General features: G+C 69.9%; 54 protein-coding genes (2 of these 54 only partly in view). 23 read left to right on the forward strand and 31 right to left on the reverse strand.

The features are described from left to right. Nucleotides 1–481 carry the 5' portion of a tRNA (adenosine(37)-N6)-threonylcarbamoyltransferase complex ATPase subunit type 1 TsaE gene (tsaE, locus tag G5B46_RS18205; RefSeq protein WP_165261127.1) on the reverse strand. The gene continues 14 nt to the left of window position 1, outside the view, so the window shows 481 of its 495 coding nt (coding positions 1–481); the start codon lies at nt 479–481; its stop codon lies off the left edge, out of view. 116 nt (nt 482–597) lie between these two features. Here tsaE and G5B46_RS18210 point away from each other — a divergent pair, with 116 nt between their 5' ends. Further along, nucleotides 598–1233 (forward strand): hypothetical protein, encoded by a 636-nt coding sequence (locus G5B46_RS18210; RefSeq protein WP_165261129.1) that lies wholly within the window; start codon nt 598–600, stop codon nt 1231–1233. Here the strand turns inward: G5B46_RS18210 and G5B46_RS18215 are convergent. Both G5B46_RS18215 and G5B46_RS18220 read right to left on the reverse strand, forming a co-directional pair. After that, the gene (locus tag G5B46_RS18215) at nt 1230–2144 is read right to left on the reverse strand and encodes a tyrosine recombinase XerC (RefSeq protein WP_165261131.1); all 915 of its coding nucleotides are present in this window, start codon (nt 2142–2144) and stop codon (nt 1230–1232) included. The two genes, G5B46_RS18210 and G5B46_RS18215, sit on opposite strands and share 4 nt — an antisense overlap. 140 nt (nt 2145–2284) lie before the next feature. Next, nucleotides 2285–2965: a DUF484 family protein gene (locus G5B46_RS18220; protein WP_165261133.1), complete on the reverse strand. Its 681-nt coding sequence runs from the start codon at nt 2963–2965 to the stop codon at nt 2285–2287. A 136-nt stretch (nt 2966–3101) separates the two neighbouring features. On the opposite strand from G5B46_RS18220, the gene G5B46_RS18225 reads away from it, so the two are divergent. Both G5B46_RS18225 and G5B46_RS18230 read left to right on the forward strand, forming a co-directional pair. After that, entirely contained in the window at nt 3102–5264 is a 2163-nt protein-coding gene (locus G5B46_RS18225) for a primosomal protein N' (protein ID WP_165261135.1), read from the forward strand. A gap of 88 nt (nt 5265–5352) precedes the next feature. Next, nucleotides 5353–7143: a VWA domain-containing protein gene (locus G5B46_RS18230; RefSeq protein WP_346764948.1), complete on the forward strand. Its 1791-nt coding sequence runs from the start codon at nt 5353–5355 to the stop codon at nt 7141–7143. 175 nt (nt 7144–7318) lie between these two features. Here G5B46_RS18230 and G5B46_RS18235 read toward each other — a convergent pair whose 3' ends face one another. The 4 genes from G5B46_RS18235 to dapB all read right to left on the reverse strand — a co-directional run bounded on the left by G5B46_RS18235 (nt 7319) and on the right by dapB (nt 12157). Then, nucleotides 7319–7675 carry a DUF1318 domain-containing protein gene (locus tag G5B46_RS18235; RefSeq protein ID WP_165261139.1) on the reverse strand — a complete coding sequence of 119 codons (357 nt, stop codon included), beginning with the start codon at nt 7673–7675 and terminating at the stop codon, nt 7319–7321. 15 nt (nt 7676–7690) lie between these two features. Next, nucleotides 7691–7870 (reverse strand): YnbE family lipoprotein, encoded by a 180-nt coding sequence (locus tag G5B46_RS18240; RefSeq protein ID WP_058349385.1) that lies wholly within the window; start codon nt 7868–7870, stop codon nt 7691–7693. Nucleotides 7871–7905: 35 nt separating this feature from the next. After that, nucleotides 7906–11172, reverse strand: coding sequence for a YdbH domain-containing protein (locus G5B46_RS18245; protein WP_165261141.1), 3267 nt, complete (start codon nt 11170–11172; stop codon nt 7906–7908). A gap of 202 nt (nt 11173–11374) precedes the next feature. Beyond that, complete coding sequence (gene dapB, locus G5B46_RS18250; RefSeq protein ID WP_165261143.1) at nt 11375–12157, reverse strand: 4-hydroxy-tetrahydrodipicolinate reductase; 783 nt, start codon at nt 12155–12157, stop codon at nt 11375–11377. Between the two features lie 259 nt (nt 12158–12416). On the opposite strand from dapB, the gene G5B46_RS18255 reads away from it, so the two are divergent. The 10 genes from G5B46_RS18255 to G5B46_RS18295 all read left to right on the forward strand — a co-directional run bounded on the left by G5B46_RS18255 (nt 12417) and on the right by G5B46_RS18295 (nt 23065). Continuing rightward, the gene (locus G5B46_RS18255; RefSeq protein ID WP_165261145.1) at nt 12417–14699 is read left to right on the forward strand and encodes an NADP-dependent malic enzyme; all 2283 of its coding nucleotides are present in this window, start codon (nt 12417–12419) and stop codon (nt 14697–14699) included. A 282-nt stretch (nt 14700–14981) separates the two neighbouring features. After that, nucleotides 14982–16403, forward strand: a complete 1422-nt coding sequence (locus G5B46_RS18260; protein ID WP_165261147.1) for an HWE histidine kinase domain-containing protein — start codon at nt 14982–14984, stop codon at nt 16401–16403. A 51-nt stretch (nt 16404–16454) separates the two neighbouring features. After that, entirely contained in the window at nt 16455–17219 is a 765-nt protein-coding gene (locus G5B46_RS18265) for a 3-oxoacyl-ACP reductase (RefSeq protein WP_165261149.1), read from the forward strand. Nucleotides 17220–17499: 280 nt separating this feature from the next. After that, the gene (locus G5B46_RS18270) at nt 17500–17769 is read left to right on the forward strand and encodes an usg protein (RefSeq protein WP_101714085.1); all 270 of its coding nucleotides are present in this window, start codon (nt 17500–17502) and stop codon (nt 17767–17769) included. A gap of 59 nt (nt 17770–17828) precedes the next feature. Then, nucleotides 17829–18473 carry a phosphoribosylanthranilate isomerase gene (locus tag G5B46_RS18275; protein ID WP_165261151.1) on the forward strand — a complete coding sequence of 215 codons (645 nt, stop codon included), beginning with the start codon at nt 17829–17831 and terminating at the stop codon, nt 18471–18473. Between the two features lie 17 nt (nt 18474–18490). Beyond that, entirely contained in the window at nt 18491–19723 is a 1233-nt protein-coding gene (trpB, locus tag G5B46_RS18280) for a tryptophan synthase subunit beta (RefSeq protein ID WP_165261153.1), read from the forward strand. 3 nt (nt 19724–19726) lie between these two features. Next, nucleotides 19727–19855: a hypothetical protein gene (locus G5B46_RS24750; RefSeq protein WP_276611604.1), complete on the forward strand. Its 129-nt coding sequence runs from the start codon at nt 19727–19729 to the stop codon at nt 19853–19855. Next, nucleotides 19852–20679, forward strand: coding sequence for a tryptophan synthase subunit alpha (gene trpA, locus G5B46_RS18285; RefSeq protein ID WP_165261155.1), 828 nt, complete (start codon nt 19852–19854; stop codon nt 20677–20679). The genes G5B46_RS24750 and trpA overlap by 4 nt, the downstream gene beginning before the upstream one ends. A gap of 12 nt (nt 20680–20691) precedes the next feature. Beyond that, the gene (locus G5B46_RS18290) at nt 20692–21615 is read left to right on the forward strand and encodes an acetyl-CoA carboxylase carboxyltransferase subunit beta (protein ID WP_165261157.1); all 924 of its coding nucleotides are present in this window, start codon (nt 20692–20694) and stop codon (nt 21613–21615) included. Nucleotides 21616–21748: 133 nt separating this feature from the next. Further along, nucleotides 21749–23065, forward strand: coding sequence for a folylpolyglutamate synthase/dihydrofolate synthase family protein (locus tag G5B46_RS18295; protein WP_165261159.1), 1317 nt, complete (start codon nt 21749–21751; stop codon nt 23063–23065). Nucleotides 23066–23236: 171 nt separating this feature from the next. Here G5B46_RS18295 and G5B46_RS18300 read toward each other — a convergent pair whose 3' ends face one another. Further along, the gene (locus G5B46_RS18300) at nt 23237–24259 is read right to left on the reverse strand and encodes a WD40 repeat domain-containing protein (protein WP_165261161.1); all 1023 of its coding nucleotides are present in this window, start codon (nt 24257–24259) and stop codon (nt 23237–23239) included. Nucleotides 24260–24482: 223 nt separating this feature from the next. Between G5B46_RS18300 and G5B46_RS18305 the strand changes: the two genes are divergently transcribed. From G5B46_RS18305 to G5B46_RS18315, 3 genes are all read left to right on the forward strand, one after another. After that, nucleotides 24483–24932 carry a biopolymer transporter ExbD gene (locus G5B46_RS18305; RefSeq protein ID WP_165261163.1) on the forward strand — a complete coding sequence of 150 codons (450 nt, stop codon included), beginning with the start codon at nt 24483–24485 and terminating at the stop codon, nt 24930–24932. 90 nt (nt 24933–25022) lie between these two features. Then, nucleotides 25023–25655, forward strand: a complete 633-nt coding sequence (locus G5B46_RS18310) for a LysE family translocator (protein WP_165261165.1) — start codon at nt 25023–25025, stop codon at nt 25653–25655. Nucleotides 25656–25758: 103 nt separating this feature from the next. After that, entirely contained in the window at nt 25759–26586 is an 828-nt protein-coding gene (locus tag G5B46_RS18315) for an SDR family oxidoreductase (RefSeq protein WP_165261167.1), read from the forward strand. A gap of 4 nt (nt 26587–26590) precedes the next feature. Here G5B46_RS18315 and G5B46_RS18320 read toward each other — a convergent pair whose 3' ends face one another. The 14 genes from G5B46_RS18320 to coxB form a co-directional block, all read right to left on the reverse strand. Next, entirely contained in the window at nt 26591–27703 is a 1113-nt protein-coding gene (locus G5B46_RS18320) for a hypothetical protein (RefSeq protein WP_165261169.1), read from the reverse strand. A gap of 108 nt (nt 27704–27811) precedes the next feature. After that, nucleotides 27812–28132 carry a hypothetical protein gene (locus tag G5B46_RS18325; RefSeq protein ID WP_165261171.1) on the reverse strand — a complete coding sequence of 107 codons (321 nt, stop codon included), beginning with the start codon at nt 28130–28132 and terminating at the stop codon, nt 27812–27814. A 16-nt stretch (nt 28133–28148) separates the two neighbouring features. Continuing rightward, a complete protein-coding gene (locus tag G5B46_RS18330; protein ID WP_165261173.1) occupies nt 28149–29816 on the reverse strand; it encodes a bifunctional diguanylate cyclase/phosphodiesterase in 1668 nt (555 codons plus the stop codon). Nucleotides 29817–29862: 46 nt separating this feature from the next. After that, the gene (locus G5B46_RS18335; RefSeq protein ID WP_165261175.1) at nt 29863–30441 is read right to left on the reverse strand and encodes a GNAT family protein; all 579 of its coding nucleotides are present in this window, start codon (nt 30439–30441) and stop codon (nt 29863–29865) included. A gap of 37 nt (nt 30442–30478) precedes the next feature. Beyond that, nucleotides 30479–31753 carry a pitrilysin family protein gene (locus tag G5B46_RS18340; protein ID WP_165261177.1) on the reverse strand — a complete coding sequence of 425 codons (1275 nt, stop codon included), beginning with the start codon at nt 31751–31753 and terminating at the stop codon, nt 30479–30481. Between the two features lie 184 nt (nt 31754–31937). Next, on the reverse strand, nt 31938–33335 hold the full coding sequence (gene thrC, locus G5B46_RS18345) for a threonine synthase (RefSeq protein WP_165261179.1): 1398 nt from the start codon (nt 33333–33335) through the stop codon (nt 31938–31940). Further along, a complete protein-coding gene (locus tag G5B46_RS18350; RefSeq protein WP_165261181.1) occupies nt 33335–34021 on the reverse strand; it encodes an SURF1 family cytochrome oxidase biogenesis protein in 687 nt (228 codons plus the stop codon). The genes thrC and G5B46_RS18350 overlap by 1 nt, the downstream gene beginning before the upstream one ends. Further along, entirely contained in the window at nt 34014–34376 is a 363-nt protein-coding gene (locus G5B46_RS18355; protein WP_165261183.1) for a DUF983 domain-containing protein, read from the reverse strand. The genes G5B46_RS18350 and G5B46_RS18355 overlap by 8 nt, the downstream gene beginning before the upstream one ends. 78 nt (nt 34377–34454) lie before the next feature. Next, complete coding sequence (locus G5B46_RS18360; RefSeq protein ID WP_165261185.1) at nt 34455–35330, reverse strand: cytochrome c oxidase subunit 3; 876 nt, start codon at nt 35328–35330, stop codon at nt 34455–34457. A 76-nt stretch (nt 35331–35406) separates the two neighbouring features. After that, nucleotides 35407–36060 carry a cytochrome c oxidase assembly protein gene (locus G5B46_RS18365; RefSeq protein WP_165261187.1) on the reverse strand — a complete coding sequence of 218 codons (654 nt, stop codon included), beginning with the start codon at nt 36058–36060 and terminating at the stop codon, nt 35407–35409. Continuing rightward, nucleotides 36041–36208, reverse strand: coding sequence for a hypothetical protein (locus G5B46_RS18370; RefSeq protein ID WP_165261189.1), 168 nt, complete (start codon nt 36206–36208; stop codon nt 36041–36043). Before G5B46_RS18370 ends, G5B46_RS18365 begins: the two co-directional genes overlap by 20 nt. Beyond that, nucleotides 36205–37251, reverse strand: a complete 1047-nt coding sequence (cyoE, locus tag G5B46_RS18375) for a heme o synthase (protein WP_165261191.1) — start codon at nt 37249–37251, stop codon at nt 36205–36207. Before cyoE ends, G5B46_RS18370 begins: the two co-directional genes overlap by 4 nt. 101 nt (nt 37252–37352) lie before the next feature. After that, a complete protein-coding gene (ctaD, locus tag G5B46_RS18380; RefSeq protein ID WP_165261193.1) occupies nt 37353–39014 on the reverse strand; it encodes a cytochrome c oxidase subunit I in 1662 nt (553 codons plus the stop codon). 23 nt (nt 39015–39037) lie between these two features. Further along, entirely contained in the window at nt 39038–39988 is a 951-nt protein-coding gene (gene coxB, locus G5B46_RS18385; RefSeq protein ID WP_165261195.1) for a cytochrome c oxidase subunit II, read from the reverse strand. A 371-nt stretch (nt 39989–40359) separates the two neighbouring features. On the opposite strand from coxB, the gene G5B46_RS18390 reads away from it, so the two are divergent. The 5 genes from G5B46_RS18390 to G5B46_RS18410 all read left to right on the forward strand — a co-directional run bounded on the left by G5B46_RS18390 (nt 40360) and on the right by G5B46_RS18410 (nt 45880). Further along, nucleotides 40360–40686 carry a PadR family transcriptional regulator gene (locus G5B46_RS18390; RefSeq protein WP_116490190.1) on the forward strand — a complete coding sequence of 109 codons (327 nt, stop codon included), beginning with the start codon at nt 40360–40362 and terminating at the stop codon, nt 40684–40686. Continuing rightward, nucleotides 40683–41249, forward strand: coding sequence for a DUF1700 domain-containing protein (locus tag G5B46_RS18395; RefSeq protein WP_165261197.1), 567 nt, complete (start codon nt 40683–40685; stop codon nt 41247–41249). The genes G5B46_RS18390 and G5B46_RS18395 overlap by 4 nt, the downstream gene beginning before the upstream one ends. Before the next feature lie 9 nt (nt 41250–41258). After that, nucleotides 41259–42053, forward strand: coding sequence for a DUF2807 domain-containing protein (locus G5B46_RS18400; protein WP_165261199.1), 795 nt, complete (start codon nt 41259–41261; stop codon nt 42051–42053). 56 nt (nt 42054–42109) lie between these two features. After that, entirely contained in the window at nt 42110–43540 is a 1431-nt protein-coding gene (gene tldD / locus G5B46_RS18405; protein ID WP_165261201.1) for a metalloprotease TldD, read from the forward strand. Between the two features lie 303 nt (nt 43541–43843). Further along, nucleotides 43844–45880: a TonB-dependent receptor gene (locus G5B46_RS18410; RefSeq protein ID WP_165261203.1), complete on the forward strand. Its 2037-nt coding sequence runs from the start codon at nt 43844–43846 to the stop codon at nt 45878–45880. 144 nt (nt 45881–46024) lie between these two features. On the opposite strand, the gene G5B46_RS18415 is transcribed toward G5B46_RS18410, so the two are convergent. From G5B46_RS18415 to G5B46_RS18430, 4 genes are all read right to left on the reverse strand, one after another. Then, nucleotides 46025–47329, reverse strand: a complete 1305-nt coding sequence (locus G5B46_RS18415; protein WP_165261205.1) for a hypothetical protein — start codon at nt 47327–47329, stop codon at nt 46025–46027. Nucleotides 47330–47465: 136 nt separating this feature from the next. Next, nucleotides 47466–48197: a DUF4908 domain-containing protein gene (locus G5B46_RS18420; protein ID WP_240903565.1), complete on the reverse strand. Its 732-nt coding sequence runs from the start codon at nt 48195–48197 to the stop codon at nt 47466–47468. Nucleotides 48198–48501: 304 nt separating this feature from the next. Continuing rightward, nucleotides 48502–49224 carry a beta-ketoacyl-ACP reductase gene (locus G5B46_RS18425; protein ID WP_165261209.1) on the reverse strand — a complete coding sequence of 241 codons (723 nt, stop codon included), beginning with the start codon at nt 49222–49224 and terminating at the stop codon, nt 48502–48504. Nucleotides 49225–49320: 96 nt separating this feature from the next. Next, a complete protein-coding gene (locus tag G5B46_RS18430) occupies nt 49321–50496 on the reverse strand; it encodes an acetyl-CoA C-acetyltransferase (RefSeq protein ID WP_165261211.1) in 1176 nt (391 codons plus the stop codon). Between the two features lie 220 nt (nt 50497–50716). Between G5B46_RS18430 and phaR the strand changes: the two genes are divergently transcribed. After that, nucleotides 50717–51397 carry a polyhydroxyalkanoate synthesis repressor PhaR gene (gene phaR, locus G5B46_RS18435; RefSeq protein WP_165261213.1) on the forward strand — a complete coding sequence of 227 codons (681 nt, stop codon included), beginning with the start codon at nt 50717–50719 and terminating at the stop codon, nt 51395–51397. A 59-nt stretch (nt 51398–51456) separates the two neighbouring features. Continuing rightward, nucleotides 51457–51792 (forward strand): hypothetical protein, encoded by a 336-nt coding sequence (locus G5B46_RS18440; RefSeq protein WP_101716084.1) that lies wholly within the window; start codon nt 51457–51459, stop codon nt 51790–51792. On the opposite strand, the gene G5B46_RS18445 is transcribed toward G5B46_RS18440, so the two are convergent. From G5B46_RS18445 to G5B46_RS18465, 5 genes are all read right to left on the reverse strand, one after another. After that, on the reverse strand, nt 51773–52102 hold the full coding sequence (locus G5B46_RS18445) for a DNA-binding protein (protein WP_165261215.1): 330 nt from the start codon (nt 52100–52102) through the stop codon (nt 51773–51775). The genes G5B46_RS18440 and G5B46_RS18445 overlap by 20 nt on opposite strands. A 467-nt stretch (nt 52103–52569) precedes the next feature. Further along, nucleotides 52570–53838, reverse strand: coding sequence for an acetyl-CoA C-acyltransferase (locus G5B46_RS18450; protein WP_165261217.1), 1269 nt, complete (start codon nt 53836–53838; stop codon nt 52570–52572). A 78-nt stretch (nt 53839–53916) separates the two neighbouring features. Further along, the gene (locus G5B46_RS18455; protein ID WP_165261219.1) at nt 53917–54573 is read right to left on the reverse strand and encodes a sulfite oxidase-like oxidoreductase; all 657 of its coding nucleotides are present in this window, start codon (nt 54571–54573) and stop codon (nt 53917–53919) included. A gap of 92 nt (nt 54574–54665) precedes the next feature. Next, the gene (locus G5B46_RS18460) at nt 54666–55091 is read right to left on the reverse strand and encodes a hypothetical protein (RefSeq protein ID WP_165261221.1); all 426 of its coding nucleotides are present in this window, start codon (nt 55089–55091) and stop codon (nt 54666–54668) included. 204 nt (nt 55092–55295) lie between these two features. Continuing rightward, nucleotides 55296–55574, reverse strand: the 3' portion of a protein-coding gene (locus G5B46_RS18465) for a glycosyltransferase family 2 protein (RefSeq protein ID WP_165261223.1). It continues 462 nt past the right edge of the window; the window shows 279 of its 741 coding nt (coding positions 463–741); its start codon lies beyond the right edge, outside the window; it ends in the stop codon at nt 55296–55298.

Here is a 55574-nt window from a genome sequence, read left to right on the forward strand (position 1 = left end):
TGCGTTCCTTGAAGGCGCCGTACGGGGTGATGCGGACCAGGCGCGCCTCGCCGTCGGGCGCGTCCAGAACGGGCGAAATCTCTACATCGAGTCGGTGCGGCGGCAGACGGCCCTCCAGGCGCTGGGGCCACTCGATCAGGGCCGCGCCGTCCTCCAGCGCCTCGATGAGGCCGATCTCGTAGGCCTCGTCCGGATCCTCCAGGCGATAGAGGTCGAAGTGGGCCAGCGGGAACTCGGCCGCCTCGTAGAACTGCACCAGGGTGAAGGTCGGGCTGGGCACCTCCTCGTCGGGCGAGGTCAGGGCGCGCACCAGCGCCCGGGCCAGGGTCGACTTGCCCGCGCCCAGCGGGCCGTAGAGGCACAGGGCCGCGCCCGGAAACAGGATCGCGGCCAGCCGCGCGCCGAGCGCCTTGGTGGCCGCCTCGTCGGGCAGGTCGATTTCGAGGGAGGCGGCGCCCCCGGGCGCCTGTGGCGTAGACATCGCGCCAATCTAGAGTCCCCCACGCGGGCCTCAAGCGGCTTTCAGGAATTTTGCCGTCGCCGGGGCGCGCGGGGCGTCCTATCACCAGCAGAACAATCCCGAGAGGATCGGTCGAGATGAAGAACTGGAAGCTGTGGGCCGGCCTCGCCGCCGTGGTCGTGGTGATCGGCGCCGGCTGGTGGGCGTGGTGGAACTTCGAACTGCGCTGGCGGCCCAAGACCATCACCCGGAACCAGGCCGAGATCGCCAAGATCCTCGAAGGCTCTGGCTGGGTGTCGCCGGGCCTCAAAGGGCCCAAGCTCTACATGATCAGCTTCCGCACCTGCCCCGACTGCGTCCGCTTCAAGAAGGAAGAGTACCCGCGCCTGCACAAGGCCGGGATCGACACCCGCCTGATCGAGATCGCCCGCGCCGACCGCAACGGCGTGCCGAAATCGACGCCGGTCGAGCGCGCCACCGTGGCCGAGCTGTGGATCAACCGCTCGTGGGAACTGTCGGAAAAGTGGGACGCCACCCCGGTCGACGCCTGGACGGCCCCGGGCCTCAAGCCCGCCGACGGCGACATCGCCCGCACCGCCGTCATCGAGGCCGGCCGCAAGTCGGTCGAGGACCTGGTTCCGCTGCTCAAGCAGAACGGCGTGAACTTCGCCTATCCGCTCTTGGTGTGGTGGACGCCCGACGGCCAGATGAAGGCCTGCGCCTGCGAGAAGCGCGAGACCTATCGCTTCGTGCGCAAGGACCTGGGGCTCTAGGCCCGCGGGTGGGCCTTGCCGTAGGCCGCCAGCAGGCCTTCGGCGTCCACCTGGGTGTAGCGCTGGGTCGTCGACAGCGAGGCGTGGCCCAGCAGGTCCTGGATCGAGCGCAGGTCGGCGCCCGCTCCCAGCAGGTGGGTGGCGAAGCTGTGGCGCAAGGCGTGGGGCGTGGCCCGGTCGGACAGGCCAAGCCGCCCCCGCAGCAGTTGCATGGCCGCCTGCACGTGGCGCGGCGACAGCGGCCCGCCGCGCTTGGCGCGGAACAGCGGCTCGTTCGGGGCCAGCACGAAGGGCAACGCGGCCAGATAGGCGTCGACCGCCGCCCGCACGGCGTCGAGCACCGGCACGATCCGGGTCTTGCCGCCCTTGCCGGTGATCCGCAGCGTCTCGCCCAGCGGCGCGTCGGCGCGGGTCAGCGACAGGCCCTCCGAAATCCGCAGGCCGCAGCCCCAGAGCAGGGTCAGCACCGCCTCGTCGCGGGCGGCCTCCCACGCTTCACGGTCGGGATCGACGGCGATCTCGGCCAGCAGGCCCCGGGCCTGGTCCTCGGTGACCGGACGCGGCGCGCCGACCTTGATGCGGGGCCCCCGCACCAGGCCGATGGCGGCGTTGGGGGTGGCAAGGCGCGCGTCGAGAAAGCGGTGGAAGGCCCGGATCGACGACAGGCTCTGGCTGACCGACCGCGGCGACAGCGGATGATCGCCCGAACGCCGGAAGGCCAGATAGGCCCTAAGGTCCGCGGCCGAGACCGCGCCGAGGCCGTTCAGCGACAGGCTTCCGCCGTTGTGGCCCTCGATGAAGTTCAGATAGGCCAGCACGTTGTCGCCATAGGCCCGCACCGTACGCTTCGAGGCGCGGCGCTCGTCGGCCAGGTGCGTCAGCCAGGCGGCCAGGGCTTGCCGGGCATGCATCTAGATCCTCCCCCTCTGGGGGAGGTGTCGGCGAAGCCGACGGAGGGGGGAGTGGGGAATGCACGTCCAGCTGTCGGATAGCTGAGAACGCCCCCCCTCCGGCCCTCTGGGCCACCTCCCCCAGAGGGGGAGGAGCTCGACTACGGAACCGGCCAACGTTCGGCCGTGCGCTCGACGACGCGGGCGAGGAACGCCACCAGGTCGGAGCCCATGTCGGGGGTGAAGGCTTCGGGGTCGGTGGAGCCGAAGGCCAGGACGCCCTGGCGCGAGGGCTCCCACAGGGCCATGCGGACCAGGGCCATGCTGCGGATGGTGTCGAGCTTGTCGCCGAACAGGCCCAGCGCCGGAGCGAAGAAGCCCATGCGGGCCACGCCGTGGTCGCCCATCAGCATGTCGACTTGGCCGTCGACCAGAACATGCCAGCCGGCCGGCACCCGGGCGGGGCCTTCCAGGGCCACCGTGCCGGCGGCGAGGCTGAAGCGCAGGGCGGCCATCTCGTCGACCCGGCGGGCGAGGTCGGAATGGTTGCGGGCGTCGAGCAGGTCGATGACGGCGGCATGCACCTGGGCCTGGGCCGACATGTTGGCCTCCGCGGTGGCCTCGATGGTCTTGCGCACCTGAGCCTCGCGTTCGCGGGCGGCGGCGGCGCGGGCGATGGCCACGTGGCCGAACTCGACGACGTTGCCGGTGTCGAGCTTCAGGCCCAGGTCGGACAGCAGGTCGGTGTCCTCGCGCAGCACCTCGGGCTGTTCACGAAGAAAGTCGCGGACCAGATCGGGATCGATCTGGGGCTGGACCATCGCCTGGCTGGATTCGCTCATGACCCCTCGCAAAAACGATCGCCTGCACGCGTCAGGCGAGGCCGATGAAGCCCTGTTTCGGTTAACGCCGGCTTGATGACGACGCCTGCGGCCCCATCTCGACGCGGCGACGTTTCCGTTGCAGAAGGCGGGTCCCATGCCGCGCATCGCCTCCGTCCTGCTGCCCATGCCGCTGCCCGAGGCCTTCGACTATGCCGAGCCCGAGGGCCTGGAGCTGGTCGTCGGCGACCACGTGTCGGTGCCGCTGGGTCCGCGCACCGTGCGCGGCGTGGTCACCGCCCTGCGCGACGGCGTCGGCGGCAACCGCCGCCTCAAGTCCGTGCTCGCCCGCGTGGACGATCCGCGCCTGCCGGCCAACGTCATCACCTTCGTCGAGTGGGCCGCGCGCTACAGCGTCGACGTGCCCGGCTGGCCGCTGGCCATGGCCCTGCGCGGCCTGCGTCACCCGCCGGCCAAGCCCGAGAAGGCCGTGGCCCTGACCGGCGTGCAGCCCGCCCGCATGACGCCGGCCCGGCTGAAGGTGCTGGCGGCCGCGCAAGCCGGCCCGCTGAGCGCCGCCGAACTGGCCCGCCAGGCCGGGGTCTCGGCCGGAGTGGTCAAGGGGCTGGTCGACGAGGGCGCGCTGGAGCCGGTCCTGGTCGCCGCCGACGACAGCGTCGCCCAGCCCGACCTTTCCCTGCCGCCCCAGACCCTGAACCCGAGTCAAAAGGCCGCAGCCGACGAGATGGCCGACATGCTGGCGGCCGGCGGCTTCCAGGCCGCGCTGCTGGACGGCGTCACCGGCTCGGGCAAGACCGAGGTCTATCTCGAGGTCGCCGCCGCGGCCCTGGAGGCCGACCCGGCCGCCCAGGTGCTGGTGCTGCTGCCCGAGATCGCGCTGACCCAGGCCGTCATGGGCCGCTTCGAGCAGCGCTTCGGAGCCGCCCCGATCGAGTGGCACTCGGGCGTGTCGCCGCCGCGCCGCCGCCGCGCCTGGGAGGCCGTGTCCGACGGCCGCGCCCGCATCGTGGTCGGCGCCCGCTCGGCGCTGTTCCTGCCGTTTACGAACCTCAAGCTGATCGTCGTCGACGAAGAGCACGACGGATCGTTCAAGCAGGAAGAGGGCTTCATCTACCAGGCCCGCGACCTGGCGGTGGCGAGAGCCAAGATCGAGGGCGCCCTGGTGGTGCTGGCCAGCGCCACGCCGTCGCTGGAAAGCCTGTGGAACGCCCACCAGGGCCGCTATCGCTGGCTGCGGCTGGGCGCGCGCCACGGCGCGGCGCAGCTGCCCGACGTCCACCTGATCGACATGCGGGCCACCCCGCCCGAGCCCGGCCGCTGGCTGTCACCGACGCTCGTGAAGGCCGTCTCCCTGACCCTGCAGAAGGGCGAGCAATCGCTGCTCTTCCTCAATCGCCGGGGCTATGCGCCGCTGGTGCTGTGCCGGGCCTGCGGCGAGAAGCTGAAGTCGCCCGACAGCGACAGCTGGCTGGTCGAGCACCGCTACACCGGGCGCCTGGTCTGCCACCTGACCGGCTTTTCGATGAAGAAGCCCGAGGCCTGCCCGCACTGCGGGGCCAAGGACAGCCTGGTCTCGATCGGCCCGGGCGTGGAGCGGGTGGAGGAAGAGGCCCGCTACCTGTTCCCCGACGCCCGCATCGCGGTGTTCTCGTCGGACACGGTGTTCGATCCGGCCGGCGCGCGGGCGCTGGTGGACTCGATGGCGGCGGGCGAGATCGACATCCTTGTCGCCACCCAGGCCGCCGCCAAGGGCCACAACTTCCCCAACCTCACCCTGGTGGGCGTCATCGACGCAGACCTTTCGTTGCGCGGCGGGGATCTGCGGGCCGGCGAGCGGACCTTCCAGCTGCTGGCCCAGGCGACGGGCCGCGCCGGCCGTCACGAGAAGCCAGGCCGCGCCTACCTGCAGACCTATTCGCCCGAGCACGCCGTGCTGCAGGCCCTCAAGGCCCAGGACCGCGACGCCTTCGTCGAGGCCGAGATGGCCATGCGCGAGGAGGCGGGCCTGCCGCCGTTCGGACGCCTGGCCGCGGTGATCGCCTCGGGCCCCGACGCCGAGGCGCTGGAGGCCTATGTCCAGGCCCTGGCCGCCGCCACGCCCAATGCCGAGGGGGTGGAGGTCTACGGTCCGGCCGACGCGCCGCTGGGCCTGGTGCGCGGGCGCCGCCGCAAGCGCTTCCTGGTGCGGGCCGGCCGCAATGTCGACCTGCCGGGCTTCATGGCCGCCTGGCGCGCGCGGGCCAAGGTTCCCAACTCGGTGCGCGTGACGATCGACATCGATCCGTACTCTTTCCTGTAGCCCCCTCCCCCCGCGCCACGGGCGAGGAATGCCCCTGGCGCTTTTCTTTTACATGTGTAATCTCGACCTCGAACGAGGAGGAGACACCGTGTCCAAGACCGCGCGCCTCGCGGGCGTCAGCCTGCTGTCATTCCTGACCGCCCTTCCCGCCGGCGCGATCACGCCGGCGCCCCAGGCCCAGGACGGTTCGCCCACCGCCGCAGCCTGCGCCGCCCTCGGCTATCCCAGCGTCGGCGAGGTCCAGACCTCAGGCCTGCAGCGGCGTTCGGGCGTCCAGGCCCGCCCGGCCATCGCCCCGCCGCCCTCGGTCACCCCGCCGCCGCCCCTGCCGATCCCGCCGGTCAAGGAACGCGCGCAGCGCAGCGCCGCCGACACGGCCGTCCTGGCCTACGCCCCGCCGCCCCCGGCCATGGTCCGCTCGCCGTCGTCGCTGCCCATGCCCGCCCCCGCGCCGCGCGACACCGAGCGCTATCCCAGCGCCGTGGCCAACCCGATCAAGCGCACCGCCGACGAGCCGGTCTCGACCTTCTCGATCGACGTCGACACCGCCGCCTACGCCAATGTCCGCCGCTTCCTCGACGACGGCCTGCCCGTGCCGCGCGAAGCCGTGCGGGTCGAGGAGATGATCAACTACTTCGACTATGGCTATGCCCGCCCGGCCTCCGCCGAGACGCCGTTCCGGGCCAGCGTCGCGGTCGTGCCCTCGCCGTGGTCGGCGCAGCGCAAGCTCGTGCACATCGGCCTGCAGGGCTACGAGCGCCCCCGCGCCAACCAGCCGCCGCTGAATCTGGTCTTCCTGGTCGACACCTCCGGCTCGATGTGGAGCCAGGATCGCCTGCCGCTGGCCAAGAAGGCGCTGAACGTGCTGGTCGACCAGCTGCGCCCGCAGGACCGGGTGGCCATCGTCGCCTATGCCGGCTCGGCCGGCGCGGTGCTGGCGCCCACCGACGGCCGCTCCAAGCTGAAGATGCGCTGCGCGCTGGAAGCCCTGCGCTCGGGCGGGTCGACCGCCGGCGGCCAGGGGCTGGAACTGGCCTACGCCCTGGCCCGCCAGAACTTCGACAAGGCCGCCGTCAACCGCGTGATCCTGATGACCGACGGCGACTTCAACGTCGGGGTCGCCGATCCCTCGCGCCTCAAGGACGTGGTCGCCGACCAGCGCAAGAGCGGCGTCTACCTGTCGGTCTACGGCTTCGGGCGCGGCAACTACAACGACCTGATGATGCAGACCCTGGCCCAGAACGGCAACGGCACGGCGGCCTATGTCGACAGCCTGCGCGAGGCCCGCAAGCTGCTGCGCGACGACTTCGCCAGCAACCTCTTCCCGATCGCCGACGACGTGAAGATCCAGGTCGAGTTCAATCCGCGCGAGGTCTCCGAGTACCGCCTCATCGGCTACGAGACCCGCCTCTTGAACCGCGAGGACTTCAACAACGACCAGGTCGACGCCGGCGAGGTGGGGTCGGGCGCCTCGGTCACCGCGCTCTACGAGATCACCCCGGCGGGCGCGGCGCCCTCGTCCGATCCGCTGCGCTACGGCGACGAAAAACCTGCCCCGGCGACCGGCAAGGCGGGCGAGCTGGCCTATCTGAAGGTGCGCTACAAGCCGCCGGGCGGCAGCGCCTCCAAGCTGATCGAGCGCCCGATCGGCCCGGCCGACGCCTATGCCCGCCTCGGCGCCGCCCCGGAGGCCACCCGCCTGGCCGTCGCGGTCGCCGCCTACGGCCAGAAGCTGCGCGGCGATCCCTGGCTCGACCCGTCGTTCGACTGGCCCGCCGTCACCGCCCTGGCCCAGGGCGCCCGCGGCGAAGACCCCTACGGCCTGCGGGCGGAGTTCGTGCAGCTGACCCGCGCGGCGGCGGGAGCGAAGGGGGATTAGATCCCTCTCCCCTTGCGGGAGAGGGTGGCCCCGCGGAGCGGGGTCGGGTGAGGGGTCGCACTTACAGAAACGCCGCGACGGCTGGTCAGCTGTCGCGGCGTCTTGCGTCTGAGAAACCCCTCATCCGTCATCCTTCGGATGACACCTTCTCCCGCAAGGGGAGAAGGACGAGGGATTACTTCTTCACCCAGCCGCCGCCGAGCGGCTTCCAGTACTGGCCGGCCGACAGGCGGGCGTAGAGCTGCTTGGCGGTGGCCTGGCCGGCGGCGTCGGCGGTGACGCCCGTCTTGGCGGCGGTGTCCTTGTAGACGGCCGCGCGGCCGGTGTTGATCTCGGCCACGGCGGCGCGCAGGTCGGCGTCGCCGCCCGACACGATGCCCAGGAAGCCGTCGGCCTGCTCGCCGACCGTGCCGGCGGACTTGGCGGCGTCAACGGCGGCCTTGGCGGCGGCCGACTGGGCCATCACAGGGGCGGCGGCGACCGCGCCCAGGGCGGCGGCGATGGCCAAAACCGTCATCGTCTTGCGGATCATGGCGGTTCTCCTTGCTTAGAACAGGTTCGGGTTCTGCTGGATCAGCGTCTGGACTTCCTTGTCCAGCCGCACCCGCACGTCGGCGTCCAGCTTGGCGTAGATGTTGATCGGGTCGACCTTGACGCGGACGGTCGGGGTGCAGGCCGCAAGGCCTCCCGCCGCCAGCAGGGTCGCGATCAGGACGCGCTTGTGCATGGCTTTGTCTCCAATTCGGGCTTCAGGGTCGTCGTTCACGGCTGAACCGGTGCTGAACGGCGTGTTTCTTCTGTCTCTTCGGCGAAGCGACGGCCCCAGGCGGCGAGAAGCTCGTCGAAATTGAGCGAGGTGTCGAGCGTCAGGTCCACCGGCGTCTTGGCCGGCAGCGGGATCCGCCGCTGGAAGGCCTTGCCGCGGATCAGCTCCAGAATGCCCACCCGGGCCTTCTCGGCGACCTTCGGATCGTGCTCGCCCTTGATGTGGAACAGCATGCCCAGGCGCCCGTTCGGCGTCGAGCTGACGCCGGCCTCCAGGGTGTCGAACGACAGGTTCTCCATGGCCTGGTAGGCGAAGTCCTGGATGGCGTTGACCGGCGCATCGGCGGCCGGCTGGTTGTTGGGGTTGCCCGGGCTGTCGCTTTCGCCCTGGTTGGCCTCGACGCCGGTCAGGGCCTCGCGGGCGATCGAGATGCGGCCGGGCTTGATGGCCGACAGCTTGCCGTCCAGCAGCTTGAAGCCCTTGTCGCTGAACTGGAACGGCAGGCGGCCCGAGACCACCGCGTCCAGCTTGACCTTTTCGGCCAGGGTCGAGCCGGCGGTCAACTCGCCCAGGTCCAGGCCGTCGATGACGATGACGCCGCTGATCGGGCCGCCGTTCAGCGGAACATCGACGGGCTCGATCGAGATCTTGCCCTTGGCCGCCGTCAGGCTGGCCTCGCTGACCTTCAGCGAGGTGGCGCCCAGGGTGAACACCGCGCCCACGGCCTCCAGCGGCACGATGGAGTCGATGCGGGTGATCTTCAGGCTCTGGTCGGGGACGCTGGTCAGCGGCGCCAGGCTGTCGAACTTCACGTCGCCGGCCAGGGTGGCCACGAACCCCAGCGGGCTGGCGCGGAAGTCGAGGCCCTGGGTTGAGACCTCGCCGCTGCTGGTCACGCCCTTGTCGGTCCAGTCGAAGCGGCCCTTGAAGCTGGCCTTGCCCTCGGCCTCGCTGGCGAAGGCGGCCATCGGGCTGACCGCCACCGGCTGCAGGCCCGCCTCCTTGGTGAAGACGATGTTGGAGGCGTCGATCAGCGCCGAGCCGCGCCCGCTCTCCACCGCGTGGCGGATGTCGATGCGGCCCAAGGCGAAACCGCTGGCGGTGCCGACGTCGACGCCGCCGCTCCACACGCCCGAGGCCAGGTTGAGCCTTCCCGTCGCCTTCACCGGCTCGAAGCGCTTGGCCGAGGCCGCGTCGATCAGGCGGCCTTCGGTCAGCCGCACCTCGGCGCGGTCGAAGCCCTGCCCGCCGCCGACGAAGGTCCCGGCCACGCCTTCTGCTTTCGCTTCGGCCGCCGTGATCGTTCCGCGTCCATTGGCGAAGCGGGCCTGGGCCTCCCAGCGGCCATTGGCCACCCGCACCAGCGGCGCGGCCACCGGGCAGACGTCCAGCGCGATGTCCTGGATCGGGCGCTCGCCGGCCTCGCCCGCCTCGATGGCGGCCACCTTGACCGGCGTGCAACCGGAGAGCCGGAAGTCGAACACGCCGTTGGCGGCCCGGGCCTGGCCCTTGATCGCCGCGCTGATCCCCTGCGCCGGCGGCACGTCCAGCGTTCCGGCCAGGGCCACGGGCGAGGAAAAGCCGCCGGCGTCGGCTCGCCAGTCGCTGGCGCTGAGGGTCAGTTCGGGCAGGCCGCCGCCGCCCAGCGCCAGGGTCGCCGCCCCGCGCGAGACGCCATTGACGCTCTCCATCAGCCGCCCGCCGCCGGGGGTCAGGGTCGCCTTGGCGCCGCTGGCCGAGGCCAGGGTCACCGGCTTGCCGGCGAAGGCGGCCAAGCGGCCCTCGCCGATCTCCAGCCGCAGGTCGTCGGCGTCGAGCGAGAACTCGGCCAACGCCTTGCGGGCCGCGGCGGCGTATTCGGGACTGGGCAGGCCGGCGGTCAGGCGCTCGGCGTCGGGGGCGGCCACCGCCCCGTCGGCCCCGGCCCGACCGGCCAGGGTCAGGTTCAGGGTCTGCCCCGCCTGGAACCGGCCCTTGGCGTCCAGCACCAGGGCCGACAGCCCCAGGCCGTCGCGCGCCGCCCGGCCGACGCCCGCGGCCACCTGGATCGGGCCCGACACGCTCATCGGCCGGCCCTTGGGCGCGCTGAACACGAAGGTCTTGGACTTGATGTCGATCGCCGTGCGGGTCAGGGCCGCGCCGCCCGCCACCGCCCGTTCGGCCGTGCCGCGCAGGCGCGCCGGCCCCAGCACCCGCGCGCCGGCCTTGTCGAAGTCCACCCGCAGGGCGTCGCTGTCGAGCTCGGCGGTGAAGCTGCGGGCCTCGACGCCCGGCGCCACCAGCCGCCCGGCCCGCGCCTGGCCCGACAGCCGCGCGGCCGCCCCGCCCTGGGTGAAGTTGCCGGCCACCAGGCCCGCCAGGGTCAGGCGGGTCTCGACGTCCTCGAGGCTGGTCTCGCCGGCCCGCAGGCCCTGGGCCTTGATCGACAGCTTGACGTCGGCCGGCCCCGTGGCCGCCAGCCGCTTGAGGTCGGGATAGGCCACGTCGGCCTCGACCCGGGCGTCGGCGCCCTCAAGGTCCATCTGCGCCGCGTCCAGGGCGTCGACCTGGGCGCGGGCGTCCACCGACAGCCGGTCGCCGCGCTTGCGGGCCCTCAGCACCGCGCCGCGCAGCTCGACCTGCAGGTCGTCGCTGGCGTAGCGCATGGCCGCGATCGCCGCGTCCAGCCGCAGCAGCTGGCCGTCGTCGAGGCTGGCGTCGCCGGTCAGGCGGGCCACGCCTCCCGGGGTCCGCAAGGTGACACGGGCGTCCTCGACCAGCACCGCCGGCCCGCCCTCCTTGGCCTCGCCGGGCGACTTCAGCGCCTCGTCGATCAGCGGCTGCAGCTTGCCGAAGGTCAGCTTTTGCCCGTCATAGCTGGCCTGCAGGCGGGGGCTGGTGATGCGCACGGCCCGGGTGTCGATGGCAAACGGACCGCCCGACCACGGGGCCTGCAGGTCGTAGGCCACCTCGATGCGCTTGGCCGAGAAATAGGGGTCGTTCTTGGGGCCCAGCCGGATCGAGCCGGAGAAGCCCGAGGCGTCCAGGCTCTCGACCGAGATCAGGCCCTCGATGCCGCGCTCGGCCAGCCACGCTTCGGCCAGCGCCTGGCTGATCTCGCGCCGGCCGGCATAGGCCGACATGCCCAGCGCGATGAACGCCATCATGGCGAAGGACGCCGCCTCCAGCCCGGCGTCGGCCAGCGCGGCCTTGCTCAGGCGCGGGCCCCGCTTGGGCTTGGCGGGTTTCTTGACGGAATCGGGGTCGGCGTGCGGCTCGGCCATTGGCCGCACCATGCCGCAACCCGTGGCGTTTGTGAGGCCCCGGTACGAGAAAAGTCAGGAAAGCGACGGTTTGGAAATGTTGCGGGGCGGCGCGTCCTTCGAGGCTCGCCTGCGGCTCGCACCTCAGGATGAGGACGTCAGTGCAATGAATCCCTCATCCTGAGACGCCCGCGCGAGCGGGCCTCGAAGGACGCAAGGCGCCTCAAACCGCCTTGAACCCCAGCACCTGCTGCATGTCGTAGATCCCCGGCGCCTGGCCTTGCGCCCACACCGCCGCCGCCACCGCGCCGCGCGCGAACAGGCCCCGGTCGATGGCCGAGTGGGCGATGGTCAGGCTTTCGCTCTCGCCGGCGAAGATCACGCTGTGCTCGCCGATGATGCCGCCGCCGCGCACCACCGAAAAGCCGATCGAGCCTTCCTTGCGCGGACCGGTGACGCCGTCGCGGGCGCGGTCCTCGACCTCGGAAAGCACCACGCCCCGCCCGTCGGCCGCGGCCTGGCCCAGCATCAGGGCCGTGCCCGAGGGCGCGTCGATCTTGCGCTTGTGGTGGGCCTCGAAGACCTCGATGTCCCAGTCGCTGGCCGGCAGGGCCGCGGCGGCCTGGCGCACCAGGCCCATCAGCATGTTGACGCCCAGCGAGAAGTTGCCCGAGCGCACGATCGTGACCTTTTCGGCGGCCTTGGCCAGCCGCGCGTCCTGCTCGGGCGTGAACCCGGTCGAGCCGATGACCAGGGCGATCCCGCCGCCGGCCGCGGCGATGGTCTCGGCCAGGGCCACCGAGGCCTCGGGGATGGTGAAGTCGATGATCGCCTGCGCGTCGGCCAGCGCGCTCTCCAGCGCGACCAGCCCCTCGCCCTGCGCCCCCGGACGGTCGAAGCGGGCCACGGCTACCGCGTCGGCGCGGCCTTCCAGCGTGGCGGCCACGGCCTTGCCCATGCGGCCCAGGGCTCCGGCGACGGCGATCCGAACGGGGGACGAGGACATGGGATTTTCTCCGGCAAGCAAGCTCGCGCCTCGTCGCCCACCCCCTCTCCGGGGTCAACGGATTTATCCGGCGGGCTTCCGTAGCGGGAGCGATGACGAACCCGCAAACCTTTGCCCAACAAGCGTTTGTACCGGTACCATTTGATATTGTCAGGTTGTAGCCGCCCATGCCCGTCGCTAGGCTGGTCCGTGCATAAGGACGCGTCGCATCGTTCGGCGGGTCCATTTCAACTGGCTACGCAGGACAGGAAACGCCGCCATGAGCGACGCGGAACGCAAGACCTTCACCGACGCGGAGGCCCTGGCCTTCCACCGCTATCCCCAGCCGGGAAAGCTGGCGGTCACCCCCACCAAGCCGATGGCGACCCAGCGCGACCTCAGCCTCGCCTATTCGCCCGGCGTGGCCGTGCCGGTGCACGCCATCGCCGCCGATCCCGACGCCGCCTACGACTACACCTCCAAGGGCAACCTGGTGGCGGTGATCTCCAACGGCACGGCGATCCTGGGCCTGGGCGACCTGGGGGCGCTGGCCTCCAAGCCGGTGATGGAAGGCAAGAGCGTGCTCTTCAAGCGCTTCGCCGACGTCGACAGCATCGACATCGAGGTCACGACGAAAGACGCCGACGAGATCATCACCGTCGTCAAGAACATCGGCGTCACCTTCGGCGGCATCAACCTGGAAGACATCAAGAGCCCCGAGTGCTTCCGCATCGAGACCGAGCTGCAGGAGCTGCTCGACATCCCGGTGTTCCACGACGACCAGCACGGCACCGCCATCATCTGCGCCGCCGGCCTGATCAACGCCTGCCACATCACCGGCAAGAACCTGTCCGACATCAAGGTGGTGCTGAACGGCCCCGGCGCGGCCGGCATCGCCTCGATGGACCTGATCAAGGCCATGGGCGTGCGCCCCGAGAACGTCATCGCCTGCGACAGCAAGGGCGTGCTCTATCGCGGCCGCACCGAGGGCATGAACCAGTGGAAGAGCGCCCACGCGGTCGACACCGACAAGCGCACCCTCGAGGAAGCCGTCGCCGGCGCCGACGTGCTGCTCGGCCTCTCGGCCAAGGGCGCCTTCACGCCCGAGATGATCGCCAGCATGGCGCCCAATCCGGTGATCTTCGCCATGGCCAACCCGGACCCTGAGATCACCCCGGAGGAAGTCCACCGCGTGCGCAAGGACGCGATCATGGGCACCGGCCGCAGTGACTATCCCAACCAGGTCAACAACGTCCTGGGCTTCCCCTACATCTTCCGCGGCGCCCTCGACGTGCGCGCGCGCCGCGTGAACCACGAGATGAAGATCGCCTGCGCCCAGGCGCTGGCGATGCTGGCCCGCGAGGACGTGCCCGACGAAGTGGCCGCCGCCTATCACGGCCGCCAGCTGAAGTTCGGCCCCGACTACATCATTCCCTCGGCCTTCGACCCGCGCCTGATCTGGTACGTGCCGCCGTTCGTCGCCCAGGCGGCGATGGACACCGGGGTGGCCCGTCGGCCGATCGCCGACATGGACGCCTACCGCCAGAGCCTGGCCCAGCGCCTCGACCCCACCGCCGGCTTCCTGCAGAAGATCGCCGGCTCGGTGCTGGCCAAGCCCAAGCGCATCGTCTTCGCCGAGGGCGAGGAGCCGTCCGTCATCCGCGCCGCCTACGCCTTCCAGACCGGCGGCTACGGCAAGGCCATCCTCTGCGGCCGCGAGAACCTGGTGCACGAGAACATGAAGCTCGTGGGCCTGGATCCGGAGACCGCCGGCCTGGAGATCCACAACGCGCGGCTTTCCGACCGCAACCCCGACTATGTCGACGCCCTCTACGCCCGGCTCCAGCGCCAGGGCTTCCTCAAGCGCGACGTCCAGCGCCTGATCAACCAGGACCGCAACAGCTTCGCCGCCTCGATGGTGACGATGGGCGAGGCCGACGGCATGGTCACCGGCGTCACCCGCAGCTTCGACCAGGCGCTGGACGAGGTGCTGCGCGTCGTCGACCCCGCCCCCGGCGGCCGGATCATGGGCATGTCGGTCGTGCTCGCGAAGGGCCGCACCATCTTCGTGGCCGACACCAACGTCACCGAGCTGCCCGACGCCGACGAACTGGTCGAGATCGCCTGCGAGGCCGCCTCGGCCGTCACCCGCCTGGGCTTCAAGCCGCGCGTGGCCTTCATGAGCTACTCCACCTTCGGCAACCCGATGGGCGAGCGCTCCGACAAGGTGCGCCAGGCCGTCGCCACGCTGGACGAGATGGGCGTCGAGTTCGAGTACGAGGGGGAAATGCCGCCCGAACTGGCCCTCGACCCCGAAAAGCGCCTCGCCTACCCGTTCATGCGCCTGACCGACAGCGCCAACATCCTGATCATGCCGGCCATCCACGCCGCCTCGATCTCGACCAAGCTCGTCCAGTCGCTGGGCGGCGCCACGGTGATCGGCCCGGTGCTGCTGGGCCTCTCCAAGTCGGTGCAGATCTGCCCGCTCGGCGCCTCGGTGTCGAAGATCCTCAACATGGCGATGATGGCCGCCTACGACCAGCCGGTGGAGGCGGGGGAGTAGGGGAAGCGGGGCCATGACCGCCGCTCGCCTTGCGGCGGTCAACCTTCACCTCAACCGGGCAGCGGCCGCCTAGAAGATCCTCCCCTTCTGGGGGAGGTGGCCCAAAGGGCCGGAGGGGGCCAGCGCCGGCGCTGGGGGCCCCCCCTCAGTCGCTCCGCGACAGCTCCCCCTTCAGGGGGAGCATCTGGCCGCAGACGCGAGAATTGCCCCTTTCACCTCATGCGCGAACGGGGCCATGATATCGCTCCCGTCGCTCGCTCCCCTCGGAGACCGCCCGGACCGATGATCGATACGGTCTCGCCCAGCCTGACCACGGCGCTGAAGCATGCGCCGATGGGGATCGCCATCTTCGACCGGTCGATGCGCTATCTGGCCCACTCGGCCCAGTACCTGACCGACCAGGGCCTGCCGGCCGACATGCCGCTGCTGGGGCGGGTGCACTACGAGGTGTTCCACGAGATCCCGCAGTACTGGCGCGACCTGCACGCCCGGGTGCTGAACGAGGGCGTCGAGCTGCGCGAGGACGCCGGCGACCGCTATGTCGACCGCACCGGCCGGATCGAGTGGATCCGCTGGTCGATGGCCCCCTGGCGCACCGAGGACGGGGCGATCGGCGGCCTGGTGCTCTATACCGAGGTGGCCACCGCCGCCGTCGAGGCGCGCCTGCGGCTGGAGGCGGCCGAGGCCCGCTACAAGGCGCTGTTCGAGCAGGCGGCCATGGGCGTGGCGCGGATCTCGCCGACCGGCGCGTTCCTCGAGGTCAACGACCGCTTCTGCGCCATCACCCGCCACGACCGCGCCCACCTGCTGGCCGGCAACGCCGCCGAACTGATCGAGCCGGAAGACCTGCCCGGCGCGCAGGGCCAGACGCGCTCGCTGCTGGCCGGCCGCACCGACACCTACGCCGCCGAGCGCCGCCTGCGGGCCGGCGACGGCGCGCGGCTGTGGATCCGGCTGAACGTCTCGCGCGTGCAGCCCAGCGGCCAGGCGCCCTACCTGGTGGCGATCATCGCCGACATCACCGCCCGCAAGGCGGTCGAGGCCGAGCAGGAGCGCCACCAGGGCCAGCTGCGCCTGCTGATCAACGAGCTGAACCACCGCGTGAAGAACACCCTGGCCACCGTCCAGTCGATGGCCGCCCAGACCCTGCGCAACGAGCCCGACCCGGTCACCGCCTTCGAGAAGTTCGAGTCGCGCCTTCTGGGCCTGTCGCTGGCCCACGACGTGCTGACCCGCGAAAGCTGGCACGGGGCGGACCTGTGCGAGGTGGCCCAGCGGGCGCTGGCGCCGTTCACCGCCGCGGCCGGCCGGGTGCGGGTCGAGGGCCCGCCGTGCTTCCTGCCGCCCGGCGGGGCCCTGACCATGTCGCTGATCTTCCACGAGCTGGCCACCAACGCGCTGAAGTATGGCGCGCTGTCGAACCTCGACGGGTCGGTGGCGGTGGAATGGGCCTTCGATCCGGCCACCCGCGCCCTGTCGCTGACCTGGACCGAGACCGGCGGGCCGGGCGTCGAGGCCAGCCCCACCCGGCGCGGCTTCGGCTCGCGGCTGATCGAGCGCAGCCTGCGCGGCGAACTGCGCGGCCAGGCGCGCATGGACTGGCGGCCCGAGGGCCTGGTCTGCCGGCTGGAGGCCGTGGCGCCCGCGCCCACCCCGCCCTCGCCCGAGCTCGGCGTCGTCGCCAGCCTGGACGAACGGCGCTAAGAGCGCGGCCGGGCCGGCACGCGCCAACCAGGAATTTTGGAGTCTCTATCTATGCAGCTGTCCGACCAGATCGTCCTCGTCACCGGCGCCGGCCGGGGCCTGGGAGCCGAGATCGCCCGCGCCTTTTCCCGCCACGGCGCCCGCGTCATCGTCAACTATCGCGCCAGCAAGGACGCCGCCCAGGCCCTGGCCGCCGAGTTGGGCGGGCCCGAGCGCGCCATCGCCGTCCAGGCCGACGTCGCCGACCGCGCCGCCGTCGAGGCCATGCTGGCCGCCGCCAAGGCCGCCTTCGGCTCGCCCGTGACCACCGTGGTCAACAACGCCCTCGACTACAGCTTCAACGGCGAAGCCCGCGCGCATCTGGCCAACATCGCCTGGGAGGACTTCGAAAAGCAGAACACGACGGTGCTGAAGGGCGCGCTGAACGTCATCCAGGCCGCCGCCCCCGACATGGCCGAAGCCGGCTTCGGCCGCGTGATCAACGTCGGCACCAACCTCTTCCAGAACCCCGTCGTGCCCTATCACGACTACACCGCCGTCAAGGCCGCCCTGCTGTCGCTGACCCGCACGGCCTGCGGCGACCTGGGCCCCGCCGGCATCACCGTCAACATGGTCTCCGGCGGCCTGCTGCGCGTCACCGGCGCCAGCGCCGCCACGCCCGAGCCGGTCTTCGACCTGATCGCCGGCATGACCCCGCTGCGCTCGGTCACCACGCCGGCCGAGTTCGCCGACGCGGTGCTGTTCTTCGCCAGCCCCTGGAGCCGCGCGGTCACCGGCCAGAACCTGGTGGTCGACGGCGGCCTGGTGCGGGACTGATCTCTGGGTCCCTCTCGCCTAACTTTCAGCCCGTCATCCCCGCCCCTGTGGCGGGGATCCCTCTTTCAGCCGCAAGAGCAGTGGGGGCGGATCGCCAGCGATCCGCTGGCGCCTCATGTGCGAGCGGAACCAGGGGTTCCCGCCACAAGGGCGGGAATGACGGGAGAAGAGGCAAGGGGAGAAGGATTTCTGGGTGCGACGCCCTGCCCTCTTGAGCGACTCAGGCCTTGGGCGGACGGTTTTTCGGTGACGCTTAACCGTTGTCGAAAGGTCGCTCTCGATGACTTCCCGCGCGTTCGAACTGCAGATGCTGGGCTACGGCCTGACCACGGCCAACATCTGCTACCACCTGCCCGACCACCCGCACCTGCTGCAGCTCTATGTCTGGCAGGAGTACGACCTGGCCCCCAGGTTCCCCACCCTGAAGGGCTTCCTAGACTTCTGGAGCCGCGAGCTCGACGGGGTGCTGCACTCGGTGCAGGTGGCCCACGACAGGCTGATCGGTCCAGCCGAGTGGAAGGCGGTCAACGGGGTCTTCACCCTGCAGTGAGCCTCGCGGGTTGGGCGGCGGGGGTTGCGCAGCGGGCTTACGCACCGTAACTCCCCCCGATGACCACCAAGGCCAAGATCTGCGGGCTCTCGACGCCGGAGACGGTGAAGACCGCCTTCGACGGCGGCGCGGCCTATCTGGGCTTCGTCTTCTTCGCCAAGAGCCCCCGCAACGTCGAGCCCGAAGCCGCCGCACGGCTGGTCGAGCCTGTTCGCGGTCGCGGCGTGCAGACGGTGGCCGTCACCGTCGATCCCGACGACGCCCTTGTCGACCGGCTGATGGCGACCATGCGTCCCGACCTCATCCAGGTGCACGGCAAGGAGACGCCCAGCCGCGTGCGCGAGATCGCGCAGCGCAGCGGCGTCGGCGTCATCAAGGCCTTCTCGGTCTCCAGTTCCGCCGACGTCGACCAGGCCAGGGCCTACGAGACCGTCGCAGAGCAGTTTCTTTTCGACGCCCGGCCGGTGGAAGGATCCGCCCTGCCCGGCGGCACCGGCGCAAGGTTCGACTGGAGCCTGCTGGAAGGCCGGCGATTTTCTCGCCCGCATTTCCTGGCGGGCGGTCTCGATCCGTGGAACGTGGGCGCCGCCGTGGCCGCCTCCGGCGCCCCGCTGGTGGACGTTTCCTCTGGCGTGGAACGCGGTCCGGGCCTAAAGGACCCGGCTCTGATCACGGCGTTTCTAGACGCCGTCCGACGCGCCTGACCTAATTGGAAACGCCCGTGAACGCTCCTGCCCAAGCTTCTGATCGGCCCAATGACTGGTCCGCCTATCCCGACGCCAAGGGGCGCTTCGGCGAGTTCGGCGGCCTGTACGTGGCCGAAACCCTGATGCCGCTCGTGCTGGAGCTGGACAAGGCCTACCAGGAAGCCAAGAACGATCCGGCCTTCCAGGCCGAACTGCGCGGCTACCTGACCCACTATGTCGGCCGCCCCAGCCCGCTCTATTTCGCCGAGCGCCTGACCCGCCACCTCGGCGGCGCCAAGATCTACTTCAAGCGCGAAGAGCTGAACCACACCGGCGCGCACAAGATCAACAACTGCATGGGCCAGATCCTGCTGGCCCAGCGCATGGGCAAGACCCGGATCATCGCCGAGACCGGCGCCGGCCAGCACGGCGTGGCGAGCGCGACCGTGTCGGCGCGCTTCGGCCTGCCCTGCATCGTCTACATGGGCGCCGTCGACGTCGCCCGGCAGAAGCCCAACGTCTTCCGCATGAACCTCCTGGGCGCCGAAGTGCGTCCGGTGACCTCGGGGGCCGCGACCCTCAAGGACGCCATGAACGAGGCCATGCGCGACTGGGTCACCAACGTCCACGACACCTACTACCTGATCGGCACCGCGGCCGGCCCGCACCCCTATCCGGCCATGGTCCGGGATTTCCAGGCGGTGATCGGGAACGAGACCCGCGAGCAGATCCAGGAACTGGAAGGCCGTTTGCCTGACGCCGTCGTCGCCTGCGTTGGGGGCGGCAGCAACGCCATCGGCATGTTCCACCCGTTCCTCGGCGACGAGAGCGTGAAGATCTACGGCGTGGAAGCCTCGGGCCACGGCCTGGACACCGACAAGCACGCCGCCTCGCTGACCGGCGGGCGTCCGGGCGTGCTGCACGGCAACCGCACCTATCTGCTGCAGGACGACGACGGCCAGATCCTCGACGCCCACTCGATCAGCGCCGGCCTCGACTATCCGGGCATCGGTCCGGAGCACTCGTTCCTGCACGACATCGGCCGGGCCCAGTACCTGACCTGCACCGACGACGAGGCGCTGAAGGCCTTCCAGCTGTGCGCCGAGCTCGAGGGCATCATCCCCGCGCTGGAAAGCGCCCACGCCATCGCCAAGCTGCCGCAGCTGGCCAAGGAGATCGGCGAGGGCGGCGTGATCGTCATGTGCCTGTCGGGCCGTGGCGACAAGGACATCTTCACCGTGGCCGACGCGCTCGGCCGCTCGATCTAACTGATGCAAGAAACCACCCGGAACTGGCTCGTCTGCATCGGCCTCGCGCTGCTCCTCGGGGGTGGCGCGCTGGGCTTTGCGATGCACAAGGGCTGGATCAGTTTCGAAGCCGAGATCAGCACCTGGCCATGACCAAAGACCGCATCGATCGCCGCTTCGCGGCGCTGAAGGCGCAGAACCGCGCCGGCTTCGTCGCCTATGTGATGGCCGGCGATCCCGACGCCGCGACCGCCCTTGAGATCCTGAAAGGCCTGCCGGCCGCCGGCGCCGACCTGATCGAGCTGGGCTTCCCGTTCTCGGACCCGATGGCCGAGGGCCCGACCATCCAGCGCGCCAGCCAGCGCGCCCTGGCCGGCAAGATGACCCTGAACGGCACGCTGGAGCTGGCCCGCGCCTTCCGCGAAGGCGACCAGGACACCCCGCTGATCCTGATGGGCTACCTGAACCCGCTGGTGAACAAGGGCTTCGACGTCTTCGCCAAGGCCGCGGCGCAAGCCGGCGTCGACGGCCTCATCGTCGTCGACTGCCCGCCCGAAGAAGCCGATCCGCTGAGCGACGCGCTGGAGGCCGAAGGCATCTCGCTGATTCGCCTGGCCTCGCCGACGACCGACGAAAAGCGCCTGCCGGCCGTCGTGCGCCGCACCTCGGGCTTCGTCTACTACGTGTCGGTGGCCGGCGTGACCGGCGTCAAGGAAGCCGACGCCGACGCCGTCGCGCCCGCCGTCGAGCGCCTGCGCGCGGCCGCGCAACTGCCTGTGGCGGTTGGCTTTGGCATCCGCACGCCCGAGCGCGCCGCCGAGGTGGCCCGCGTCGCCGACGCCGCCGTCGTGGGCTCGGCGCTGGTGGACGAGATTGAATCAGCGGGCAAGCTGAACGAAAACGTGACCCAAAAGGTTCTTTCCAAGGCGTCGGAGCTGGCTAAGGCTGTGCGATCCGCGCGACAAGAGACGGTGTGAGGCTGTAAGGCTATGGCGATGGCTGAACCCCAAGGCCCGAAGAAGGGCGACAAGACCAAGAGCTCGACCGACCGCCGAGGCGGCTGGCTGTCGCGTATCGCCCCCGGCGTGCGCGGGGCCTTCGCCAAGCGCGAGACGCCCGAGAACCTCTGGGTCAAGTGCCCCGACACGGGCGAGATGATCTACCGCTCCGACCTGGAGGCGGCCCTGTGGGTCACCCCGGCCGGACGCCACATGCGCATCGGTCCCGAGGCGCGCTTCAAGTTCACCTTCGACGAGGGCCAGTACGAGGCCCTGCCGACCCCGTCGGTGGTCGAGGACCCGCTGAAGTTCTCGGACGGCAAGCCCTACAAGGACCGCCTGGCCGCGGCTCGCAAGAGCACCGGCGAGCAGGACGCCATGGCCATCGGCTACGGCAAGATCGCCGGCGTCGACGCCGTCGTCCTGGTCCAGGACTTCGCCTTCATGGGCGGCTCGCTCGGCATGGCCGCCGGTGAAGGCTTCATCGCCGCCGCCAAGGCCGCCCTGCAGCGCCAGGTTCCGCTGGTCGCCTTCACCGCCGCCGGCGGCGCGCGCATGCAGGAAGGCGCCCTGTCGCTGATGCAGATGGCCCGCACCACCCTGGCCATCAACGAGCTGAACGACGCGGCCCTGCCCTATGTCGTGGTCCTCACCGACCCGACCACCGGCGGCGTCACCGCCTCCTACGCCATGCTGGGCGACGTGCACTTGGCCGAGCCGGGCGCCCTGATCGGCTTCGCCGGTCCGCGCGTCATCGAGCAGACCATCCGCGAGACCCTGCCGCCGGGCTTCCAGCGCTCGGAATACCTCGTCGAAAAGGGCATGGTCGACCGCGTCACCGCCCGCAAGGACCTGCCGTCCACCCTCGGCTCGATCCTCGGCACCCTGATGCTGGGCCGTCGCAAGGCGGCTTGAACGAACTGATGCTCCCCCTCCGGGGGGAGCTGTCGCGAAGCGACTGAGGGGGTGCGGCGCAGCCGCCTGGCGGCGGCCCCCTCCACCCCTTCGGGGTCCCCCTCCCCCAGAGGGGGAGGATCTTGGAATCCCCATGACCGACCACCTCCGCGCCCACGACGCCGCGCTGGAGCGCCTGCGGGCGCTGCATCCGCTGAAGATCGACCTGTCGCTGGGCCGCATGCGCCGGCTGTGCGCCGCGCTCGGCGACCCGCAGGACCGCCTGCCGCCGGTGATCCATGTGGCCGGCACCAACGGCAAGGGCTCGACGGTCGCCTATCTGCGCCACATGGCCGAGGCGGCCGGGCTGAAGGTCCACGTCTTCACCTCGCCGCACCTGGTGCGCTTCGTCGAGCGCATCCGCCTGGCCGGCGCGCTGATCACCGAAGAACACCTGGCCAGCGTGCTGGAGCGGGTCGAGGCGGCCAATGACGGCCAGGCCATCACCTTCTTCGAGATCACCACGGCCGCGGCCTTCGTCGCCTTCGCCGAGGTCCCGGCGGACCTGTGCATCGTCGAGGTGGGCCTTGGCGGCGTGCTCGACGCCACCAACGTCATCACCCAGCCCGCCGTCAGCGTCATCGCCCCGATCGACCTGGATCACCGCGAGTTCCTGGGCGACACCATCGAGAAGATCGCCGTCGAGAAGGCCGGGATCATCAAGCCCGGCGCGCCGGCCGTCAGCGCCCGCCAGCAGGACGCCGTCGACGAGGTGCTCGACACCGCCGCCGCCCTGGCCGGGGTTGAGCTCACGCTCATGGGCCGCGAGTTCGACGCCTGGGAGGAGCGCGGCCGCCTGCTGGTGCAGATGGAAGACCGCCTGCTCGACCTGCCCGCCCCCGCCCTGCCCGGCGAGCACCAGTTCGCCAATGCGGGCCTGGCCGTCGCCGCCCTGCTGGCGCTGGACGATCCCAGGATCAATGAGGAGGCCATGGGCCGGGGGATCGCCGGCACGGTCTGGCCGGCCCGCTTCCAGCGCCTGACGGCTGGTCCCTACGCCGAGACAGCGCAGAAGGCGGGCGCCGACCTCTGGCTGGACGGCGGCCACAACCCGCACGCCGGGCGCGCGGTGGCCCGCGCGGTGGCCGATCTGGCGGCCCGCGACGGCCGCCCCGTGGCGCTGATCTCGGGCCTTCTGGCCAACAAGGACGCCGCCGGCTTCTTCGAGGCCTTCCGGGGCGTGGCGACCAAGGTCTTCACCGTCACCTTCGAAGGCCATGCCGCCGCCAGCGCGGCCGAGACGGCCGCCGCCGCCGAACTGGCCGGCCTGCGCGCGGCGGCCTGCGACAGCCTCGACGACGCCCTGGCCCGCGCTCTGGCGTTGGACCCCGTCCCGCACGTGCTGATCTGCGGCTCGCTCTACCTGGCGGGCGAAGTGCTGGAGGCGAGCGAGGAAACCTGGCCCAATTGAGCCCGCCCCCTATCCGCCCGTCATTCCCGCCCTTGTGGCGGGAAACCCTGGTTCGGCGCGCACGTGAAGCGCAAGCGGCGTGCCGAGCACGCCGCCCCATCCGCCCTTGCGGCTGATAGAGGGGTTCCCGCCACAAGGGCGGGAATGACGGGTGGAAAGGCTGCGTGCGCCCTAGAAATTCCGCACCGAGATATCCGGCACGACCAGCACGCCAGCCTCGCCGGTTTCGTCGCCCCAGGCCAGGCGAGAGCCGTCGGCGTTGACCGACAGGCTGGTGATCGGGGCGCCCTTCTCGGCCTTCAGGGTCTCGATGCGGCCCGAGCGCAGGTGACAGGCCCAGATGCGGCCGTTGTCCTGGCCGGCGATCGCCACCGGCAGGGCGTCGACGCCGGCCACCTGCACGACCAGCGAGTCGCGCGAGAAGCCGATCTCGGCGGCTTCCTTGCCCATCGGGCCATTGGCGCCGGCGAACGGCCAGATCACCGCGCCGTTGGCCCCGGCCGTGGCCAGCAGGGCGCCCTTGTCGAGGAAGGCCATGCTCTTGATCTTGGCCGGATAGCCGCCCATCCGCATGTCCTTGCCGTCGCTCAGGCGCCAGCCGTGCAGCTGGTTCTCCTGCATGGCCGAGACCAGGAACTTGCCGTCGGGGCTGTAGACCAGGCCGACGTGGCTGCCGGCCCACTTCATCACCGTCGGCTTCTGGTCGGCGATGCGGCTCCACCACAGCGACACGCCGCCGTAGCCGGCCGCGGCCAGGCGCTTGCCCTTGGGATCGAAGGCCACCGCCGAGACGGTCTTCTCGTGCGCGTAGACGCGGCGGAAATCGGGATCGGCCGTGTCCAGCACGTGCACTTCCTTGCCGGCCGTGAAGGCGATCAGGCCCGAGGCGGCGCTGGCGGCCACGTGCTCGATCCACTTGCCCTTCACCTCGGCCAGCAGGGTGGCCACGACCTCGTCGCCCTCCAGGCGGCTCCAGACCACGCGGCCGTCGTCGCCGCCGGTCACCAGGCCCCGGCCCGACGGGTGGACGCAGGCGGCCAGCGCCGCACCGCCCAGGGCCCCGCCATGGGCCTCGACGGTGACGAAGCCGCCCTCGGCCTCGAATCGGACCGTGCCGTCGCCCAGGGCGAATCCGGCGCGTCCAGCGCGATCGAACAGGGCGGCGGTGACGTAGGCGTCGAAGGAAAAGATCATGCGCGGGGGCTTAGCGCGGCCAGTTTCACAGCGCTAGTCGCGTCTTGCGCGAAGGCTTGAGCGGGAATCCGCCTCCTGAACGCCGTTAGGCCAAAAAGACTCACAAAAGGGGTTGCCATGGCGGCGCGTCCTCGGGCTTTACTTCCGCGCCCGTCTGCGCCAGACGTGGCTTCTAACAATTTCTGGACCGTCCTGGGGGCGGTCCCCGGGAGACAGTCAGGCTATGGCGGCTAAACTTGCTGGCGGCGGCGGCGGTCGCTACTCGCTGAACCAGAATTCCGAAATCAACGTCACGCCCTTCGTCGACATTCTGCTCGTTCTGCTGATCATCTTCATGGTCGCCGTGCCGATGGCCGTGACCTCGATCAAGATCGACCTGCCGCCGGCCGTCCCGCCGCCGCCGAACGCGCCGAAGCCGAAGGAACCGGTCTTCATCTCGATCCAGAAGTCGGGCGCTCTGTTCATCGCGGACAAGCAAACCAGCCTCGACAACCTGCCGATCGACCTGGACGCCTCGTTCACCGCCAAGGGTCAAGCCGGTCCGAAGGACGATCAGCGCGTCATGATCCGCGCCGACGCCGACGTGCTGTATTCGGACTTCATGGGCGTCCTGAACCAGCTGCAGACCGCTGGCTGGTACAAGGTCGGCCTGATCAACGAAGACATCCACTAAGGATCTCTTCGGCGATCGCCGAAAGTATCGAAGGGGCCGGCGGCGAAAGCTTCCGGCCCCTTTTTCGTGCCTGAATGACCGGAGCCCCCGATGCCCGACGCCAAGACCTGGATCGCCTTCAGCCTCGTCTGCCTGGGGATGGCCCTGACGCCGGGCCCCAACATGCTCTACCTGGTCAGCCGGTCGATCTGCCAGGGCAAGTGGGCGGGCATCGTCTCGCTGGCGGGCACGGCCGCGGGCTTCGTGGTCTACCTCGTCTGCGCGGCGCTCGGCATCACCGCCCTCTTGATGGCCGCCCCGATCGCCTACGACATCCTGCGGTTCGGCGGGGCGCTCTATCTGGGCTGGCTGGCCTGGCAGGCGATCAAGCCGGGCGGCCGCTCGCCCTTCCAGGTGCGCGAGCTGCCCAAGGACCCGCCGGCCAAGCTGATGGCCATGGGCTTCCTGACCAACCTGCTCAATCCGAAGGCGGCGATGCTCTATCTGTCGCTGCTGCCGCAGTTCATCGATCCCAAGCACGGGAACGTGCTGTCGCAGTCGCTGCTGCTGGGCGGCAGCCAGATCGCCATCAGCCTGTCGGTCAACGCCATGATCTGCCTGGCGGCCGGAACCATCGCCGGCTTCCTGGCTGCGCGCCCCAGCTTCGCCCTGGTTCAGCGCTGGCTGATGGCCAGCGTCCTCGGCGGCCTCGCCGTCCGCATGGCCACCGAGGCGCGGCGCTAGGCCTCCAGGACTGCTGAGGATCGCTCAGCAGGCCATGGACGAGGCTGCGGCTAATCCCGGCCGCCCGACGGCGCTATGACGCCCTCCTGAGCAAGGAGAGGCCATGAGCCAGGTCATCGTCGTCATCGGGGCCGGCCAGATCGGCCAGGCCATCGCCCGCCGCGTGGGCGTGGGCAAACGCGTGCTGCTGGCCGACATGAAGCCGCAGAACGCGAAGGCCGCCGCCGAGGTGCTGGCCGACGCCGGCTACGAGACCCACGTCGCCACCGTCGACGTCGCCTCGCGGCCGTCCGTCGAGGCCCTGGTCGCCGCCGCCACGGCCCTGGGCGAGGTCAGCGGCCTGATCCACGCCGCCGGTGTCTCGCCCAGCCAGGCGCCGCCCGAGGTGATCCTGAAGGTCGATCTCTATGGGACCGCGCTGGTGCTCGACCTGTTCGGCGCGGTGATCGCGCCAGGCGGCTCGGGCGTCGTCATCGCCTCGCAGTCGGGCCACCGCTTGGCGCCGCTGTCCGTCGAGCAGAACCACGCCCTGGCCACGACCCCGACCGAGGATCTGCTGGCCCTGCCCTTCCTGTCGCCGGACGAGGTCAGCGACCCGCTGAAGGCCTACCAGCTGTCCAAGCGCGGCAATTCCCTGCGGGTGGCCGCCCAGGCCGTGCGCTGGGGCGAGCGCGGCGCGCGCATCAACGCCATCAGCCCCGGCATCGTCATGACGCCCCTGGCCCGCGACGAGCTGACCGGCCCACGCGGCGCGGGCTATCGCAGGATGATAGAGGGCTCTGCCGCCAAACGGGCCGGCACGCCCGACGAGGTCGGGGCGGTAGGCGCCCTTCTGATGGGTCCCGACGGCGGCTTCATCACCGGCAGCGATATCCTGATGGACGGCGGGGTCACCGCCGCCTGGTGGTACGGCGACCTGGCGAAGGGCTGAAGCCTCAGAAGCGGCTCGGATAGGCCCGGGTGGTCGGGCTGTTGTTGTAGCTGGCGGCCGGGCAGTCGACGGCATAGGCGTCGGCCGTCTCGACCATGTGCGCGCCGCGATAGCCGTACGGGTTCAGCGCGCGGCACGACACCGCCCGCTTGTAGACCACCGAGCCGTCGCGGCTGAGCTCGCGCATGAACTGGTCGAACGCCAGGTCGATCAGGCCGCGGGTGGCGGCAAAGCGCCGCGCGGTGCCGTTGAACTCGCCGGAGATGACGTCGCCGGCCGCCACGGCCCGCGTGGCCGGCGCCGGGCCCGCCGCGCCGCTGACGCCCAGGATCGCGCCGCCGGCCAGGATCGCCTCGAGATCGGTGAACCGCCCGCTGGCCGTGCCGACGGCGACGGCCGTGGTGAAGGCCGAGGCCATGCCCGGATCAAACCGGCCCGGACCGTCGATCGCGGCCGCCTGCACGCCGCCGATCACGCCGGCAACGGGCGCCGTCGCGATCGACACCGCCAGTTCCTCGTTGACGTAATAGCCCAGCAGCATGCCGCCCAGCACGCCGCCGACCGGCGCGATGGCCGAGTCCCGGGCGACGCCGATCGGGCCGGCGATCCCCGCCCGCACCATCTCGGGCGTGATCCCCACCCACTGGGTGCGATAGCTGGTCTCGACGGTCTTCTCGACCACCAGCTGGTTGGTGCGCCAGCGCACGAGGCGGAAGGTGATGTGGGCCGAGGCCAGCTTGTCCGTGCCCAGCCACACGTTGGGCCCGCGCAGTTCGTCGAACTGGACGTAGAGCATGTATTCGGCGTCCAGGCGCGGCGCCAGCATGTCGGCGCGCTCCAGGTGGCCCGACAGCTGGTCGAACACCTGCTTGCGGGTCGGACGGGTGGTCATCACCGCGCCGCCGTCGAACCAGCGGAACTCCGGCGCGCCCTGGATCTCCTGGACGGCGATGTTGCGATAGAACGGCCTGGCGGGCGAGGCCTTGGCCACCGCCACCGGCGGCATGGCCGGCTGGCGCAGCGCGCGCATGTCCTCGGAACTGGCGCAGCCGGCCAGCACCAGCGCGGCGCCGCAAAGGGCCAGCGCCGACTTCATGAGCTTGGACGACGTCGCCATGAGAGGTTCCCCGATAAGTCGAGAGACCATCGCGGAACAGTCTTAATGGTTGATTTCCGCTATGGCGGAACAGCGCCAGGTCGAGCGAAAAACGCTCAGCCGCGAGCCTTACGGCGACCCGGCATCCGCCAGTCCCCCCAGCACCGCGAAGGCCAAGAGGCCGCTGAGGACCATCAGGAACGTCCACAGCCGGTAGCGCCAGATCAGGGGGGCGCCCGGGTCGATCGCGCGATAACGTGAACTCACCCGGTTCCAGGTGATTGGATCCCGGTTCACCCCGGTCTCTCTCGGCGCGCCGGGATCGGCGTGGCGATTGACCATGTCGAGAATGGCGGCGACGGCTCGGTTGGCCCGGACGCCGGCGTAGATCGCCAAAGCAAGGCTCAAAATCCCTGCGCCGCAGACGGCCGCGATCAGCAACATGCGCATGCCGCTAGCGCCGCTCTCAGCCCCGCGCCTTCACCGGGGCCGCGCCGTCGACATAGGCCTCGTTCAGATAGACCTCGGCCTCCTGGGGCGAGAGGGCCGGCGCATAGCCGAAGCCCTGGCCGTAGTCGCAGCCGAGCTTCTGCAGCGCATGGGCCATCTCGGCGTTCTCGACGCCTTCGGCCACCACTTCCAGGTCGAGATCCTGGCCCAGCTTGACGACCGAGCGCACGATCTTGGCCGAACCGGCGTTGCCGCCCATGGTGCGCACGAAGTAGCGGTCGATCTTCAGCGTGTCGAACGGCAGGCGCGTCAGGTACGACAGCGACGAGAAGCCGGTGCCGAAGTCGTCGAGCGCAAGACCCGCCCCCGCCTCGCGCAGGGCCTTCAGGATCACGGCGGCCCGTTCGGGGTCGCGCATGATGTCGCTTTCGGTGACTTCCAGCTTCAGCGCGCCGCGCGGCAGGCCGTTCTCGGCCAGCACCTGGGCCACGTCGTGGACAAGGCCCGGACGGTCGATCTCGCCGGTCGACAGGTTGACGCTGACGGTCAGGGCGCCGACGGCCGGGTGGCTGCGGCGCCAGGCGGCCAGCTGCTTGCCGGCGCTGCGCATCATGTGCTCGCCGAGCTCGGCCATCAGGCCCATCTCTTCGATCAGCGGCAGGAACTCGTCGGGCGGCAGCAGGCCGCGGCGCGGATGGATCCAGCGCGCCAGCGCCTCGAAGCCCGACAGGGCGCCGGTCGACAGCCGCACGACGGGCTGGAAATAGGGGATGATCTCGCCGCGGCCGATGGCGCCGCGCAGGTCGGCTTCCAGCGCCAGGCGCGACAGGCCGTCGGTCTCCATCGAGCGGCCGTAGGCGGCGGCCGAGCCGCGCCCGTTGGCGGCGGCGGCCTCGACGGCCAACTCGGCCCGGCGGACCAGCTCGGCGGCCTCCGGCGCGTCCTCGCCGCCCTCGGCCGAGACGGCGCCGATGGTCAGGGTGGGGTGGATGTCGAAGCCGGCGATGCGCAGCGGCTGCTCCAGCGCGGTGCGCAGCAGTTCGGCTGGCTCGTAGCCCTTGGGCTCGCACAGCACGGCGAACTCGTCCTCGCCGACGCGGCCCAGGATCGAGCCTTCGGGGAAGGCGGCGGCCAGGCGCGAGCCCAGGGCGGCCAGGACGAGGTCGGCCCGCTCGTGGCCCAGGGCCTCGTTCAGGCGGCGCAGGCGGTCGAGGTCGGCCACGACCAGTTCGTGCACGCCGTCATGGGTCAGGCGCTCGCGGGCGCGGGCGATGAAGCTGCGACGGTCCAGGAGGCCGGTGAGCTCGTCCTTGCCGGAGGCGGCGAATTTCACTTCCGGGGCGATGACGCCGGCGGCGCGCACGCCCTCCTCCAGCCACACGCCCCGCCAGATGCAGACGCCGCCGCTGCGCATGCGCAGGCGCACGACGATCTCAGCCCCGGCTTCACGCACCCGCAGCAGTTCTTCGGCCTGGGCTCGGTCCTGCGGCAGGGCCAGGGCCCGGAAGGCGGCCGACGAGCATTCGGGAGCCAGGGGCGAGAGGCCCAGGGCCCGCGCCGCGCCGTTGATGCGCAGGCGATCGGCCTCGGGCTCCCAATGCCACAGCGCGACCTCGGCGGCGCCCAGCGCTTCCAGCGTGGTCGTCGCGTCCCAGATGCGTCGCTCGGCAACCTTGAATGACATACCCGTTCCCACGCCGAGAAAGCCGGCGTCACAGCCCGGGCGGTCGCTATGAGGGCGCGATCAACCCGAACAGACGATGATCTCGCCACTCGCCGTTAATTTTGAGATAAGCGCGGGCGTATCCCTCCTCGGAAAACCCGCACCGCGACAACAGGCCCGCCGAGCGCGCGTTGTGCGGCATGCAGGCCGCCTCCAGCCGATGCAGGCCCAGCGGCCCGAAGGCGAAGTCGATCACCGCCTTCACCGCCTCGGTCGTATAGCCCTGCCCCGCATGGGCCTGTCCGCTCCAATAACCCAGCACGCCGGTCTGCGAGACGCCCCGGCGGATGTTGAACAAGCGCACGCCGCCGACGATGGCGTCGTCCTCGCGGCGGAACACGAAGAACGGAAACGCCTCGCCCAGCTCCAGTTCGCGGGCGTAGGCGGCCAGTCGCTGGCGAAAGGCGGTGCGGGTCAGGTCGTCGGCCGGCCAGCTGGGCTCCCAGGGCGTCAGGTAGCCGCGCGAGTCGGCCCGCAGCTGCGCCCACGGCTTGTGATCGGCCAGGCGCGGCAGGCGCAGATAGACCCGCTCGGCGTCGATGCGCGGACCATGGTCGATGCGGAACAGGCGGAGGATGGCGGACAAGAAACGGCTCTTAGCGATATCTCGACACCATCGCGGCTTATCGGCCGGCGAACAACGTCCGCCGGAAGATTTCCCCGGCCGAAAGCGCGGTCTTGGCGCCCAGCACGGCGGTGGCCGCCCGCGCCGGGTCCAGCATGCGCGCGCCCAGGCGGGTGATGTCCTGCGCGGTGACCGCGTCGACCCCGGCCGCCAGTTCGGCGGGCGAGAACAGCTTGCCGAAGGTCAGGGCCTGGCCGGCGTTCTGTTCGGCGCGGGCCAGCGGCTGCTCGCGGGCCATGAACATGTGCGCCTTCAGCTGAGCCTTGCAGCGGGCCAGCTCGGCCGGCTCGATGTGCGCGGCCAGGGCCAGGATCTGCTCGGCGCAGACCTTGGCCGTCTCGGCCGCGTCCTTGGCCGCGCAGCCGGCATAGACGCCCAGGCCGCCGATGTCGGCATAGGTGTCGGCATAGGCGTCGATGTTGTAGGCGAGGCCACGCTTCTCGCGGGCCTCCTGGAACAGGCGCGACGACATGCCCCCGCCCAGGGCCTCGGCGAAGACGCGCAGGGCGAAATAGTCGTCGTCGCGCGAGCCGGCGGCCGGCAGCATCAGCACGATGTGGGCCTGCTCCAGCTTGCGGACCTCGGCGAAGCTCTCGCCGACGAACGGCGCGGGATCGGGCATGGCGACGCCCGGCGTCGCCGGCAGGTCGCCGAACGCCTTCTCGGCCAGGGCCAGGATCTCGGCCTCCTCGACCGCGCCCGTGGCGCTGATCACCAGCCGGTCGGCGGCGTAGAGCGCCGCGCGCCATTCGGAGAGCGCCTGCGGCGTGGCGGCCTCGACGCTGTCGACCGTGCCCAGGATCGGCCGGCCGACCGGATGGTCGCCCCAGGCGCCCTTCTGCAGCAGGTCGAAGACGTAGTCGTCGGGCGCGTCGGCGGCCTCGGCGATCTCTTGGGCGACCACCTGCTTCTCGCGGGCCAGGTCGCCGGCGTCCAGCGTGGGCCGGCGCACCAGGTCGGCGATCACGGCCATGGCCAGGCCCGCCCCGCCCTTCAGCGCCCGCACCTGGAAGCTGGTGCGCTCATAGCCGGTGGCGGCGTTGATCGAGCCGCCCTCGGTCTCGATCACCTCGACGATGTCGCGCGCGCTGCGCCCGCCCCCGCCCTTGAACACCATGTGCTCGAGCAGGTGCGACCAGCCCGAGCGCGCCGGATCCTCATAGCCGGCGCCGCGTCCGGCGACGACGGTGAGGGCCAGGGTCTCGAGGCCGGGCATCGGGTCGCAGACGACACGGACGCCATTGGGGAGCGTATGCAGGGTCGGAAGGCTCATTTCCCTCCGTGTAGCCGCCTAAGCGCGTAAAGGCCACAGATCGAGGAACCTCCCCCTGTGGGGGAGGCGGCCGAAGGCCGGAGGGGGGCCGGTTTCAGCTTCCGACGCGGTGGCCGATTTCACGGCCGCTCCCCCCACCGATCGCTGGCGCGATCGCCTCCCCCACAGGGGGAGGTTCTCTATCTCACTTCCCCGCGAACGCCCGCACGTGGGCCTTCACGGCGGCGGCGTCGGCCGGCAGGCGGTCGAAGCGTTCGGGCTTGGCCGACAGGTCCGGCGCGCCGCGCGGCACGCCCTGGACGACGCCGGTGGCGGCCAGCACGGCCTCGGGGAACTTGGCCGGGTGGGCGGTCGACAGCACCACGACCGGGGTCGTGGGATCCTCCAGGCGCAGGCGGGCGGCGGCGGCCAGGCCGACGGCGGTGTGCGGGTCGACCACCTCGCCGGTCTCGTTGAGGGTCGAGAGCATGGTCTTGGCCGTGTCGGCCTCGCTGACCGAGGCGCCGGCGAACAGCTCGCGCATCATCGCATGGGCGCTGGGCGGGATGTCGAGCGAGCCGGTGGTGGCGAAGCCGCGGAAGGCCCGGCCGGTCTCGACGCCGTCGCGACGCACGGCCTCGAAATAGAGGCGCTCGAAGTTGGAGGCGACCTGGATGTCCATGGCCGGGCTCTGGGTGGCGGCCACCGCGCCGCGGGCGTAGCGGCCGTCCTCGAAGGCGCGGGCCAGGATGTCGTTGCTGTTGGTGGCGGCCACGACCTTGGCGATCGGCAGGCCCAGCTGCTTGGCGACGAAGGCGGCGTAGGCGTCGCCGAAGTTGCCCGTCGGCACGACGAAGGCCACTTCGCGAGCCGGCGCGCCCAGGCTGACGGCGGCGGTGAAGTAATAGACGCTCTGGGCCGCGATCCGCGCCCAGTTGATCGAGTTGACGCCGGAGAGATCAACGGCGTGACGGAACTGGTCGTCCTGGAAGGCCTGCTTGACGATGGCCTGGCAGTCGTCGAACGAGCCCTGCACCGAAACGCACGACACGTTGGCGTCTTCCGCCGTCGTCATGAACCGGCGCTGGACCTCGCTGATCCGGCCTTCGGGGAAGAGCGCGACGATGCGGGCGTTGCTGCGGCCGCGGAAGGCCTCGACGGCCGCGCCGCCGGTGTCGCCCGAGGTGGCGCAGATGATGGTCATGGTCCGCGACTGGCGCGACAGCACGTAGTCGTAGAGGCGGCCCAGGAGCTGCATCGCAACGTCCTTGAAGGCCAGGGTCGGGCCGTGGAACAGCTCCAGCAGGTAGCGGTTGGCGGCCAGCTGCTTGATCGGCGTCACGGCCGCGTGGGTGAAGCTGGCATAGGCCTCGTCGCACATCTGGGCCAGGTCGTCGGCCGGGATGTCGTCGCCGACGAACTTGCCGAGCACGGCGGCGGCGACCTGGGCGTAGGTCTTGCCGGCGAAGGCGGCGATCTCGTCGGCCGTGAAGGCCGGCCACGCCTCGGGCACGTACAGGCCGCCGTCCGGCGCGAGGCCCGCGAGCACCGCGTCCAGGAAACCGATCGAAGGGGACTCGCCCCGGGTCGAGACGTAGCGCATCAGGATCTCATCTTCCGCCAGAGCATGGCGGCATAGATAAACAGCAGGGTTACGGCAAGACCAAACCACGTAAGCGCGTATTCAAGGTGCCGATTGGAAATTTCTGCCGGCAGCGGCGCAGGGGTCACGCCGGCGACGGCGGGCGTGGCGGTCTCGACCATCAGGATGTGCGAGGCGGGCTTGTCGGCGGCGAAGCCGGCCAGGGCCTTGTCGCGATCGCCGCCCAGCGCCTTGGGGGCCATCAGCACGCCGACCACATGGGCCGGCGCGGCGAAGGTCTGGGCCTTGGGCTGGACCTGGCCGCTCAGGGCGTCGACCAGGCCAAGGTCGAGCAGAATGACGCCATGGGGGCCGGCCAGGCGGCACGCGGCCATGGCCCGCCAAACCATGTCGCCGTCGCGCACGCCGTAGACCAGCGGCAGCGGCGCGGTCGCGCCGGGCGCACAGTCTGTGGCCACACGCACGAAGTCGACGTCCTGGCCCTTGTCGGCGCGGGCCAGGACCTGCGCCAGCGGCGCGGCCGGCGCGGTCTTCAGCGTCTCGATCCGCGCCAGCAGGTCCTGTTTCCAGGCCAGGCGCTTCACCTGCCAGGCTCCCAGGCCACAGAGGATGGAGAAGGCGATCAGGGTGGCGATCGTCAGGACGATCGGGAAGCGGGCCTTCCTGGCGGCAGAGGCCTCAGACATCGTCGCGCCCCGCTTGCGAAGCCTTGTTGGCGATCTGGGCGGCGACCATCAGGCCCTTGGCCGGCCGCATCAAGACGAGGCACGCCAGCAGGGTCAGCGGCAGCCAGACGACCAGCAGCAGCCACACCGGCCAGTTCCAGGCGAACATCGAAAACAGCGCCCCGAACGCGCACAGCGCGCCGGCGATCAGGATGACGAAGGTCGCAGCCCCGTCGCCGCTCTCGAGCTTGGACAGATCATAGCCGCAGGCCTCGCAGCGCTGGGCCACCTTCAGGAAGCCCTCGAACAGGAAGCCCTCGCCGCAGACGGGACAGCGCCCGGCGGCGCCGGCGGCGTAGGGATTGGTCTTGGGCATGGCGGTCCCCGCAGACGCTGGAAACGAAAAAGGCCCGGAGCGCGATCGGCGCTCCGGGCCCTTCGATAGTCGGTGACCCTAGTGCGCCGAGGCGCCGAAGATCACGTAGATGAAGGCGAACAGGAACAGCCAGACCACGTCGACGAAGTGCCAGTACCAGGCGGCCGCTTCGAAGCCGAAGTGCTGCTTGGGCGTGAAGGCGCCGTTCATCAGGCGGATCAGGCAGACGATCAGGAACAGCGTGCCCACGAACACGTGGAAGCCGTGGAAGCCGGTGGCCAGGAAGAAGGTCGAGCCGTAGAGGCCCGAATTGGCGGCCGCTTCGCTGTAGAACAGGTTCTCGTGGTTGATGTGGGCGTACTCGTAGACCTGGATGCAGGTGAACAGCGCGCCCAGCAGGATGGTCAGGATCAGGCCCCACTTGGCGCCCTTGCGGTCGCCTTGCTGCAGGGCGTGGTGCGACCAGGTGATGGTCGTGCCCGACAGCAGCAGGGTCAGGGTGTTGACCAGCGGCAGGTGCCAGGGCGAGACGGTCTCGACGCCGGCCGGCGGCCAGCTGGCCCAGGCCGTGCGCACTTCCTCGATGCCCGAAAGCGTGCGGTGGCCGTGGAACAGGGCCATCTCGAAGAAGATCCAGAACCACGCCACGAAGAACATCACTTCCGAGGCGATGAACAGCACCATGCCGTAGCGCAGGCCGATCGAGACGACGGGCGTATGGTCGCCGGCGTTGGCTTCCTGGATGACGTCGCGCCACCAGCCGAACATCGTGTAGAGCACGCCCGCCAGGCCGGCGGCGAACAGCCACCACTGGCCCTTCTCGATGCCGAACACGCCGCCCTTGATCCAGGCGATCAGGCCGATGGCCATGACGGTGGCCGCCATCGAGCCGACGAACGGCCACGGACTGGGCGGCAGGATATGGTAGTCGTGTTTGACGGCGCCGTGGGCCATGTGTTGCGAACCCTCTGATTATTTGAAGTACGCGTCGCGTAGGTCCCCCAAGGCCCGCGCACTCCCTTGTGGATTGCTATAGTCCCTTGGACGGTGTTCCGCCAAGTGGTTGAACGATGCGCGGCGTCGCGTCGGCCTGCTTGCCGCCATCGTCGCCCTCCACCGCCCGGAAGAAGGTGTAGGACAGGGTGATCTCGGACTTGCCCTTGGTCTCCGGATCCTCGGCGAAGCGGGGATCGACGAAGTAGACGACCGGGAACTCGATCGTCTGGCCCGGCTCGATCGTCTGGTTCGAGAAGCAGAAGCACTCGATCTTCTGGAAGTAGGCGCCGGCCTGCTCGGGCACGACGTTGTAGATCGCCCGGCCGGTCTGGGGCTTGTCGCTGTTGTTGGTGACCTTGAAGAAGGCTAGGCCCGACGCGCCCAGCTTGATGTCCTGGCTGACCTGCTCGGTGGTGAAGGTCCACGGCAGGTCGCGGATGTTGGCGTCGAAGCGGACGACGACGCTCTTGTCCAGCACCTTGGTCGGGGCGGCCTCGGCCCGGCGCACCGTGCCGTCGAAGCCGGTGACCTGGCAGAACAGCTTGTAGAGCGGCACCGAGGCGTAGGCCGCGCCGATCATGCCGGCGAAGGCGGCCACGCAGATCAGCGCCACGCGCTTGTTGCGGCGGCCTTGCGCGCTGTCGCCGGCCTTCACCGCCGGCTTCCGATCAGAACCGGTTTCCGACATTGGCGCCGAGCCTCACCAGGGTGACCACGAAGACCAGGGCGACGAAGGCGACGAGACCCAGCGCCAGGGCGATGTTGCGGCCGTTGCGGGCCTTCAGCGCCTGGTCGGCGTCGGGCTTTGCGGAAACGGTCTTCTTCGGATCGGTCAAAGCGGAAGCTCCAGGGCCCGGACGCCGATCATGGCCTCGGCCAGCAGGGCGGCGAACAGGGCGAACAGATACAGGATCGAGAAGGCGAACAGGTTGCGGGCGTCCTTGGCCCCGCCCACCGGCGGCGGACGCTTGCCCGGCTCGGCCTCGGGGGCCGGTTCGGCCGCGGGGGCCTGCACCTCGTAGAGGGCGCGGTCGGCGGCGCGCGGATCGGCCGCGTCGCCGGCGTCGCTGCGGAACACGCGCCAGGCCAGGATCAGGAACACCGCGCCGCCCAGGGCCGAGACGGCCAGGTAGAGCGGGCCGCCCAGGCCCGTGGCCGCCGGCGCCAGGCAGACGGGGATGAAGACCAGGCTGTAGAGCAGGATCTGCTTGCGGGTCTCCTTGGCGCCCTTGACCACCGGCAGCATCGGCACGCCGGCCTTGGCGTAGTCAGTGCTGATGTAGAGCGACAGCGCCCAGAAGTGCGGCGGGGTCCACAGGAAGATGATCAGCACCATCAGCCAGGCGTTCAGCGGCGCCGAGCCGCTGGCGGCCGCCCAGCCGATCGCCGGCGGCAGCGCGCCGGCCAGACCGCCGATGACGATGTTCTGGGCCGTCCAGCGCTTGAGCCACATGGTGTAGACCACCGCGTAGAACACGATGGTGAAGGCCAGCAGGCCCGCGGCCAGCCAGTTGATGGCCATGCCCATCAGCATGACCGACAGCAGGGAAAGCACCACGCCCAGGGTCGCGGCTTCGGAGCCCTCGACCAGGCCGGCCGGCACAGGGCGGCCGCGCGTGCGGCGCATCTTGGCGTCGATGTCGGCGTCGTACCACATGTTCAGGGCGCCCGAGGCCCCAGCCCCGACGGCGATGCACAGCACCGCCACCGCGCCCAGCAGCGGGTGGATGTGGGTGCGGGCGGCCACAAGGCCGGTCGCGGCCGTGAACACCACCAGCGACATCACGCGCGGCTTGAGGAGCTGGAAGTAGTCCTGCCAGCGCGCCGCGCGAACCGTGTCGGCGGGCATGTCGGGCGAAAGGACGGCGGGCTTGGCCATGGGAATCTTGAGTCTTCGAACAGTGTCTTGATGGGCGAAGGGCGCGGGCCGGACTGCCTGTCCGATCCGCGCCCCCCGCGCTTACGCTATCTTACCAGAGTTCAGTGGTGATCGTCGGCCTTGATGACCGGCGGCTCGCTGAACTGGTGGAACGGCGGCGGCGAGGACAGGGTCCATTCCAGCGTGGTGGCGCCTTCGCCCCACGGGTTGGCCTCGGCCTTGCGGCGACGGATGGCCGCCTCGAGCAGCACCAGCATGAAGACGCCGACGCCGAGGACGGTGATCATGTAGCCCACCGACGAGACGTAGTTCCACTTCGCGAAGGCGTCCGGATAGTCGACATAGCGACGCGGCATGCCGTCCAGGCCCAGGAAGTGCTGCGGGAAGAACACCAGGTTCACGCCCACGAACATGATCCAGAAGTGGGTCGCGCCGAGGAACTCGTTGTACTTCACACCCCACATCTTCTCGAACCAGTAGTAAAAGCCGGCGAAGATGGCGAACACGGCGCCCAGGCTGAGCACGTAGTGGAAGTGGGCCACCACGTAGTAGGTGTCGTGCAGGCTGTAGTCGATGCCGGCGTTCGACAGGACCACGCCGGTGACGCCGCCGACCGTGAACAGGAAGATGAAGCCGATCGCCCACAGCATGGGCGTCTTGAAGCTGATCGAACCGCCCCACATCGTGGCGATCCACGAGAAGATCTTCACGCCGGTCGGAACGGCGATGATCATCGTCGCGGCCACGAAGTAGGCGCGCAGGTTGATGCTCATGCCGACCGTGTACATGTGGTGGGCCCACACGATGAAGCCGACGAAGCCGATGGCGACCATGGCGTAGGCCATGGCGAGGTAGCCGAACACGGGCTTGCGGGAGAAGGTCGAGACGATGTGGCTGATGATGCCGAAGCCCGGCAGGATCAGGATGTACACTTCCGGGTGACCGAAGAACCAGAACAGGTGCTGGAACATCACCGGGTCGCCGCCGGCGGCGGGGTCGAAGAAGTGGGTGCCGAAGTTGCGGTCGGTCAGCAGCATGGTGATGGCGCCGGCCAGCACGGGCAGCGACAGCAGCAGCAGGAAGGCGGTGATCAGCACCGACCAGGCGAACAGCGGCATGCGGTGCAGGGTCATGCCCGGCGCGCGCATGTTGAAGATCGTGGTGATGAAGTTGATCGCGCCCAGGATCGACGAAGCGCCGGCCAGGTGGAGCGACAGGATCGCCAGGTCCATGGCCGGGCCGGTGTGGCCCGAGGTCGACAGCGGCGGATAGATCGTCCAGCCGCCGCCGAAGCCGTGGCCCGGGCCGCCGTCGACGAACATCGAGGTGCACAGCAGGATCCAGGCGGCGACCAGCAGCCAGAACGAGATGTTGTTCATCCGCGGGAAGGCCATGTCCGGCGCGCCGATCATGATCGGAACGAACCAGTTGCCGAAGCCGCCGATCATGGCGGGCATGACCATGAAGAAGATCATGATCAGGGCGTGGGCGGTGACCACGGCGTTGTAGCCGTGCTTGCCCTTGAACACGCCCCACTCGGCCAGCAGGCCGGTCTCGGAGAAGATCTGGATGCCCGGGTGCATCAGCTCCCAGCGGATCAGGCCCGACAGGGCCCCGCCGACGATCCCGGCCATGATGGCGAACAGGATGTAGAGGGTGCCGATGTCCTTGTGGTTCGTCGAGAAGAACCAGCGCTGGAAGAAGGGCGGCTTGTCGTCGGCCCCGTGGCCGTCGTGGTGATCGATGTCAGCGGCGTGAGCCATCGGACTGATATCCTAAAGCGTTCTTAGGCCGCCGGCGCGGCGGCGGGGGCCGCGGCCGGAGCGGAAGCGGGTGCGGCCGGAGCAGCGGCGGGCGTGGCGGCGGGCGCGGCCGCCGGAGCGGCTTCGGCGGCGGCCGGGGCGGCGGGCGCCTCGGCCGGAGCCTTGGACTTCACCCACGCGTCGAACTCGGCCTGCGTGACGACCTTGATCTCGATCGGCATGAAGGCGTGGTCGATGCCGCAGAGCTCCGAGCACTGGCCGTAGTAGGTGCCCACCTTCTCGGCCTTGAACCAGGTTTCGTTCAGGCGGCCCGGGATGGCGTCGGTCTTCAGACCAAAGGCCGGCAGGGCGAAGGCGTGGATCACATCGGCGGCGGTGACCTGCACGCGCACCACCTGGTTGACCGGCACGACCATCGCGTTGTCGGCGGCCAGGCGATAGAGGCCGTGCGGCAGGCCCTTGGCCGCCACTTCTTCCTCGCTCAGCACCTTGGAGATGATCTCCGGCACCTTCTGGTCCGGATACTCGTAGCCCCAGTACCACTGATAGCCCGTGGCCTTCACGGTCATGTAGGGCTTGGGCATGTCGTTGTACTTGAACAACAGCCGGAACGAGAAGATGGCGATGATCATCAGGATCAGCACCGGCACGATCGTCCAGATGATCTCGATCGTGGTGTTGTGGCTGAACTTGGCCGGAACCGGGTTCGCCTTCCTGTTGTAGCGGATCATGATCCAGACCAGCAGGCCCAGGACCAGCAGGGTGATCGCCGTGATGATCGGCAGCAGAACCCAGTCGTGGAACCAGATGGCATCGTGCTTGAGCACGGATGCCGCGGGCTGGAGGGCGATGCCCCCCGGCGTCGGCTGACCCAATAGGTCTTCGGCGAAAGCCTGGCCCGCAAACGTCGTCATGACGGCGGCGGCTGCGAAGCCCAACCCTTTCCGTCCCATCCCCTGAACTTGTGCCTTCATTTCCCTCTCGGCCCGTTACGGCGGCGACCGGCTGTTACTCAGCCGTATCCCCGCGCCGACATGCACAATACGACCGGTTACGCGGACTTATGCAATCGACTTGAAACGGTCGAAAGCACTCCCCCCACGGCGCCGGCCGGTCGCAGGCGTGCTTACGCGCTTCAATCCCTGTTGCCAAGCACCCGAAACCACACGCAGCACAGGGGAATCGCGTCAGTTGCGAAGCATTCTCAATAACTTCGCCGATTTCATCCACACGACCACGAGGCGAATCACGTCGATCCTCGAACATTGATAACTTGTAATAACAGCTACCTTGCATAACACACTACCTGGCCGTACAAGGTTCTCACGAACAGGAAACGAGAGCCGTGCCTGAAGCCATCGAAACCCAACTGAAGAAAGGCGTGCTGGCGCTGTGCGTGCTGGCCCTGCTGTCGAAGGCCGACAGCTACGCCTACGAGATCGCCAGCCAGCTGGCCAAGGACATCGACATGGGAGAGGGGACCATCTACCCGCTGATGCGGCGTCTGCAGTCCGACGGCCTGGTCGAGACCTATCTGGTCGAGTCGACCAGCGGCCCGCCCCGCAAATACTACCGCCTCACCGCCGCCGGCCGCGACAGCTTCGCCGCCCAGAAGAGCGAATGGGAAGCCTTCGCCAAGGCCGTGAACGACATCCTGGGAGCCGCCGCATGACCCGCGCCGAATTTGTCACCCGCCTCAAGCGCGGCCTGGCCGGACTGCCGGTCACCACCATCGCCGACGCCGTGGCCGACTACGAGGCCCACTTCGACGACGCCGCCGCGGCGGGCCGCACCGAGGCCGAGACCGCCGCGGCCCTGGGCGATCCCGACCGCCTGGCCCGCGAGCTGCGCGCCGAAGCGGGGTTGAAGCGCTGGGAAGAGACCAAGAACCCGTCGGCCGCGGCCGGCGCCGTGTTCGCGGTGCTGGGCCTGGGCGCCATCGACATTCTTATCCTGCTGCCCATCCTGATGGGCGTGATCGGGGCGCTGTTCGGCTTCTTCATGGCCGGGATCGGCATCTTCATCGCCGGCGGCTTCGTGTTCTCGGCCGGACCGTTCATGGACCCGCCGGGCGGCGCGGCCGTCGCCCTGCTGGGCGGCATCGGCCTGATGGCCGCGGCCACCGCCCTGACCGCCGTCACCGGCCTGGTGACCGTGGGCCTGGTCAATCTGCTGGTCTGGTACGGCCGCCTCCACTACCGGCTGCTGAAGCCGGCCATCGAACCGCAAGCCTGAGGTCGCGCCATGATCCGCAACCTGACCATCATCGCCGTCGCCAGCTTCGTCCTGGCCGTGGCCTGCCTCGGAACGGCCTTCGCCATCGGCGGCCGCGACATCGCCAAGCACGGCTGGACCTTCCCGGCCAACGTCCACATCGAGGACGACGACGGCCGCGTCACCATCCGCCGCAACGGCGACCTGACGATCGAGGACCACGGCCCCAACACCAGCCGCCAGATCGCCTGGACCGGCGGCGAGGCCCTGCGCGTCGACCTGCCGGCCCGGGTGATCTTCACCCAGGGCGAGGCGGCGGGGATCACCGTCGAGGGCCCCGAAGGCCTGGCCCGCCGCGTGGTGCTGACCGGCGATCGCCTGCACTTCGACGGCGACGGCGAGGGCCGCGGCTTCCGCATCGATCGCCACGGCCTGCAGACGTTCGCCGGCCACGACGACCTCGTCATCCGGGTCACCGCCCCGGGCGTGCGCAAGTTCACCCTCAACGGCTCGGGCGACCTCGACATCCAGTCCTACGACCAGCCGGAGCTGTCGTTGACCCTCAACGGCAGCGGCGAGGCCTACGCCTCGGGCAAGACCGGCAAGGTCGACCTGCGCATCGCCGGCTCGGGCGAGGCCGAACTCAGCGCGCTGACGATCACCGACGCCAAGGTCGCGATCGCCGGCAGCGGCGAGGCCAAGCTGGGCCCGACGGGCGAGGCCGACGTCCATATCGCCGGCAGCGGCGACGTCACCCTGACCGAGCGCCCGGCCAGCCTGTCCAAGTCGGTCGCCGGCTCGGGCGAGGTCAACGAAAGCTGGTGAGCGATCCGGGGGCGGAGGGAGATGACGCGGGGCCTGCAAGCGCCTACCTTACAGGAATGACCGCTCCTCTCTCCGCCCCTTCCCTGCTGGACGCCGCCGGCGTCGATCCGCAACGCGCCCGCGCCATCCTCGGCGAGGCCCTGGCCGGGGCCGACGACGGCGAGCTGTTCCTCGAACGGTCCGAGAGCGAGGCCTTCGTCTTCGACGACGGGCGCCTCAAGACCGCCTCCTACGACAGCGGCGAGGGCTTTGGCCTGCGCGTGGTGGCCGGCGAGACGGCCGGCTACGCCCACGCGTCGGAGATCTCCGAGGCCGCCATCGGCCGGGCCGCCTCTTCCGCCAGCCTGGCCAAGCGCGGCTATGCCGGGATCTCGGCCGAAGGCCCGCGCGCGACCAACGAAAAGCTCTACGGCGAGGACGACCCGGTCTCCTCGCCCGCCTTCTCCGACAAGGTGTCCCTGCTGCAGGAGATCGACGCCTTCGCCCGCCAGCGCGACCCGCGCGTGGTGCAGGTGCTGGCCAGCCTGGCCGGCGAGCGCCGCGTGGTCGAGATTCTGCGCGCCGACGGCAAGCTGATCCGCGACGTGCGCCCGCTGGTGCGCCTGAACGTCCAGGTCACCGTCGAGAAGGACGGCAAGCGCGAGGCCGGCTCGTCCGGCGCCGGCGGCCGCGCCGGCTTCTCGGCCTGGATCAGCCCCGACAAGTGGCAGGGCCAGGTCGACGAGGCCCTGCGCATGGCGCTCGTGAACCTCGACGCCGTCGCCTGCCCGGCCGGCGAGATGGACGTGGTGCTGGGCCCGGGCTGGAACGGCGTGCTGCTGCACGAGGCCGTCGGCCACGGCCTGGAGGGCGACTTCAACCGCAAGGGCATCAGCGCCTTCTCGGGCCGCATAGGCGAGCGGGTGGCCGCCAAGGGCGTCACCGTGTTCGACGACGGCTCGATCCCGGGCCGCCGCGGCTCGCTGACCATCGACGACGAAGGCACGCCCACCGAGCGCACCATCCTGATCGAGGACGGCATTCTCGTCAGCTACATGCACGACCGCATGTCGGCGCGCCTGATGGGCATGGCCGCCACCGGCAACGGCCGCCGCCAGTCCTACGCCCACATGCCCATGCCGCGCATGACCAACACCGGCATGCTGGCGGGCAATGACGACCCGGCCGAGATGATCGCCTCGATGAAAAAGGGCCTCTACTGCGCCAATTTCGGCGGCGGCCAGGTCGACATCACCAACGGCAAGTTCGTCTTCCAGTGCACCGAGGCCTACCTCGTCGAGGACGGCAAGATCACCGCCCCGGTCAAGGGCGCCACCCTGATCGGCGACGGGCCCTCGGCCCTCACCCGCGTGACCATGATCGGCAACGACTTCGACTTCGATCCCGGCATCGGCGTCTGCGGCAAGGCCGGCCAGGGCGTGCCCGTGGGCGTGGGCCAGCCCAGCCTGAAGATCACCGGCCTGACCGTCGGCGGCACGAACATCTGATCCGGCCCCCTCTCCCCTTGCGGGAGAGGGTGGCCTCCCGCAGGGAGGTCGGGTGAGGGGTCGGAAACCCTCTCCGCTTCGACTTGCGGCTCGACCGGGCGCGGCTGTCAGGATCTGAGAGCCCCCTCATCCGTCGGCTTCGCCGACACCTTCTCCCGCAAGGGGAGAAGGATGAAAAATGGACGGATTGGTCCATTCCTGTCCGTTATTTAATCCACATTTCAAGCTTGTAACTTTCCCTCCCGGCGACCAAAGGCCCAGTTTGCCAGCACGTGACTGGCGGGGGCCAGGGGACGGAAAGACATGCAGTTCGGATCGCTTTTCGCGGCCCTCGCGGCCGCCACGCCCGAGGCCGCGGCCGAGACCACCGTTCAGGCCCCGGTGATCGCCGCGGCGACAGAGGGCGTCACCCGCTATCCCGCCGCCTTCTTCGCCGAGCGCCAGCCGCTGTCGGCCTACGACATGGTCGTGCGCGTGCCCGGCTTCACCTTCGACGGTGGCGACAGCGTGCGCGGCTTCGGCGGCGCGGCCGGCAACGTGCTGATCGGCGGCCAGCGCCCGGCCACCAAGAGCGAGTCCCTCGAGGACGCCCTGCGGCGCATCCAGGCCAGCCAGGTCGACCGCATCGAGATCGTCGTCGGCGGCGCGCCCGGCGTCGACATGCAGGGCAAGAACGTGGTGGCCAACGTCGTGCTGCGCGCCGACGCCAAGGGCTCGACCCTGCTGGCGGTCGCCAGTTCGTTCCAGCAGGACGGCCGCACCACCCCGGCCATGCGCTTCGAGGGCTCGCGCCAGTACGGCGTCTCCGCCTTCGACTGGTCGATCCTGACCTTCCGCTATGTCGACGACGGCGCCGGCGAGGGCCCCAAGGTCGTGCGCCGGGCGGACGGCAGCGTCAGCCCTTCTTGGCTGGACGAGACCGGCGGCGGCGACGGCCTGACCGCCAAGGCCAACCTCAAGCGCCCCCTGCTGGGCGGCCGGCTGTCGGTCAACACCGTCTACGAGCAGGAAACCTACGACTGGAGCCTGGAAGACATCCCGCCGGCCGGCGGCGACCGCCTCAAGGTCATCGACGCCGACGAGCGCCAGGAGGGCGAGATCGGCCTGGGCTGGGAGAAGCCGCTGACGGCCAGGTCGCGCGTCGAGTTGACGGGCCTGGTGCGCCGCAAGCACGTCGACTACGCCAGCACCTTCACCGACGCGGGCGAGGCGGGCCGCTTCACCTCGGCCCGAGACAGCGGCGAAAGCATCGTCCGCGGCGTGCTGCGCCACACCCTCAATCCCGTCCTGTCGTTCGAGGGCGGCGGCGAGATCGCGGTGAACTTCCTCGAAAGCGAAATCGGCTACCTGGTCAACGGAACGCCCCAGGTGCTGCCGGCCGCCAATGTGCGGGTGGAGGAAAAGCGCGGCGAGGCCTTCGGCGTCGCCACCTGGCGGGCCCACCCCAAGCTCACCCTGGAAGGGGCGGTGCGACTGGAGCGCTCGACCATCGAGCAGACCGGCGACACCAACCTGGAAAAGTCGTTCACCTATCCCAAGCCGCGCCTGTCGGCGACCTGGTCGCCCACTGCCCGCGACCAGTTCCGCGGCCGCATCGAGCGCGAGGTCGGCCAGCTGGACTTCACCGACTTCGTCTCCTCGACCACCTTCTCCACGGGCCGCGACACCGCCGGCGGCGCCGAGCTGGCCCCCGAGCACGCCTGGGTGTTCGAAGCGGCCTGGGAGCGCAAGTTCGGCAAGGACGGCGCCCTGGTGCTGACCGCCCGCCACAAGGAGATCAGCGACGTCGCCGACCGCATCCTGGTGGTCGACAAGGCCGGCAATCTCTACGACGCCCCCGGCAACATCGGCGACGCCACAGGCGACGAGCTGGAGCTGTCGGTGAACCTGCCGCTGGAGCGCTTCGTGCCCGGCGGCCTGCTGCGCGGCAAGGGAACCTGGACCCGCTCGGCCGTCGTCGACCCGATCACCCGCCACAAGCGCCGGATCAGCGACGAGGAGCCGTTCGAGGGCGAGCTGCGGTTCTCGCAAGACCTGCCCAAGCGCAAGCTGCAGTGGGGCGTGGAGCTGTTCTCGGGCTCCACCGAGACGGCCTACGCCTTCAACGAGGTCAGCCGTTTCGAGATCGAGCCGTGGCTCCTGGCCTATGCTGAGGTCAAGCCGCGCCAGGGCCTGTCGCTGCGGGTCGAGGCCCAGAACCTCACCGGCCGCGGCCTCAACCGCCAGCGCGAGGTGTTCCAGGGCCGCGAGCGCGCGCCCGGAGACTTCGCCTATCTCGACGACCGCCGCGTCGACTTCGACCCGTTCATCTATTTCCGCCTGCGCCAGACCTGGGGCTGAGCCCGACGGACACAACGACAACCAGGCCGCCGCCCGCTCCCATCGGTCCCCAACCCAGCGGGCAGAAGCGGCCAACTCGCAAGGACCCCGGTTCGCCTTTGCCGGGGTCCTTTTTCTTTGCGCGCTACTCGCACCCAGAAGCCCTCAGATCAGGGCCAGGCAACTCCCATGGTGGGTGTCGTCGCCCTCGAGCTCGGGACCGACATCCGCGCGGACCTCGCTCGGCGCGCCAAGCCGCCTGACGCCGGAAACCGCGAACGCCTTCAGGCCGTTGCCCCAGAAGGTCAGGCGCACCGCAGCCGCGCGCTTGCCCGGCCGCGCGTCGGGATAATCCCAGCATGGCGTGACCGCCTCCCGCATGCGTTCGGCATGGGCGTTGACGACGAGGAAGCCGCCGGTTCCCGCGGCCGTGACCATCCCCCGCAGCCGGGGCGATATCATCGCCGTCAGGGCGGACGACGAGCGCGTATGGATGATCGTCGCCAGGCAGTGCGCCGGAACATGGCCGCTCAACACCAGCCCGCGATCGCCCGGGACGTAATCGACGCTGAAGAAGTCGCAGCCCGAGTCCCTGGCCCACAGGGTCTTCCCGTCGCATTCGGTGTCATCGACGAGCAGGCAGTGCAGTTCGTCGGCGTTCTCGAAAAAGCCGCGCCCCCGATCGGCGGCGTCCGACGCCTCGACCAGCCCGATGGGCAGAACCGCGGCTCCGGCGCCATCCAGGTCGACCAGCAACGCCGCCCGCGCGTCGGGTTCGCCCGCAAGCTGCGCCAGCAGGGGATAGAGGACCATCCTTCGCCTTAGCCCCTGCTCGTAGCGGCCCAGATAGACGCCCTCCATGAATTTCAGATTGTCGTCTCCCTCCCACCACTCATCTATGTCCTGCCGCCCCTGCCGGATCACCTGAGCCGCCTCGGCGTCCAGGCCGGTGAGTTCGATCCTGAAGTCCAGGACGCGCAAAGGCTGCGAAAGCAGGGAGATGCGCTGGGTCTGCTCGATGCGCCCCAAGGCCTGGTCGCGATCGAGTTTCAGGGCCAGCTCGCGCGCCGCCGCCGAGGCTTCCAGCTGTCTGAGCTGCTGCGCGTTGTCCAGGCGGGCCAGGTTCAAGGCCTGCTCGGAGGCGATCGTGGCCAACTGCAGCCGCCTCTCGTACTCGACTTTTGTCTTCTCGGCCTGTTCGGCGACCGCCTTGCGTTTCTCGGCGCGGCTTTCCAGCCCCTGGGCCGAGGCGCCAAGCCCGGCCGATATCACGGCGAGCCCGATGGCGACCATGCCCGCCCGCGTCAGGCGTGGGCGCCCCTGCTCGTTCTTGGTGGTGGTCTCGTGCATCAGCCCCCAGGCCGCGGCGACGGCCGTGAGACCGAACCCGATGTACTTGAGGGCGCTCAGCAGCAGGTCCGGGCCGAGCACCGCCATCGTCGCGGCTTGATCGAGTTGGTTCGCGTCCAAAGCCCCCTCCGAAACGCGCGACCACGAAGAGATGAGAGCTTAACCATAACACAACCGGAAATGGAAAAGAACGCCCGTCTGCGCGACGGCCGTGCGGGGCCTTCCAGCCCACGCCCAGGACGCCAACCGCGCCCTCTTACTTGTCCACCACCTTGATGATGCGGTCCGACGACGGGCGGCCGGCCAGGCCCTTGCCGGCGGCGTAGGTGACGATCAGGGCGTCGTCCTTGATCGTCGCACCGGGCTTGCGGCCCTCGGCCAGCAGCACGCGGCCGATGCGGCTGAGCAGGCTGCGGTCGCCGTTGCGGGCCATGCGCTCGAAGGCCTCGGCGGTGACGTTGGCGCATTCGGCGACCAGCACCGAGGTCTCGGGCCGGGCGTCCTGCACGGTCTCGAAGCTGACCCGGTGGCGGGCGGCGCGGCTGGCGCGGTCGGCCGCCTGCAGCATGCGCTGGAACAGGGCGTTGGGCGTGATGATCGCCGGCGGCTGGATGGTCTGGGCCCGCCCCATCAGCGCCGCGGCGGCGCCGGCCGGGCGGTCGGCCGTGAACAGGGTCATGCCGCCCAGCTTGGTGGCGCGCAGCACCGGTTCGCCCAGCTCGTTCTTGTAGATTACGTCGCCGCGCGGACCGGCGTGGGGCGACAGCACCCACACCTCGCTGCTGTTCTCGAACTTCAGCAGGGTGGTCGAGGTGGCGCGGTCGAGCACGAAGGCCCCGCCGCCGTCCGAGACGTAGCGGGCCACCGGCGGCGGCGGCGCCTTGCGCGCCTCGGCGGCGGCGCGATCGCCGAACAGGGCGTCGCGGAGATTATGCTTGGACTGGGCCGCGGCGGGCGCGGCGATGGTCAGGCCTGCCAGGGCGAGCATCAGCGCGGCCGCGCAGCCTCCCGGCCCCATCCTTTCCACCGTCGGTCGTATCATGCGAACGGTGATGGTCCCCGACTGGGGCGAATCTTGGACGTGGAGGCGGCGCTTCCTGGCAAGCGTCGCCGTGCGACTTTTCTGCAACGCTTCCCCTGGCGCGCGGCCCCCGCCACCCGCTCCCCTTAGAGCCTGCCCGTTTCCGGTCTCGTGGAACGGGAGAGCAGGCTCGTCCCGAACAAGATCCCGGTCGGCGCGATTGACGCCAACCGGGACCGGCAGGTCAAGACACTAAGGCGTTCGAAGGCGCCTAGGCCAGGTACTGGCCGCCGTTCAGCGACAGGGTCGCGCCGGTGACGAAACCGGCCCGCTCGCCCGCCAGGAACGAGACCATGTCGGCGATCTCCTCGCCCTTGCCCAGGCGACCGACGGGGATGCCGCCGATGATGCCGGCCAGCACCGTCTCGGGCACCGCGGCCACCATCTCGGTGTCGATATAGCCCGGGCAGATCACGTTGACCGTGACGCCCTTCTTGGCGTTCTCCAGGGCCAGCGCCTTGGTGAAGCCGATCAGGCCGGCCTTGGCGGCCGAATAGTTGGTCTGGCCGACCTGGCCCTTCTGGCCGTTGATCGAGCTGATGTTGACGATCCGGCCCCAGCCGCGCTCGCGCATGCCCTCGATCACCGGGCGGGTCATGTTGAAGGCCGAGTCCATGTTGACCCGGATCACTTCGGACCACTGCTCGTAGGTCATCTTGTGCAGGAAGCCGTCGCGGGTGATGCCGGCGTTGTTGACCAGCACGTCGATCGGACCCAGTTCGGCGGTCACCTTGGCCACCGCGGCCTGGCAGTCGTCGAACGAGCCGACATTGCCCTTGACCACCATCACGCCCAGTTCCTTGGCGCAGGCCTCGGCCGCCGCCTCGTTGCCGGAATAACCGGCCGCGACCTTGAGACCGTCGGCCACCAGCCGCTCGCAGATCGCCCGGCCGATGCCCCGGGTGCCGCCGGTCACGAACGCAACTCTAGCCATACAGTAGTCTCCCGTTACCGCTACGTCATGGTTGCACGTGCTCGCGTCCGGAGCGCAAGCCCCGGACGCGTTTTGTCACGAAGACTTCTTCCGGGATCAGACGGCCTCGACGCAGAGGGCCACGCCCATGCCGCCGCCCACGCACAGCGTGGCCAGGCCCTTCTGGGCGCCCGAGCGCTTCATCTCGTGCACCAGGGTGGTCAGGATGCGGGCGCCCGAAGCGCCGATCGGGTGGCCGATGGCGATGGCGCCGCCGTTGACGTTGACCTTGGCCGGGTCGAGGCCCAGCTCGCGCACCACCGAGATCGACTGGGCGGCGAAGGCTTCGTTGCTCTCGACGAGGTCGAGGTCGGAAACGCTCCAGCCGGCCTTTTCCAGGGCCTTCTTGGTGGCCGGGATTGGGCCGGTGCCCATGATCTCGGGCTCGACGCCGGCATTGGCCCACGAGACGATCCGGGCCAGCGGCTTGAGACCGCGCTTCTCGGCTTCCTCGGCCGTGGTCAGCACCAGGGCGGCGGCGCCGTCATTGAGGCCCGAGGCGTTGGCGGCGGTCACCGAGCCGTCCTTGGCGAAGGCCGGCTTCAGGCCAGAGATGCTTTCCAGCGTCACGCCGTGGCGGATGTATTCGTCCTGGTCGACGACAGTGTCGCCCTTGCGGCCCTTGATGGTGACGCCGACGATCTCGTCGGCGAACTTGCCGGCCTTCTGGGCGGCCTCGGCCTTGTTCTGGCTGGCGACGGCGAACTTGTCCTGGTCCTCGCGGGTGATCTGCCAGCGGTTGGCGATGTTCTCGGCCGTCTGGCCCATGTGGTAGCCGTGGAAGGCGTCCCACAGGCCGTCCTTGATCATGGTGTCGACGAAGCCCAGGTCGCCCATCTTCTGGCCGGTGCGCAGGGCCTGGGCGTGCGGGGCCTGGCTCATGCTCTCCTGGCCGCCGACCACGACGATCTTGGCGTCGCCCGACAGGATCTGCTGGGCGCCCAGGGCCACCGCGCGCAGGCCCGAGCCGCACAGCTGGTTCAGGCTCCAGGCCGGGCTCTCGACCGGGATGCCGGCCTTGACCGAGGCCTGGCGGGCCGGGCCCTGGCCGGCGCCGGCCTGCAGCACCTGGCCCAGGATCACCTCGTCGACGTCGGCCGGCGTGATCCCCGCCCGCTCGACGGCGGCGGCGATCGCGGTCTTGCCCAGCTCCGCGGCGGGCAGGCTCGAAAGCGCGCCGAGGAAGGACCCGACCGGCGTGCGAGCGGCGGAGACGATGACGATATCGGTCATTGGCTTTGATTTCCCGTGACTGTTCCGTGACGCCTTCGCAGGTGCGGCGCCCACACTTTTGCAGTGCAACAGCACCATGCCCAAACGAACGGCGTTCGTCACGAATACATTTTCATGTCATCATCTGGCGTCCAAGTCCTCGCGGGACTGGCGCCCTGGCTTTGCATTAGCGATAGTGCGATGCGAAAAGGCGGGCGACACCGCTGTCCCAGGGAACGAAATGTCCGAGAACCCCGATAAAGGCGAAGCCGCCCCCGGCGCCGACAAAGTTTCCGCCGAAAAGGTTTCGGGCCAGCGCGTCGTCATCAAGAAGTACGCCAACCGCCGGCTCTACAACACCGCGTCCAGTTCCTACGTCACCCTCGAGCACCTGTCGGACATGGTGAAGGAGGGCGTCGACTTCGTGGTCTATGACGCCAAGACCAACGACGACATCACCCGTTCGGTCCTGACCCAGATCATCTTCGAAGAGGAAAACCGCGGCGGCGGCCAGAACCTGCTGCCCATCCAGTTCCTGCGCCAGCTGATCGGCTTCTACGGCAACTCGATGCAGGCCTTCCTGCCCAGCTACCTGGAGATGTCGCTGGAAAGCTTCTCCAAGCAGCAGGAGCGCATGCGCCAGCAGTTCACCGGCGCCCCGGGTCTCGCCGGCAAGGCGGCCGCGCCGGGCATGGCGATCTACGAGGAACAGATCCGCCAGAACATGGCCCTGTTCGACCGGGCCATGAAGATGTTCTCGCCCTTCGCCTACAGCCGCCCCGAGGACGCCGCCGCCGAGGCCCCCGCGGCCCCGCCGCCCGCCCCGGCTCCGGCCGCGCCCAGCGAGGACGGCCTGGCCGATCTCAAGCGCCAGCTCGAAGCCATGCAGGAACAGATCGCCAAGCTGGCGACCAAGTCCTAATTTCCATCAACCATGACGGCGCATTCGTTCTTAACGGAGGCGCCGCTAGCCTTGCGACCATGACCGGTCCGATCGACCCCATCCGACGCGCGGCGAACGCGCGCCGGGCGCTGGCCGCGCCCAAGGACTCCGACCGCCACGAGGCGGACGGCGAAGAGGTCGTGTTCGTGCGCGACGAGGAAGAGGCGCCCGCCGATCCGCCGCCGCAGCCGCGCCCGCGCGGCCCGTTCGCTGCCTTCGCCGCCCAGGTGATGGGCCAGCCCGGCCAAAAGCGCGGCCTGCGCGGTGGGCAGGAAGTGCTCGACGCGGCGCGTTCGACCTATCTCGGCACGGAATATTCCGGCCCGGCCGACCGCCGTCCCAAGGCGGGCCTGATCAAGAAGACCGAGATCTAGCCGCCAGCAGCTCGGCCACCTGGCCCTCCAGGCGCGCGACCCTCGCCTCCAGTTCCGCGATGCGCCGCGCGGCCGGGTCCGCCGGCGCCGCATGCGCGCCGACGCCGGCCCGCCTGGCCGCCTCCTCGCGCGAAACGCCCACCATCTCGGCAAAAACCGCCAGTTCGGCCGGCCTGATCTCGCGCTGATCCTTGAAGACCAGGCCGATCTCGGCCGCGCTCAGCCCCGCCGCGGCGGCCAGGGCGGCCCTGTCCAGCCCCCGCTCGGCCAGCCTCGCGTCGTACCACTGATGATCGAAGAACAGCGCCATATGGAATTTCTAGCGCCCTGCGCCGACTTGGCGCCAGTCTTGCTAGGTCGAGGCCCGAGTCTTTTCGGAAAGCGTCTCGACCTATGCTGTCCATCCTGATCCGAGCCTTCGACGTGGCCGTCGTGACCCTGATCTTCTCGGTCCTGACCTGACAGCGTTTTCCTGACAACGCTTCCCTGCGACAAAAGCGCCGAGCGACATCCATTCGCTTGATCGGAGGGACTGGCGGGTCCAATTTAACCGTGTCGCGTCCACCCCCCACAACGCGACATGCGTACCGCCGGCCCGAGGTTGCCCCTAGTCCTCGGGCCGGTTCTACGTCTGGGGTATCCCACCGACATCGCCCAAGCGCCCTGCGTCCTTCGAGGCTCGCCTTTCGGCTCGCACCTCAGGATGAGGACGCTATCGCATTGAGTTCCTCATCCTGAGGCGCCCGCGCAGCGGGCCTCGAAGGACGTAGCGATCCCTCAAGCCGCCTCCAGCAGCATCATCGTGCCCTGGCCGCCGTCGGCGCAGATGCTGACGATGGCCTTCTCGCCCTTGCCGCGCGCGGCCAGCTCCTTGGTCGCCTGGCTGAGGATCCGCGCGCCGGTGGCGCCGAACGGGTGGCCCAGCGCCAGGCTGCCGCCGGTGGGGTTCATCCGCTCCCGCGGGAAGGCGCCGAGGTCGGCGGTGACGCCGGCCCGCTCGGCCAGGAACTTTTTGCTCTCCCAGGCGGCGATGTGCGACAGCACCTGGGCCGCGAAGGCCTCGTGGATCTCCCAAAGCCCGATGTCGGACAGGGTCAGGCCGTTGCGCGCCAGCATGCGCGGCACGCCATAGGCCGGCGCCATCAGCAGGCCCTCGCTGCGCAGGTCGATGGCGGTGACCTCGTAGTCGAGGATCTTCACGCGCGGCGTGCGCGCGGGCAGGCGCGCCAGGCCCGCTTCGGAGGCCACCCAGACGCTGGCCGCGCCGTCGGTCAGGGGCGAGGAATTGCCGGCGGTCAGCGTGCCCTGGCCGCTTACCTTGTCGAAGGCCGGCTTCAGCTTGGCCAGCTTCTCCAGCGTGCTGTCCTTGCGCGGGATGGTGTCGCGACGGGCCTCGCCGACCGGGATGACGAGGTCGTCGAAGAAGCCGTTCTCCCAGGCGCGCACGGCGTTCTGGTGGCTGGCGAAGGCGATGGCGTCCTGGTCGGCGCGCGCAAGGCCCCATTCCTTGGCGGTGATCTCGGTGTGCTCGCCCATCGAAAGCCCCGTGGTGCGGTTGGCCACCTTGGGAACGAACAGCCTGGCGTCGGCGGCCTTGAAAGCCGACAGCACCGCCAGCCGCCCCTTCAGGTCGCGGGCCTGCTGGAAGCGGCGGACCCAGTCCGACAGCCGCACCGACAGGCCGATCTGCACCCGGCTCATGGCCTCGACGCCGCCGACCAAAGCCAGGTCGCGGCCGCGCCCGTCGATCATGCCGGCGGCCTCGAGCACGCCGGTCATGCTGGTCGAGCAGGCCATGACGGTCGAGAACGCCGGGATGGTCGGGTCGGCCCCGGCGTCCAGCAGCACCTCGCGGGCGATGTTGCTCCAGGTGAGGTTCGGGATCACCGTGCCCCAGACGGCGAAGTCGGGCCGCGCGCCCTTCTCCAGCATGGCCTTCACCACGGGAACGGAAAGCTCGATGGCGTCATGGGCGGCCAGCGCCCCGTCGACCTTGGCGAAGGGCGAGCGCAGGCCGGCGGCGAGCCAGAGATTGGAAGCGGTCATTTAACGGCGTCCGTAAGAGGGTCTGTTACCGATAGATAGGAGGCCGGATGCGCCGGCGCTTGTCGAAATCGGCCGCGCTCAGCCGTAGCGCTCTTCGGCCCATGGATCGCCGCGGTTGTGATAGCCGCGTTCCTCCCAGAAGCCCGGCCGGTCGGCCGCCACGAACTCGATCCGCTTCAGCCACTTGGCGCTTTTCCAGAAGTAGAGGTGCGGCACGACCAGGCGCACCGGCCCGCCGTGCTCGGCCGCGATCGGCGCGCCCTCCCAGCCATGAGCCAGCAGCGCGCCCTCATGGGCGAAGTCGTCGACCGACAGGTTGGTGGTGTAGCCGTCGTACGAATGCAGCACGACGAACCGCGCTTCGTCCCGGGGCGCCACGGCCAGCACCACGTCGCGGGTCAGAACCCCGTCCCAGTGGTTGTCGTAGCGCGACCAGGTGGTCACGCAGTGGATGTCGGAGACGGGCGCGCTCTGCGGCTGGGCCAGCAGGGCCTGGAAGTTCCAGGTCGCCGGCCGTGACACCAGGCCGTCGATGCGCAGCCGCCAGTCCTCGCGGGAGACGTCGGGCTTGAGACCCAGGTCCAGCACCGGCCAGTCGCGGGTCAGGTGCTGGCCCGGCGGCAGGCGCTCGCTCTCCGGACGGCTGGTCTCGCCGGTCAGGAACTTGCCCGAGCGCGCCCAGGCCTCCTTGCTGCGGGTCAGCTTGCTGTCTTGCGGCGGCTGGTCGTCGTCCATCGTGGCCTCCTTGCGCGGAAGGCTAACGCGTGACGACGGCTCGCGGCTTGAAGAAACGCCCCACCCCGTCTCGCCCCTAGCGCGTCTCGCCCCTAGCGCATCTCGCCAAAGTCGACGTCGCGACGGGCGGCGACGATGGTGACGATGAAGCCGGCCAGCACGTCCAGCAGCACCATCAGGGTGATCAGGAAGAACACCGAGGTCGCGAACGCCGGCAGAAGCAGCAGCTGCACCAAGCAGACGATGAACAGCACCATCGACAGCGAGTGGTTGATGATCGCCACCTTGCGGCTGGTCGTCGACTTCAGGAGCTCGACGAACAGCACGATCAGCGAGGCGCCGAGCAGCAGGTCGCCCCAGCTGACGATCCAGTCGACGCGCGAGGCCATGTGGATGCGGAACAGCTGCTCGCCGAACCGATAGCTGGCCCCGTCCGACGAAAACCCGCCGCCGACCGTCAGGGCCAGCAGGTTGTAGATCAGCACCGGCAGGGCCAGCAGCGGAAAGGCGGCGAACATTGCGGTGAATTCCCCCGAAGTCGGCTTTCAGGGTTAACCGGTTTTGCCAGGCGGGTGAAGCGGGAGCCGCCTGCCGGGCGAGCGGGACAGCCCTTGCGTCCTTCGAGGCCCGCTGCGCGGGCGCCTCAGGATGAGGACGTCAGTGCAATGAGATCCTCATCCTGAGGTGCGAGCCGAAGGCGAGCCTCGAAGGACGCAAGGCGCCTAAGCCTCGTCGACGCCCTGCGGGTTGCGGGCCCGCGACTGCAGCCACATCACGCCGAACAGGTCGCTAACCGAGGCCTTCAGGCGGCCGAAATTGGTGTACTTCGACACGCCCGTCTCGCGGTGACGGTGGTTCACCGGCTGGAAGGCGATCTCGTAGCCCTCGCGCAGCATCAGCGCGGGGATGTAGCGGTGGATGTGATCGAAGTAGGGCAGCCGCAGGAAAGCCTCGCGGCGGAAGGCCTTCAGCCCGCAGCCGGTGTCGTTGGCGGTGTCCTT

It is taken from the genome of Caulobacter sp. 602-2, assembly GCF_011043625.1.
In the GTDB taxonomy this organism is placed as follows: domain Bacteria; phylum Pseudomonadota; class Alphaproteobacteria; order Caulobacterales; family Caulobacteraceae; genus Caulobacter.

Coding starts and splice junctions, on each gene's coding strand:
- G5B46_RS18210 (WP_165261129.1), top strand. CDS start 598: ATGAAGAACTGGAAGCTGTGGGCCGGCCTCGCCGCCGTGGTCGTGGTG.
- G5B46_RS18215 (WP_165261131.1), bottom strand. CDS start 2,144: ATGCATGCCCGGCAAGCCCTGGCCGCCTGGCTGACGCACCTGGCCGAC.
- G5B46_RS18220 (WP_165261133.1), bottom strand. CDS start 2,965: ATGAGCGAATCCAGCCAGGCGATGGTCCAGCCCCAGATCGATCCCGAT.
- G5B46_RS18225 (WP_165261135.1), top strand. CDS start 3,102: ATGCCGCGCATCGCCTCCGTCCTGCTGCCCATGCCGCTGCCCGAGGCC.
- G5B46_RS18235 (WP_165261139.1), bottom strand. CDS start 7,675: ATGATCCGCAAGACGATGACGGTTTTGGCCATCGCCGCCGCCCTGGGC.
- G5B46_RS18240 (WP_058349385.1), bottom strand. CDS start 7,870: ATGCACAAGCGCGTCCTGATCGCGACCCTGCTGGCGGCGGGAGGCCTT.
- G5B46_RS18245 (WP_165261141.1), bottom strand. CDS start 11,172: ATGGCCGAGCCGCACGCCGACCCCGATTCCGTCAAGAAACCCGCCAAG.
- dapB (WP_165261143.1), bottom strand. CDS start 12,157: ATGTCCTCGTCCCCCGTTCGGATCGCCGTCGCCGGAGCCCTGGGCCGC.
- G5B46_RS18255 (WP_165261145.1), top strand. CDS start 12,417: ATGAGCGACGCGGAACGCAAGACCTTCACCGACGCGGAGGCCCTGGCC.
- G5B46_RS18260 (WP_165261147.1), top strand. CDS start 14,982: ATGATCGATACGGTCTCGCCCAGCCTGACCACGGCGCTGAAGCATGCG.
- G5B46_RS18265 (WP_165261149.1), top strand. CDS start 16,455: ATGCAGCTGTCCGACCAGATCGTCCTCGTCACCGGCGCCGGCCGGGGC.
- G5B46_RS18270 (WP_101714085.1), top strand. CDS start 17,500: ATGACTTCCCGCGCGTTCGAACTGCAGATGCTGGGCTACGGCCTGACC.
- G5B46_RS18275 (WP_165261151.1), top strand. CDS start 17,829: ATGACCACCAAGGCCAAGATCTGCGGGCTCTCGACGCCGGAGACGGTG.
- G5B46_RS24750 (WP_276611604.1), top strand. CDS start 19,727: ATGCAAGAAACCACCCGGAACTGGCTCGTCTGCATCGGCCTCGCGCTG.
- trpA (WP_165261155.1), top strand. CDS start 19,852: ATGACCAAAGACCGCATCGATCGCCGCTTCGCGGCGCTGAAGGCGCAG.
- G5B46_RS18290 (WP_165261157.1), top strand. CDS start 20,692: ATGGCGATGGCTGAACCCCAAGGCCCGAAGAAGGGCGACAAGACCAAG.
- G5B46_RS18295 (WP_165261159.1), top strand. CDS start 21,749: ATGACCGACCACCTCCGCGCCCACGACGCCGCGCTGGAGCGCCTGCGG.
- G5B46_RS18300 (WP_165261161.1), bottom strand. CDS start 24,259: ATGATCTTTTCCTTCGACGCCTACGTCACCGCCGCCCTGTTCGATCGC.
- G5B46_RS18305 (WP_165261163.1), top strand. CDS start 24,483: ATGGCGGCTAAACTTGCTGGCGGCGGCGGCGGTCGCTACTCGCTGAAC.
- G5B46_RS18310 (WP_165261165.1), top strand. CDS start 25,023: ATGCCCGACGCCAAGACCTGGATCGCCTTCAGCCTCGTCTGCCTGGGG.
- G5B46_RS18315 (WP_165261167.1), top strand. CDS start 25,759: ATGAGCCAGGTCATCGTCGTCATCGGGGCCGGCCAGATCGGCCAGGCC.
- G5B46_RS18320 (WP_165261169.1), bottom strand. CDS start 27,703: ATGGCGACGTCGTCCAAGCTCATGAAGTCGGCGCTGGCCCTTTGCGGC.
- G5B46_RS18325 (WP_165261171.1), bottom strand. CDS start 28,132: ATGCGCATGTTGCTGATCGCGGCCGTCTGCGGCGCAGGGATTTTGAGC.
- G5B46_RS18330 (WP_165261173.1), bottom strand. CDS start 29,816: ATGTCATTCAAGGTTGCCGAGCGACGCATCTGGGACGCGACGACCACG.
- G5B46_RS18340 (WP_165261177.1), bottom strand. CDS start 31,753: ATGAGCCTTCCGACCCTGCATACGCTCCCCAATGGCGTCCGTGTCGTC.
- thrC (WP_165261179.1), bottom strand. CDS start 33,335: ATGCGCTACGTCTCGACCCGGGGCGAGTCCCCTTCGATCGGTTTCCTG.
- G5B46_RS18350 (WP_165261181.1), bottom strand. CDS start 34,021: ATGTCTGAGGCCTCTGCCGCCAGGAAGGCCCGCTTCCCGATCGTCCTG.
- G5B46_RS18355 (WP_165261183.1), bottom strand. CDS start 34,376: ATGCCCAAGACCAATCCCTACGCCGCCGGCGCCGCCGGGCGCTGTCCC.
- G5B46_RS18360 (WP_165261185.1), bottom strand. CDS start 35,330: ATGGCCCACGGCGCCGTCAAACACGACTACCATATCCTGCCGCCCAGT.
- G5B46_RS18365 (WP_165261187.1), bottom strand. CDS start 36,060: ATGTCGGAAACCGGTTCTGATCGGAAGCCGGCGGTGAAGGCCGGCGAC.
- cyoE (WP_165261191.1), bottom strand. CDS start 37,251: ATGGCCAAGCCCGCCGTCCTTTCGCCCGACATGCCCGCCGACACGGTT.
- ctaD (WP_165261193.1), bottom strand. CDS start 39,014: ATGGCTCACGCCGCTGACATCGATCACCACGACGGCCACGGGGCCGAC.
- coxB (WP_165261195.1), bottom strand. CDS start 39,988: ATGAAGGCACAAGTTCAGGGGATGGGACGGAAAGGGTTGGGCTTCGCA.
- G5B46_RS18395 (WP_165261197.1), top strand. CDS start 40,683: ATGACCCGCGCCGAATTTGTCACCCGCCTCAAGCGCGGCCTGGCCGGA.
- G5B46_RS18400 (WP_165261199.1), top strand. CDS start 41,259: ATGATCCGCAACCTGACCATCATCGCCGTCGCCAGCTTCGTCCTGGCC.
- tldD (WP_165261201.1), top strand. CDS start 42,110: ATGACCGCTCCTCTCTCCGCCCCTTCCCTGCTGGACGCCGCCGGCGTC.
- G5B46_RS18410 (WP_165261203.1), top strand. CDS start 43,844: ATGCAGTTCGGATCGCTTTTCGCGGCCCTCGCGGCCGCCACGCCCGAG.
- G5B46_RS18420 (WP_240903565.1), bottom strand. CDS start 48,197: ATGCTCGCCCTGGCAGGCCTGACCATCGCCGCGCCCGCCGCGGCCCAG.
- G5B46_RS18425 (WP_165261209.1), bottom strand. CDS start 49,224: ATGGCTAGAGTTGCGTTCGTGACCGGCGGCACCCGGGGCATCGGCCGG.
- G5B46_RS18430 (WP_165261211.1), bottom strand. CDS start 50,496: ATGACCGATATCGTCATCGTCTCCGCCGCTCGCACGCCGGTCGGGTCC.
- phaR (WP_165261213.1), top strand. CDS start 50,717: ATGTCCGAGAACCCCGATAAAGGCGAAGCCGCCCCCGGCGCCGACAAA.
- G5B46_RS18440 (WP_101716084.1), top strand. CDS start 51,457: ATGACCGGTCCGATCGACCCCATCCGACGCGCGGCGAACGCGCGCCGG.
- G5B46_RS18445 (WP_165261215.1), bottom strand. CDS start 52,102: ATGGCGCTGTTCTTCGATCATCAGTGGTACGACGCGAGGCTGGCCGAG.
- G5B46_RS18450 (WP_165261217.1), bottom strand. CDS start 53,838: ATGACCGCTTCCAATCTCTGGCTCGCCGCCGGCCTGCGCTCGCCCTTC.
- G5B46_RS18455 (WP_165261219.1), bottom strand. CDS start 54,573: ATGGACGACGACCAGCCGCCGCAAGACAGCAAGCTGACCCGCAGCAAG.
- G5B46_RS18460 (WP_165261221.1), bottom strand. CDS start 55,091: ATGTTCGCCGCCTTTCCGCTGCTGGCCCTGCCGGTGCTGATCTACAAC.